41 protein-coding genes (1 of these 41 only partly in view) are annotated in these 47,948 nt (G+C 33.2%); 14 read left to right on the top strand and 27 right to left on the bottom strand.

Annotation, left to right across the window (positions count from 1 at the left end; genetic code table 11):
• Nucleotides 1-398 precede the first annotated feature (398 nt).
• On the top strand, nt 399-2,285 hold the full coding sequence (gene ilvB / locus H6F32_RS09315) for a biosynthetic-type acetolactate synthase large subunit (protein ID WP_190369053.1): 1,887 nt from the start codon (nt 399-401) through the stop codon (nt 2,283-2,285).
• Between the two features lie 775 nt (nt 2,286-3,060).
• On the opposite strand, the gene H6F32_RS09310 is transcribed toward ilvB, so the two are convergent.
• The 13 genes from H6F32_RS09310 to H6F32_RS09250 all read right to left on the bottom strand — a co-directional run bounded on the left by H6F32_RS09310 (nt 3,061) and on the right by H6F32_RS09250 (nt 15,910).
• On the bottom strand, nt 3,061-3,240 hold the full coding sequence (locus tag H6F32_RS09310; protein WP_190369052.1) for a hypothetical protein: 180 nt from the start codon (nt 3,238-3,240) through the stop codon (nt 3,061-3,063).
• A 180-nt stretch (nt 3,241-3,420) separates the two neighbouring features.
• On the bottom strand, nt 3,421-3,744 hold the full coding sequence (cutA, locus tag H6F32_RS09305; protein ID WP_190369051.1) for a divalent-cation tolerance protein CutA: 324 nt from the start codon (nt 3,742-3,744) through the stop codon (nt 3,421-3,423).
• Nucleotides 3,745-3,751: 7 nt separating this feature from the next.
• On the bottom strand, nt 3,752-5,488 hold the full coding sequence (locus H6F32_RS09300; protein WP_190369050.1) for a hypothetical protein: 1,737 nt from the start codon (nt 5,486-5,488) through the stop codon (nt 3,752-3,754).
• Between the two features lie 149 nt (nt 5,489-5,637).
• Entirely contained in the window at nt 5,638-6,291 is a 654-nt protein-coding gene (locus H6F32_RS09295) for a hypothetical protein (RefSeq protein ID WP_190369049.1), read from the bottom strand.
• 275 nt (nt 6,292-6,566) lie between these two features.
• Entirely contained in the window at nt 6,567-6,728 is a 162-nt protein-coding gene (locus H6F32_RS09290) for a hypothetical protein (protein WP_190369048.1), read from the bottom strand.
• 713 nt (nt 6,729-7,441) lie between these two features.
• Nucleotides 7,442-9,652 (bottom strand): ShlB/FhaC/HecB family hemolysin secretion/activation protein, encoded by a 2,211-nt coding sequence (locus H6F32_RS09285; protein ID WP_190369047.1) that lies wholly within the window; start codon nt 9,650-9,652, stop codon nt 7,442-7,444.
• A 106-nt stretch (nt 9,653-9,758) separates the two neighbouring features.
• A complete protein-coding gene (locus H6F32_RS09280) occupies nt 9,759-9,968 on the bottom strand; it encodes a Nif11-like leader peptide family natural product precursor (RefSeq protein ID WP_190369046.1) in 210 nt (69 codons plus the stop codon).
• 130 nt (nt 9,969-10,098) lie between these two features.
• On the bottom strand, nt 10,099-10,593 hold the full coding sequence (locus H6F32_RS09275) for a hypothetical protein (protein WP_190369045.1): 495 nt from the start codon (nt 10,591-10,593) through the stop codon (nt 10,099-10,101).
• A 12-nt stretch (nt 10,594-10,605) separates the two neighbouring features.
• Nucleotides 10,606-12,375, bottom strand: coding sequence for a VgrG-related protein (locus H6F32_RS09270; RefSeq protein ID WP_190369044.1), 1,770 nt, complete (start codon nt 12,373-12,375; stop codon nt 10,606-10,608).
• A gap of 105 nt (nt 12,376-12,480) precedes the next feature.
• Nucleotides 12,481-13,017, bottom strand: a complete 537-nt coding sequence (locus tag H6F32_RS09265) for a hypothetical protein (protein ID WP_190369043.1) — start codon at nt 13,015-13,017, stop codon at nt 12,481-12,483.
• A 64-nt stretch (nt 13,018-13,081) separates the two neighbouring features.
• On the bottom strand, nt 13,082-15,004 hold the full coding sequence (locus H6F32_RS09260) for a hypothetical protein (RefSeq protein ID WP_190369042.1): 1,923 nt from the start codon (nt 15,002-15,004) through the stop codon (nt 13,082-13,084).
• Nucleotides 15,005-15,092: 88 nt separating this feature from the next.
• Nucleotides 15,093-15,530, bottom strand: coding sequence for a phage tail protein (locus H6F32_RS09255; RefSeq protein WP_190369041.1), 438 nt, complete (start codon nt 15,528-15,530; stop codon nt 15,093-15,095).
• A gap of 89 nt (nt 15,531-15,619) precedes the next feature.
• Nucleotides 15,620-15,910, bottom strand: coding sequence for a hypothetical protein (locus H6F32_RS09250; protein ID WP_190369040.1), 291 nt, complete (start codon nt 15,908-15,910; stop codon nt 15,620-15,622).
• Between the two features lie 256 nt (nt 15,911-16,166).
• Between H6F32_RS09250 and H6F32_RS09245 the strand changes: the two genes are divergently transcribed.
• Nucleotides 16,167-17,120, top strand: coding sequence for a DUF928 domain-containing protein (locus tag H6F32_RS09245; RefSeq protein ID WP_190369039.1), 954 nt, complete (start codon nt 16,167-16,169; stop codon nt 17,118-17,120).
• Nucleotides 17,121-17,208: 88 nt separating this feature from the next.
• Here H6F32_RS09245 and H6F32_RS09240 read toward each other — a convergent pair whose 3' ends face one another.
• The 5 genes from H6F32_RS09240 to H6F32_RS09220 all read right to left on the bottom strand — a co-directional run bounded on the left by H6F32_RS09240 (nt 17,209) and on the right by H6F32_RS09220 (nt 24,719).
• The gene (locus H6F32_RS09240) at nt 17,209-19,413 is read right to left on the bottom strand and encodes a WD40 repeat domain-containing protein (protein WP_190369038.1); all 2,205 of its coding nucleotides are present in this window, start codon (nt 19,411-19,413) and stop codon (nt 17,209-17,211) included.
• A gap of 7 nt (nt 19,414-19,420) precedes the next feature.
• Entirely contained in the window at nt 19,421-20,713 is a 1,293-nt protein-coding gene (locus H6F32_RS09235; RefSeq protein WP_190369037.1) for a hypothetical protein, read from the bottom strand.
• A gap of 57 nt (nt 20,714-20,770) precedes the next feature.
• Nucleotides 20,771-21,904 carry a phage tail protein gene (locus H6F32_RS09230; protein ID WP_190369036.1) on the bottom strand — a complete coding sequence of 378 codons (1,134 nt, stop codon included), beginning with the start codon at nt 21,902-21,904 and terminating at the stop codon, nt 20,771-20,773.
• A 140-nt stretch (nt 21,905-22,044) separates the two neighbouring features.
• Nucleotides 22,045-24,258: a putative baseplate assembly protein gene (locus tag H6F32_RS09225; RefSeq protein ID WP_190369035.1), complete on the bottom strand. Its 2,214-nt coding sequence runs from the start codon at nt 24,256-24,258 to the stop codon at nt 22,045-22,047.
• Between the two features lie 50 nt (nt 24,259-24,308).
• Entirely contained in the window at nt 24,309-24,719 is a 411-nt protein-coding gene (locus H6F32_RS09220) for a GPW/gp25 family protein (RefSeq protein ID WP_190369034.1), read from the bottom strand.
• Nucleotides 24,720-25,040: 321 nt separating this feature from the next.
• On the opposite strand from H6F32_RS09220, the gene H6F32_RS09215 reads away from it, so the two are divergent.
• From H6F32_RS09215 to H6F32_RS09185, 7 genes are all read left to right on the top strand, one after another.
• Complete coding sequence (locus tag H6F32_RS09215; RefSeq protein WP_190369033.1) at nt 25,041-26,303, top strand: DUF4255 domain-containing protein; 1,263 nt, start codon at nt 25,041-25,043, stop codon at nt 26,301-26,303.
• A gap of 14 nt (nt 26,304-26,317) precedes the next feature.
• Nucleotides 26,318-26,557 carry a hypothetical protein gene (locus H6F32_RS09210; protein ID WP_242031092.1) on the top strand — a complete coding sequence of 80 codons (240 nt, stop codon included), beginning with the start codon at nt 26,318-26,320 and terminating at the stop codon, nt 26,555-26,557.
• Nucleotides 26,558-26,573: 16 nt separating this feature from the next.
• The gene (locus H6F32_RS09205) at nt 26,574-28,571 is read left to right on the top strand and encodes an ATP-binding protein (RefSeq protein WP_190369032.1); all 1,998 of its coding nucleotides are present in this window, start codon (nt 26,574-26,576) and stop codon (nt 28,569-28,571) included.
• A 184-nt stretch (nt 28,572-28,755) separates the two neighbouring features.
• Nucleotides 28,756-29,166, top strand: coding sequence for a hypothetical protein (locus H6F32_RS09200; protein WP_242031091.1), 411 nt, complete (start codon nt 28,756-28,758; stop codon nt 29,164-29,166).
• Nucleotides 29,167-29,259: 93 nt separating this feature from the next.
• Nucleotides 29,260-29,991, top strand: a complete 732-nt coding sequence (locus H6F32_RS09195) for a 16S rRNA (uracil(1498)-N(3))-methyltransferase (RefSeq protein WP_190369030.1) — start codon at nt 29,260-29,262, stop codon at nt 29,989-29,991.
• 26 nt (nt 29,992-30,017) lie between these two features.
• Nucleotides 30,018-30,602: a TIGR04282 family arsenosugar biosynthesis glycosyltransferase gene (locus tag H6F32_RS09190; protein WP_190369029.1), complete on the top strand. Its 585-nt coding sequence runs from the start codon at nt 30,018-30,020 to the stop codon at nt 30,600-30,602.
• 125 nt (nt 30,603-30,727) lie between these two features.
• On the top strand, nt 30,728-31,492 hold the full coding sequence (locus H6F32_RS09185; protein WP_190369028.1) for a WecB/TagA/CpsF family glycosyltransferase: 765 nt from the start codon (nt 30,728-30,730) through the stop codon (nt 31,490-31,492).
• 149 nt (nt 31,493-31,641) lie between these two features.
• Here the strand turns inward: H6F32_RS09185 and mnmA are convergent, their stop codons facing one another.
• Nucleotides 31,642-32,718 (bottom strand): tRNA 2-thiouridine(34) synthase MnmA, encoded by a 1,077-nt coding sequence (gene mnmA, locus H6F32_RS09180; protein WP_190369027.1) that lies wholly within the window; start codon nt 32,716-32,718, stop codon nt 31,642-31,644.
• Nucleotides 32,719-33,319: 601 nt separating this feature from the next.
• Between mnmA and H6F32_RS09175 the strand changes: the two genes are divergently transcribed.
• A complete protein-coding gene (locus H6F32_RS09175) occupies nt 33,320-34,858 on the top strand; it encodes an NAD(P)H-hydrate dehydratase (protein WP_190369026.1) in 1,539 nt (512 codons plus the stop codon).
• A gap of 160 nt (nt 34,859-35,018) precedes the next feature.
• Here H6F32_RS09175 and H6F32_RS09170 read toward each other — a convergent pair whose 3' ends face one another.
• The 8 genes from H6F32_RS09170 to H6F32_RS09135 all read right to left on the bottom strand — a co-directional run bounded on the left by H6F32_RS09170 (nt 35,019) and on the right by H6F32_RS09135 (nt 43,309).
• Nucleotides 35,019-35,351 (bottom strand): hypothetical protein, encoded by a 333-nt coding sequence (locus tag H6F32_RS09170; RefSeq protein WP_190369025.1) that lies wholly within the window; start codon nt 35,349-35,351, stop codon nt 35,019-35,021.
• A 38-nt stretch (nt 35,352-35,389) separates the two neighbouring features.
• Nucleotides 35,390-36,676 carry an ATP/GTP-binding protein gene (locus H6F32_RS09165; RefSeq protein ID WP_190369024.1) on the bottom strand — a complete coding sequence of 429 codons (1,287 nt, stop codon included), beginning with the start codon at nt 36,674-36,676 and terminating at the stop codon, nt 35,390-35,392.
• 129 nt (nt 36,677-36,805) lie between these two features.
• The gene (locus tag H6F32_RS09160; protein ID WP_190369058.1) at nt 36,806-37,669 is read right to left on the bottom strand and encodes a fructosamine kinase family protein; all 864 of its coding nucleotides are present in this window, start codon (nt 37,667-37,669) and stop codon (nt 36,806-36,808) included.
• A gap of 81 nt (nt 37,670-37,750) precedes the next feature.
• Nucleotides 37,751-38,467, bottom strand: coding sequence for a hypothetical protein (locus H6F32_RS09155; RefSeq protein WP_190369023.1), 717 nt, complete (start codon nt 38,465-38,467; stop codon nt 37,751-37,753).
• Entirely contained in the window at nt 38,460-39,152 is a 693-nt protein-coding gene (locus H6F32_RS09150; RefSeq protein WP_190369022.1) for a restriction endonuclease subunit S, read from the bottom strand. The genes H6F32_RS09155 and H6F32_RS09150 overlap by 8 nt, the downstream gene beginning before the upstream one ends.
• Nucleotides 39,153-39,162: 10 nt before the next feature.
• Nucleotides 39,163-40,260, bottom strand: a complete 1,098-nt coding sequence (locus H6F32_RS09145) for a class I SAM-dependent DNA methyltransferase (protein WP_190369021.1) — start codon at nt 40,258-40,260, stop codon at nt 39,163-39,165.
• Nucleotides 40,261-40,348: 88 nt separating this feature from the next.
• A complete protein-coding gene (locus H6F32_RS09140; protein ID WP_190369020.1) occupies nt 40,349-41,713 on the bottom strand; it encodes a TldD/PmbA family protein in 1,365 nt (454 codons plus the stop codon).
• 123 nt (nt 41,714-41,836) lie between these two features.
• The gene (locus H6F32_RS09135) at nt 41,837-43,309 is read right to left on the bottom strand and encodes a TldD/PmbA family protein (RefSeq protein ID WP_190369019.1); all 1,473 of its coding nucleotides are present in this window, start codon (nt 43,307-43,309) and stop codon (nt 41,837-41,839) included.
• Between the two features lie 534 nt (nt 43,310-43,843).
• Here H6F32_RS09135 and H6F32_RS09130 point away from each other — a divergent pair.
• From H6F32_RS09130 to H6F32_RS09115, 4 genes are all read left to right on the top strand, one after another.
• Nucleotides 43,844-43,981 (top strand): hypothetical protein, encoded by a 138-nt coding sequence (locus H6F32_RS09130; RefSeq protein ID WP_190369018.1) that lies wholly within the window; start codon nt 43,844-43,846, stop codon nt 43,979-43,981.
• Nucleotides 43,982-44,519: 538 nt separating this feature from the next.
• The gene (murF, locus tag H6F32_RS09125) at nt 44,520-45,872 is read left to right on the top strand and encodes a UDP-N-acetylmuramoyl-tripeptide--D-alanyl-D-alanine ligase (protein WP_190369017.1); all 1,353 of its coding nucleotides are present in this window, start codon (nt 44,520-44,522) and stop codon (nt 45,870-45,872) included.
• 410 nt (nt 45,873-46,282) lie between these two features.
• A complete protein-coding gene (locus H6F32_RS09120; protein ID WP_190369016.1) occupies nt 46,283-47,272 on the top strand; it encodes an aldo/keto reductase in 990 nt (329 codons plus the stop codon).
• Nucleotides 47,273-47,612: 340 nt separating this feature from the next.
• On the top strand, nt 47,613-47,948 hold the beginning of the coding sequence (locus H6F32_RS09115) for an alpha/beta fold hydrolase (RefSeq protein WP_190369015.1). Its footprint extends 588 nt past the window's final position; the window shows 336 of its 924 coding nt (coding positions 1-336); its start codon is at nt 47,613-47,615; its stop codon lies off the right edge, out of view.

Raw genomic sequence — 47,948 nt, 5'->3', positions numbered from 1 at the left:
CAACTGGTATGAAGTACAGAGGAATCTGTTTACTTTAGTTGTACGTGAGCATATTTTTGCTAATCTTAATAGCGATCGCATGATCTAGAATACATAGATAATGTTTTTTGTCAATGCGTAAGTCCTAAAGACATAATTTAATTTAGTAGGGGTTTAGCACTGCTAAACCCTAACTGGGAGTCAGGATTTGTAAATTGTGATAGTAATATTGCGATTCTATACTTTCTCTGGTATAATTCAGACTGAAGAAACAATTCAGATTACATCTTCCACACCTAAGAATTATCAGAATAAGTTAATTTTAGTGAAAATAAATCAAAATAGCCTAAAATTAAATTAAAATTCAGTTCCACTATAGATTTTCAGCCTTAACTTTTAGTTATATTTTGAGGTTAACCGTGCGCTCCTCCTCTCAAATTACTACCCCACAATCAGTAAATCACAAAAGCTCTGCGATCGCATCTGCATCTACTCATCAACGCGCTTCTGGCGGTTTTGCGTTGTTGGATAGTTTGTTACGTCATGGTGTTGAGTATATTTTCGGATATCCGGGAGGCGCTATTCTCCCTATTTATGATGACCTTTATAAAGTAGAAGAAACAGGTACTATTAAGCACATCCTCGTCAGACATGAACAGGGTGCTAGTCACGCTGCGGATGGTTATGCTCGTGCTACAGGTAAAGTAGGTGTGTGTTTTGGCACTTCTGGACCGGGTGCGACTAATTTAGTAACAGGTATTGCTACAGCTTACATGGACTCGATACCGATGATCATCGTTACTGGGCAAGTACCCAGAGCAGCTATTGGTACTGACGCTTTCCAAGAAACGGATATCTATGGTATTACTTTACCCATTGTCAAGCATTCTTATGTAGTTCGTGATCCCAAAGATATGGCGCGAATTGTGGCGGAAGCATTTCATATCGCTAGTACAGGCAGACCTGGACCTGTATTAATTGATGTACCTAAAGATGTGGCTTTAGAACAATTTGATTATATACCAGTAGAGCCAGGGTCAATTAAATTACCGGGATATCGTCCCACAGTTAAGGGAAATCCCCGACAAATTAATGCGGCAATTCAATTAATTAGAGAAAGCAGAAGACCTTTATTATATGTGGGTGGGGGAGCGATCGCTGCTAACGCCCACGAAGAAGTCAAGCAATTAGCAGAGTTATTTAATATACCTGTTACTACAACTTTAATGGGTATAGGTGCATTTGACGAGCATCATCCTTTATCATTAGGAATGTTGGGAATGCACGGTACAGCCTATGCCAACTTTGCTGTAACTGACTGTGATTTATTAATTTGCATTGGTGCAAGATTTGATGATCGCGTCACAGGGAAATTAGATGAATTTGCTTCCCATGCTAAAGTCATTCATATAGATATTGACCCGGCTGAAGTTGGTAAAAACCGAGTTCCTGATGTTCCCATCGTGGGAGATGTGAAGAACGTTTTACAAGACTTACTAAAGCGATGTCAAGACGCAAATAGTAAAGTAGTAACCATACAAAACCAAGAATGGTTAAACCTGATTAACCTTTGGAAACAAGATTATCCCTTAACTGTACCCCAATATCCCGATAGCATTTCTCCCCAAGAAGTAATTGTAGAAGTTGGCAAACAAGCACCACAGGCCTTTTATACTACTGATGTAGGTCAACATCAAATGTGGGCAGCCCAATTCCTGAAAAATGGACCACGACGCTGGATTTCTAGCGCCGGTTTAGGAACAATGGGTTTTGGCGTACCTGCGGCCATGGGGGCAAAGGTAGCATTTCCTAATGATGAAGTCATCTGTATTAGTGGTGATGCTAGTTTTCAAATGTGTTTACAGGAATTGGGAACACTAGCACAATATCAAATAAATGTCAAGACCGTTATTTTAAACAATGGTTGGCAGGGAATGGTGCGACAATGGCAAGAAGCCTTTTATGGTGAGCGTTATTCCTGTTCTAATATGGAAGTAGGAATGCCTGATATTGAATTATTAGCGCAGGCTTACGGTATAAAAGGTATTGTTATTCGCCATCGGGAAGAGTTAGCCGATAAAATTGCGGAAATGTTAGCACATAACGGACCTGTAATTGTAGACGTAGCTGTTACTCGCAATGAAAACTGTTATCCTATGGTAGCACCTGGCAGAAGCAATGCACAGATGTTTGGACTAGCTAAACCTGCACGAACAGAAGCAGTTGAACCAGTGACTTGTAACCATTGTGGTACAAAAAATGCCCCTCATCACAATTTCTGTGCTGAGTGTGGTAATAAGCTCTAGGTTTAGGAGTTAGGCGTTGCTGAACTCAGGTATGAAATTGACAAATTCAAAATTTGAAAGTTTGTGCCTTTGCGCCTAACGCAATTGTTTCGCTTCGCTAATGCGCGAAATAAATATCATAATCATACCCAAATTCAGCAACGCCAGGAGGTAGTAGAGACTTAGCAATGCTAAAACAATACCTGTAGAATCAGATAATTAAGCCGTCTTGAGTATATTTAATTTGTATAAGTATGGCGGGTAAGATGCCCACCCCAGAAGATTTAATCATTTTAGGATTATACAATTTAGTTGCGTAACAGCTTAGAACAAGCGATCGCTATCTAAAATTTCCATACTTTTGTATAAAACTAGGACTTACGCATTGACATAATCAACTAAATATGGACTATGGGTTTCGGGCATTTTAACGTGATTTTTTGATGATTTTTGAGTGATAGCTTCCCTTGCCGTGAGCATTGCTACTGATCAGAAGTTAATCGCCAAAAGCCTGAAACGACGGATTTTCGTTCATTCACATCATGGTGAATTTGTACAGTGCGTAAGTCCTAAAAACATATTCTTTGAGGTATTGAAAAATCCGATAGCGGAGCCTGGCGTTAGCCATAATTACCGATTGTGACATTTGAACCTATCTTCCGCACCCTCAACTGTCACAATCGGTTTTTACCATTTTTTATGATAAAATGAGGTTGTATTGTATACTAATTCTCAGAAAATTAACGTATGTAGGATGCCAGTAAGGCATAATTTATATCCAAAAATCAAGAGAAAATTAAGTGATAATACCATGTGACACCCCAGGGTGCGGAATGTGGGTTATAACAGGTGGTAATAAAATAGCAGACCCTGGAGGGAGTGAGTCAGGCGGTGGTAGTTCCCCTGGATGTAACCCACCGCAAATATCTGTACCAGTTAAATCGCTCAACTCTTCTAATAACTTTGCAATTTCCATTTTCAATGCACTTGTATTTAACAACGTTTCGGCTATGCTTCACAGTCAGTCAAAAAACACTATCAGTCCCCGCATCTATCTGATTTATGATGTAGATGAGAAAGGTTCTGATCAAGATAAACTTGACAAAAAAGTTTTTCCATAACTTGAATGTTGCAAAACCACTATCAGGTTTACCAATCAGCCTGTACCCTTAGTTTCTGCCATTAACCAATTTAGGTAATCCTGATTTCCTTGTTCAATTGGTAAAGCCACCACACAAGGTGCTTCATAAGAATGCACTGATTTTACTTTTTCCGTTAGTTCTGCAAATAAATCACGACGGGATTTCATAATTAAAATGGCTTCTTTTTCTACTTGTAATTCACTATTCCACCAATAAATAATATCCATACCGTCAATTATGTTGGCACAGGCAGCAAGACGGGCTTCTACTACGGCTTTACCTATGTTAAGAGCCTCGGCACGGTCTTTACAAGTAACGTAAACAAAGATAAATTCCATATTTTTACTATTCTGTATTTACTAATCTTATTAATTGTTGTGGGTAAGGATGAGATACTTCTCCATTATCCCACTGAACAGTAATTTTTTTATATGGAGCTATTCCCGGAGGAGTCTGAGTTTTTTTAGAAACCACAATTCCATATTTATCAGCTTCAACAGCACTCTTTACCCTATCACCTTCATCTACTAAGGAATAATCGTAGATATCAGGTAATCCACATTGTTGCCAACCATCTATAACTTCATTGGTAACTTTATTAATTATCTCATCTATAACTTCATTAATTACAGTTAATTGTGGTGTACATTGAATATCAACAGGTTCTTCTAAATCAAAATTACTACTTTTGTTTTCTTGATTAGGAATATCTAATATTATTTTATCAGTTAAAACTGGATTATCGAAATTAAATAATTCTACTTGTTCAACTATAGGCGGTTCATCAATTTGATTGATTTTCCTAAATAGTGCATCATTAAAATCATTAATGGGGTTAAAATCCCTGGGGATTTCTATAATTGTTTCAGAAATTATTTCCAGATATGATGTAGAATCTTCTAAAGATACAGAATCATTCTTTATATACTTAGATTGACTACTATTTAAGCATAAATGAGCATCCTTTTCAGAAACATAAAGATGTTTAAAATCTATCCAAGTAGGGTCATTTTCATCTAATAATAATACTTTTGCTTTCTTATATTTAATATCAAATTGTAAAATAACTCCGGCATACCCCTTATCAGTTCTGCAAACTAATCTAATTTCTTTCAGATTTTCCGATGGTAATCTTAATAAACAGGTATCATATCTATCATCATCTTGATCATCATTTGATAGGTCTATAGAACGAGAACCAATAATAGAAGTTGATTGTAGATCAATATATGTAGTGTTTTTAAGCAACTTTTCATGTTCAATAAGTGAATCATAAATTAGTTGGGCGGCTTCATTGGTAGTAAATGGAGTAGGACGAGTAAAATGATTTTCTGCTATCTTTTTTTCTTCATAAAACCTTACATAACTATCAATGTTTATAGGCTCTGTATTATATTCAAAATTACTTCTGGTATCTCTGTATCTAATGATTTTTTGTTTGGTTACTACTTGTTGAATCTCATGAACTATACCAAATTCATTTAAACACCTATAACCTAGAGAACCCTGAGAAAAATTAACACCACCAACACCTTGATTCCCAGTTCTAATATTTCTATCTATCTCACCAATAGCAAAATAGGTATTACCAACTTTATTACTTTTATCCTTCGTATATCTACTTTTAAAATTGTCAAAAGGTACAGGGCTAACTTGTTCCTCAAAATTAGCAAATCCTACACCATTTCTAGTCATGGCTACATCAGCACGTCTTTTAAAATCTCCAGGATAAACAAATTCTTGAATCGGCTGAAAATTATCTTGAGGAAAATATAATTTTGTTGATTCTTGAAGTATATCTGTCACAGCATTCTTAGCTTTTCTATGAGTTTCACTTTCACTCTTACTGCTTACAAAATTATCACTAATACAATTTATATTGTCATCTTTACCATTTCCATGAGCAAAACAGGAAACACATTCAAAGGTTGTAGATGTTTTACTCATCGTTTTAATACATCCTTTTCTAAAGGATAATGGTAATCCACAAAATAAACAAGTATAAGCATCATCTTTATTATTGTATTCTTGACGTTCAGCATCTAGTAAAAAGCCGTTTTTATTCACTGCATATCTAACCATAAAACCTCTTGAATATTGCTATTTGTTTAGTCCAAAGATTATTACGTTTCTCCAAGAATAGGGAGGGCATATCACCAAATAAATCATCAAATTTTAAAACAGACTGAGAAATTCCGTAACAACATCCATAGAATGATTTTTAACTCATATTAGTTTTCGGATTTATCATTACTTTTCTGCTTTGGTCTTCTGAAAATACATTCATAAATCCCCCGACTGGAATATTCCCCACCTGTTAATGCTCTTCTTGCAAACACTAATTCCCATCCTTCATTACCCATGCGGTTCATACTGCTATCAAAAATAACATCTTCAAAACTTTCAATCTTATATTCCCATTCTACAGTTTTGGGCTGTGGTTGCCACCATAAATTAAAAAGTAATATTCCTAATATTCCTGCTAAAAGTGCAGTATTGATGATTTCGCTAAACTGAATTAAAATCTTGAATATATCAAACTTTGCTTTAGATATTCCACTATTTTCTGTATTAATAACTGGTTTTGGTATCTCAGCTTCTAAATTAATAGTTTGTCTCCAAATAGGGTTTTTATTGTCAGTTATTTGTCCACGAATATACAGCCTTTTTACTGGTAATTCTAGTTTTTCTATGACCTTACGCACATAATCAACAAAAAATGATTGTTCTATGATTTCCTGGGATTCCCCAATCACGGTAATACTCTCACCTGAAATATTTACTTTGGTGGTGATTCCTTTCGTTTCCAATGCCTTATTCATTAAAGTGCTAATAGCTTGGGTAGCTCCCTGTTTAGCCAGTTCTAAAGTGTTTTGTGTAGTCATAATTATTTCTCTCTAACAGTAGTTTGCTCTGGTAATCTTGGTGGTGTTTTGGTAGATGGTGAATTAAATTGTCGTGCAAGTCTTAATACAGTATTTCTAAACTGTTCTACATCCTGGGTTTTTTTATAAAAAACAATAATATTCAGATTGGTGGTTAAATTATTAACAAATTTTGTTTGGTGTACAAGTAAAGTACAATTAAAATAATACCAACACCCCAAAGAATAGTCAAAATTCCCAAAGTCAATAACCAACTCAGGGGACCCGAAGCAATTTCAATAGATTTGACATCTTGAATCCGGGTGTGAATCTCCTTTTTTTCTAGTTTGTAATAAATCACGAACAATTTTAATTTTCAATCTACCACTACCAGGAACAATTAAATTACCCCAGATTAATCCGGGTTTACCATTAATTTCTATGTTTGAATTGTCCATTTAACACCCCACAATTTTTGATAACAGTAAATTACTATGCACGGCAATCCCTGACTCCCGACATCAGTCTTTTTCATTATACAGGTTATTAGAAGACCCCTATTCTAGTAAACTCCCACAACTATACAAATCCTTCTTCCAACAATTCAATCCCTTGTGTAGTAATTTTGTGTCTTTGCCCTGAACCCTACACCAACTCTCGGTAATCAGTGTTTCTTGTTCCCACCAATAACTGAACCCCCCGTACATCCGTGGAATGGGAAACCAGTGTTGTTCTTGATTTACGGTAAATTCTAGTTTGGGGAGTTCCAAGTTGTGACTGTCAATTAAATCCCCGGCGCTGCTGGGGTAGCCCGGAAAGATTGACCATTGTACAAAAATGTCAGTTGATGTGATTTGGGTTCAGGTAATTTTGGTTCTCTGGCTTCTGTGACTTTTACAAATAGTTCAGCGCGTTTATTTTGGTTTGTGTCTCGTAGTGTAAAATCTTTGATGTCTACTTGATAAAACTGTGGTTGGCAACTTCCCGTATTAGACTCAGCTTTTAATATATTAGTATTGATGGTTTTAGTTGCACCAATTTCTAAGTTATCAAGCCACGTAATTTAATGACCCATTCCCGTGTAATAACCTTCACAAACTAGGAAATCACGACCTGTTTTGTTGGGGATTTTTAAACAAACTTTTCAGACATCCTCTAATAACTAACCAGTTTAAGGTTTATAATTCAATAAGAAATACCAACCATTGTCTTGAATATTATCACCTTTATCATCTAAAGTAGTAAAAGGAAAGGCATAATCAACCTGGAGGTTCAAATTAGGTAAAGGTTCCCAAATAAAACCTAAACCGGAACTGATTAATAAAGTTTGTTTTGCTAATTCATTAGGATTTTGAGAAGCATTCCAAACCTTACCAAAATCTACAAAAGGCACAACTTGTAATTGAGAATTTAAACTAATTCTATCTTCAATAGAAAAATAAAAACCATTATCTCCTGAACGAACATTTTGACGATAACCTCTGACAGTATCTCCACCTCCAATAATAAATTGATGGGCAGGTAACAAACCATCTGGTGTTAATTGTAAATTAGCTTTAAATACCAAATAATTAGTATTAGTTATTTTTTGTAATCTTTGTATTTGACCATTCCAACTAAAGAAATATCCATCAGGAACAGGTTCTTTATTAGTAGTAGGATTAAATAAACCAGTACCTATTTTAAATTCTGATCCTAAATACCATTTTCCTTGATTATCAATATTTTTATAATCTTGGCGTAACACAATTGCACTGGTACGAGTTAAACCATCTTTATCTGGTCCCAAACCGAAACCAGTAGGTTTATCAAATACAAAAGTCCGACCATTATCCAAACTAAAACCCAAAGATAAGGCCAATTCTTCTTGAGAACTTTTGACTATGGGCTGACGATAAAATACTCCATATATTTGTTTTTCTCCGCGAATATTTAACTCATCAAAAGGAGATTGAGTAATTCTTGTAAAGTTCAATGCTGTTCTAAATTGTAATTTACCATCCCTAGAATTAATGGGAACTTCATAACCAAGATCAAATAAATTTAGTCCTCCTGTAACTGTTCTTGTATAATTAGCTGAAATTTTATCTCCCATAACTACTAAATTGCGGTAATTTACACCAATAGTGATTTTTTCTGAACCAACACTTTCGGGAGAATTATTATCAACAGTGATATTAGTAGTTAATACTGGTTTTTCTGTAACTGTAACTTCAAGAATTTTATCTTGATCTGCATCCTGACTTTTGAGATTATAACTTAAATTACCCTTAACTTGCTCAAATAAAGAATCTTCTGACAGTAATCGCAATTTTTCTTCTATTTTAATAGCATTTACTGGCTCACCTTTAGCTATTTGTAAACGATTGATTATATAAGATTTTAATTTGGTTGTTCCTTTAACTTCAATATCCGCTATCCGAGATTCAGTAACATTAATTTGAATCATGCCATCACTAATATTTTGATTGTTTCCGGGTGTAGCTGCGGCGATAAAACCCTTTTCTTGATAAAATTGATTAATATCTTTAGCAATTTCTTGAGGCTTTTCCCAAGCATCTCTTTTAATATATTTTCCTTCATATTTCTGAAGCACGGTATTCAGTTGTTCTTGACTTAAAGCATTATTACCATTGATTTTTATTAATCTAATGGGGACATAAGCAATTTTGTCTATTTCTTGTTCAGGATCTTTTTGAATAGGTTCAATAGGTTTTATTGGTTGAGTAATTTGTGGTTTAGTAGCTGTATTAGTTGAATTTTGATTAATTGGTGTTGCTGTAGCCATAGAAGTAGCAATCGTGAGGATATTTTCAGATTTTTCATCATTATTTTGCTCACGGATTCTTACCCTAGAAATTAACCCATCTTGTTCCCACATAATCGAAGAAAATTCCGAGGGTGGTTTTTGTTTTTGTCCATTAATTAAATAACCGCGAATTTTATGATTAATATTAACTTGTTCGCCATTATTTTTATGTTCTGTCAATTCTTCTTTAGTACCTAAAGATTTAGGAGAATTAACAGAAAAACTACCTAATAAACAGGCTTGAGAATCTAAATTACAGTTAAAAATACTCACAGTCATACCAGGATTAACTAAAGAAGCTGATACTTTAACCCGATAATTACCTGGTGTTGCTGCACTATTTTTCAGATCAGGAAATTGTGAAGGTAATCTAAACAATAAACCTGGTGATAATTGAGTTTTAATTTGTTCCATATAGGGAATAAAAATTTGGTTAGATAGATGAGAATTATTGTTATTTTTGTCATCATTAGGACTATTATTAGAAATGGCTTTAGCACTGTTAAAAGTGCTAAATAAAAATAGCAGACTAGGAAGGATAAACAAAAATCTTTGTAAATGACGAGTAACCACGATAGACTCCTATTTATTGCAATTTTTATTTGTGTTATTTGTGTTATTTTAATTATTTGATTTGTTCACTTTCAATTATTAGAAGTTTAGAAGTGTAATTTAATGGTTAAATTCCCGGAATTTCTGATAATTTACCCTCTAATTCTTCAACTTTAAAACTAGTGACTTCTTGCCACTCTTCCAAAGTAAAATCATAACCATATTCTTGAGCTTTTTGGACAAATGCTTCTAAATTAGGGGCAGAATTTAATTTTTCTTTTAATTCAGGATCAGTTTTTACTTTTCTAAATAATTTAACAACATTTTCTTTGGCCATGATAGTTTACTCCTAGATTGATTTTTTGATATAGCGGTATGCACGCTTTATGAGATACACAAATTGACGACAAAACCCAGACATTAAAAGACTTTTAAGTCTGTTTCCTGTTTCCTGTTCCCTGCTATAATTAACCAATGAGAACTGTAGTACAACCCATAACAATTTTATTAGTCGGACCAACAGCCTCTAAAATTGTACAACCCATAAAACAAGCGGGAAGTCCATTAATTAAGACAGTGGCACTACCATCAATTACCACTCCTGGACCGTGAGGAGGAATAGGTAAGGGAGTGCTGCAAATATGAATATCCGCACCGCCAGCACTGCTAGTAATTAAACTACCCATACTTGCGGCAACAGAAGCCTTAGTAGCTTCTTCAGCAGCTTTAGCGGCGGGAAAACCTGGTGTGCCAGAAGCCGCTTGAGTTGCAGATTCAGCAAGTTTAATTGCTGTATCAGCCGCCTGTTTAGCAGATTGTAAAGCACCAACGGCTGCCAGTCGCATACCCCTCCATGCTGGTAGTCCACCAATTAAAACATTAGGACTCCCAGGGCCAGGGGCTAATTTTGGTGGTAAAGGATGAGCGACACTATCAGTAATTCTCGCTGCGGGTTTTCCCATAAAAGTCATCTCCTAATTGAGTTTAATAATTGCACCTTTAATAGAAATTGGTCCAGAAGCATTAATATCTATGGTAGTTTTAGCATCAAGTTTAATACTTCCATTAGATTTAATGCTCACACTTTGTGACACATCATCTAAAATAACAGTATGACCTCCACTAGTTTTGATTTCAACTTTTTTATTTTGGTCATCTAAGAGAACTTGATGACCTCCATTAGTTTTAATTAAAACACATTTGTCCGTATCATTCAAATGAAGAATATGACCAAGAATAGTTTTAAGTTGAATACCTTGTTTAACTGCCCCTTTGACTTTTTCTACAAATTGAAGAACATGGCCAAGACGGGTTTTAAAAGTTCTCAGTCTTACTTCTCCTCCATCCACTGAATCCTTAACATCTTCTGGAGGTTTATCTTTACCATTCCACACTCCACCTAATATATAAGGACGATGAATATCTCCATGTTCAAAACCTACTAATACTTCATCTCCTATTTCTGGTAAACAATCATTACCGCGATTATTACCAATTCCATGACTGACAACTCTTGCCCAATTACTTTCATGTTCTTCTGTTAATGTGGGTAACTTAACTTTAACTCTACCCCAATTTTTAGGATCTTTATTATTAGTAACTATTCCCACTAATAAAGTTTGTGCTGGTTGTAGTTGAGTTTTGGGAGATAAAATTGAAAGCATATCTCCACCGCGTAACCCTCTGACACTAAACTCTGTTGTGTATAGTCTTTCATGGTAAAGATGACGGGTTTCTGTGACATAATATTCACCATTATATTTACCCATTCCTTCTAATTTGATAACTTTTCCTGGTCTAATTTGAGGATTACCTTCTGCTCTGGCATCAGCATGAATATATTCACCTCCCAATTCATCACATAATGCTTGGGCAATATTTTTAGCCTCTCCAGGATTAAATATTGGTTGATCAACCACAATCATTTTTGGTTTAACTTTAAAAACTGTGCTTTTTTCACTACCTTTTCCATGTTGATTTGTTGTTAAAACTTTTTCTGATTTAGCAGTTTCTACAATAGATTTTTTTTGACTGTAATCCCAACCTCTTACTTCTACTTCTGATACTTGCTGACTACTAGTAACTCTCACGCGGAAACTGTGCAAATTTGTTAACCAGGTTAATGATAATTTATCATCAACTTTTGGTTTACGGAAATTGAGTTTTCCATCTTGTACAAATAATTCAAATCCATTTCTTACAGCTCTTTCTCTTAAAAATTCCATGTTAGTTTGGTTTTCTTGAAAAGCATATTCATGAGCAATACTTGTACTGTCTAATTTACCAACGGAAATCCCTACTTCTCCTATAATTTTGTTAACAATATCTGTATCGGTCATATTTTGAAATGAACGATTATATTTTCCTCGATGTAAACGATGGGAAATATCATAACCGCGAATAATAATTGGTGCTTGAGAACCACTAGTAAAATGTGCTTCTATTCCTGTTATTTCTCCCTCAATTATATAGCCTTGTTGATCATTTTTAAATTCTTCTGTGCTTCCAGGAGCAAAACCTATTTTAACCTTTTTACCCATTTCAAATAGTTCTTGATGTTTCCATACTTTCTCCTTATCTTCCCTTCCTGATAAATAAGGATTATTGATGATTAAAGTAAACATTCCTGGTAAATGTAAACTTTCTTCTACAGATATTTGTAAAATATCTTCCATTAATTTATCTGGTGCAGATTTACCGTCAATCTCTAAAATTGGTTTAGCAGCATAAGTGGCATTAGTCATATATTCCTAAGAAATTTTGATGAATTTGATAGTTTATGCAAGGGAAAAAATGAAAATGAATAATGATGAATAAATTTAGATTATCTAGATTAGAGTTGATTTGCTCTATTTGCTTTTTTTGGTATTAGTTCTGTTGGTTCTACTATCTTGTTGACGTTGTGGAGTTTGGGGTTGTGGTGTATTTCCAGGTCCTTTTTCTGCTGTTACATCTATTTCCTCTAGAGTTAAATCCACAAATGCTCTGATTGGTGTACCATCAGGTTTAAATAAGGTGATTTTGTATTTTAATGTTTTGACAAAACACTTTAAATAAGTTTGATTTCCCCAGGTAAATATATAGAGGGGAGGTCTTTTTACGCCATTTTTTTCTACTCCAAATTCTACAGTTTTTTTAAATTCTTCTATTTTGTTAGAAACCCCTGCTCCATTTTCATAATTTTCTACCAGAATGTTACTAATAGTTAATGTATAGGGATTTGGATATTTAAAACTTGTTTTGTTCATTCCTTTTTCTGTGCGAGCACCTTCAGATTGTTCTAAACTAATGCTACGACTGAAATCTAATTGACTGGGATTGAACATAAATTCAACATGGAAAGGACTGTCAATAGAATGGAGTTTAGCTTTAACTAGTTCTGACATAATTGGTTTTCCTCCCTGGTATTTAATAGTAAAAGTTGACAATTTGAAAAGGATTTGAAAAATTTTAATAGTAGTTTCTACTTCTCTCTCTTTCTATTTCTAATTTTTGTCGGATGAAATTGTATATTTCCCTTGCTAGTATTTCAAAGTTTTTTGAGTCTTCATTTTTGGTATCTTTTTGAGAATCTTCTGTAGTATTTGAGCTATTTTCTGATACAATAGCATTATTATCACTTGTTGGTGTATTTTCTCTTCTTTGTACATAGTTTTTAGATGCCGTAGATGCCATTTCTATTAAGGATTCTATACCATTACTATTACTATTACTGCTATAGTAACTATTATCATACTGGTTTTCGGTATTATTTGCAATTTCTTCATTTTCTGAATCTATGTAGTATCTTTGGATACCTAGTATATCAATTATGTTTAGTTCTTGAGTATTATATTGTGTTTGTATAGGGTTATTTGTTATTAGTTCATCAATACTTGACCATGATGTGGGAATTTGATTATTTAGTGGTGATGATCTCAGTGATGTTTGTTGACTTTGCGGGGGTTGTGTGGGGTTATGATGGCTATTATTTAGTGTTTTTCTCTGAATTTTAAATAAGTCAAAATTGCTGTGATTAATGCCGTTTTTATTAAAATTATTATTCATAATAATATCATTTGTATAGTAGTTTTCGGTAGTTATTTTTGGTTGAATTGTGATGTTGTTTGTACTATTTGTTGAGATTAAATTTTTGGATGTGAGGATGTTGTTTTGTTGAGTAATTGAGTTTTTTGAACCTAATGCTTTGCTTGAAGTTAGGTTTTGTATTACTTTTGGTAGTTGAGGAATTGTTTCTAATTCATTATTAATTTCATTATTATTAATTTCTGTTTTTGGGGAAGTCTGAATTTCAGAACTTGTATTTTCAGGGATATCTGGTTGTACAGAAGTTTGAATTTCAGGGATATCTGTTTGTGTGGAAGTCTGAATTTCTGAACTTGTATTTTCAGGGATATCTGTTTTTGGGGAAGTCTGAATTTCAGAACTTGTATTTTCAGGGATATCTGGTTGTACAGAAGTTTGAATTTCAGGGATATCTGTTTTTGCAGAAGTTTGAATTTCAGAACTTGTATTTTCAGGGATATCTGGTTGTACAGAAGTTTGAATTTCAGGGATATCTGTTTGTGTGGAAGTCTGAATTTCAGAACTTGTATTTTCAGGGATATCTGTTTGTGTGGAAGTCTGAATTTCAGAACTTGTATTTTCAGGGATATCTGGTTGTACAGAAGTTTGAATTTCAGGGATATCTGTTTGTGTGGAAGTTTGAATTTCAGGGATATCTGTTTTTGCAAAAGTTTGAATTTCAGAACTTGTATTTTCAGGGATATCTGTTTGTGCAGAAGTTTGAATTTCAGGGATATCTGTTTGTGCAGAAGTTTGAATTTCAGGGATATCTGTTTGTGCAGAAGTTTGAATTTCAGGGATATCTGTTTGTGTGGAAGTCTGAGTTTCTGAACTTGTATTTTCAGGGATATCTGTTTGTGTGGAAGTCTGAATTTCAGAACTTGTATTTTCAGGGATATCTGGTTGTACAGAAGTTTGAATCTCCGAAATTCCGTTTTCAGGAATATTCCTATCTAAAGAACTTTGAATTTGGGGAATTTGACGTTTATTAATGTCAGTTTTATTAATATTCTTTTCCAAAGAAGTTTGCACAATTCCAGAAGAATTTTGCTCTAATGACTGATGATAATTATAATTAGTATTCTCTAAAGAAGTATCTGTTAAATTATTATTCTCTATTGTCCGACTAAATTCTGTTAAATCTGTGAAAGATTTATCCTGACTAAGAGATTCCACTCCTAATGGTGATATAAATTGATATATAAACTTAGGAGATAAAAAATTCTGTTCTAGAAAATTCTGTCCTAGATGATATTTTATTCCTAAAGGTACTTCTTGATTATATTGTGTATCTCTATTATCTGTCATTATTTTCCCCTGATTCTTGTGAAAATATATGATAAATTCAATTAAGTTAATTCTATTATTATTGATGTTCATTATCAATAATAATAATTTATTTCACGTCCAATCTCTCATAAGCTAAACTCAATTCTTCTATCGCAACATTATTAGCACTTGCTTGTAATGATGGTGCTTTCCAACCCACTGGAATGGCTTGTATTAATCTCCAGGTTTGCATTCTTTCCCCAGCTTGATTAAATAAAATAATCCCAACATCATACCGTTTTCTTGTACCATCTAAAACTTGATTTATCCACTTCCAAAATTCTAAATCATCTGTAATTCCACGTTTAAGAGTAACATCACTAAATTTGGCTGCTTTCATCAAAATATACTGTTTATTATTCATTCCCCCTTCTAAATATGTATCTTTCTCTATACTTACTCCTAAACCTGAACATTCTGTAAAAGATGCACGAATTGTACTATCAATTTCTACATAAAATCTGTTAGCTGTTACGTAATTCATGCCATAATCATTACCATTCATTTTCTACCTCCACTTAATTAACTTAATCTTGATTTAATGTTTTTCTGGAGTACATCTGTTTTGTAGTACATATATTTTATGTGTATATTCTATGTGAGGTTACGTTGTTCCTGATAGTATAAATCTTCTTGCATCAATTCATAAACACGGTTTCCTAACAGAATTTGCATTTGTGGGTTATCTAAAATTTTTGTTGCTAATTTTAACAATTTATTACGATCAGGTTTATTGCTATCGGAATTGTTACTTTTTATTTCACTACTGAGAATATTCATGTTTCCAGCATACCCCACAATGGTACTTAAATCTCCCATCGGTTGTAGGGATGACTCTATTCCTGGTTCAATTTTGGGGTTTTCTGTTCCTGATGGAGATAACATCACTGTTTTGGTAAATCTACTAGTTTGATTATACCGTTTTCGGTACTCTTTAGTCTCTATTTGATCCTCAACTTTGCAAAACTTTGTTAAAAAATGCCACACAGTCTCAAGGAAAAACTCAAAAATTATATCCAAAAATTTTATAATATATTTTGGAAGACTCTATTGTCCTTGGGTAGTTATATTTACACTCTGTCAAACTCTATCCAAGTGACAGTAGGTAACAAGAAAATTAAAATACTTAAAGGAAAAGTGTATGAAATTATCTAAGTTTCATGGTAATTTAGGTGTACTCGCGCTTGTACTATTAATGATGGGTACTATCTTACCAGCTACAATAGCTAAAACAGACCAATTAGGTTCTAGTAATATTGACAAAAGTGAGAGTTTTTTATTAGCGCGATTAAGAAGGTTTAAATTTAATCGTCTAAAAGTAAAAGCTCCTCCTGGTAGATTTACTACCTCAGCAGCAGTGCGTGGTTGTAGCAGTGATGATAAAAATAAAGCTGTAGAGAATATTATGGCGTTAATACCTTCTAATGTATCAAATTCAGGAGTAAAAAGTTCTGATAATCTTTCTAAGCCTAACGTAGAATTGACTACTTCTCCTCATCCAACAGTGCTATTTTATCTACCTCAAAATTCTACTGAAACTGCAACTTTTGGGTTGAGAACATTTGATGAAAATGGTAATGAAATTCCCAAGCGCATTTATTATGCCAATATAAAATTACCACCAACAAAATATAAAGGTGGTATAGTTATACTGGATCTTGCGAATATAGCAAATAAAACAAATTTACCAGAATTAAAAATTGGTGAATCTCATACTTATAAGTGGAATATTACATTTTGTGAACAAACAAGAAACGGAGAAATTAGTGGTTTAATTCATAGAGTTGATCCTAATATTCCTTTGGTTCGTCAGTTAGATGCTAATGCTATGGTACAAGATATCGATCCTAATACTATTCTTGCGAATGAGTTAACAAAAGTCAATAAAACTCAACAGCCATCAGTTTATTTAACAAATGGTATTTGGTATTCTGCGGTAAGTAGTCTCGCTGAATTATTAAAAAATAACCCCCAAAATAGTAATTTACAGCAAGACTGGAAAGATTTATTAAGTGATAATCTCAAAAATATTCCTGAGAAAACGATCATTGGTAATGCTATAATTACTGATGTTGAAATAGTTAACCAAAATTAATATAATTCTCTGTAATTAAGATCCCATATTTCTGGAATGAAGTTAGGGATCTATTACTTACTAATACTAATTCTAGTTATAGCTGATTTTACTGTTGAGCGCAACCAGATTCTGACAATCTTTTTTCTCGTTTTAATCTTACCCAGCTATCTTTACTACCACTGACAATTAATACATCATTACCAACTATTTTAATATCTACACTAGATATTTGATCACCATGATCAATTTCTTTACCTTTACCAACTAGTTTACGTTCTTGAGTTAGTGTCCAAAATATCACTTTTCCATCCTGTGTTCCCGCAGCTAAATAACAAGCATTATCGCTTACTGCTAGACTATTTACAGCATTAACAGGTTGTTGATTATTGGCATTATTGACATTCTCCCAGGTATATTTGATTGTGCCGCAAGTAGAGTTATTTCCTTCTAAACAGTCTGTTATATCTATAACGTGAATTTTTCCTTGGTTGTCACTGGTAAACAATAAATTCGGTTGAGATTCGGCGATCGCTAAACTAGTAATATAATTATTTTGTCCTCCTTGGGGATATGTGACTTTTTTAATCATATTATTGTCAAAATTCCAGATTACTAATTGATTATAACGGCCAGCGATCGCTAAATTTCTATTATCTTCACCTACTAATTTGAGAGATTCTATCCCAAAATTTATACGATTAATTTTCAGAGGTTGTACCTGATTTTTAGTGCTATCAGAATCTTGATTTATGCCACAATTATAATTACGTATCTTTTGTAAATCCCATTGATAGACTAATCCACTACCATGGCCACTGAATAAATATCGAGAATCACGACTAAATTCTAAACCAAATACTCGATTATCCTTTGTTGCAGAAAAACAATATTTAGGTATTTTACTATGACTTAATAAGTCCCAAACTTGCATTTCTCCATTTTCTAAAGCCACAGCTACCAAATTATTATCCACAGGTTTAATACGTACGCTGCGAATACTTTTATCTTGATAACCCATTTGGCTAATTTTCGGGTTAGCCCAAAATTTAAAAGCATTAAAACCACTCACGCGCCAATTAATGATAGTCTGATCATCAGAACCACTAATAATAGTTTCTCCCGTACCATTAAACTGTACAGAATTAACCGCTTTTGCGTGCTTTGTTGGTGGTTTAAATAATATCCACCAAAATAAACATAATAATAATCCTATTCCTCCTATTTGCAACCAATAAGGAATAATAGGCTTAATTACTAATTCAATTTTTTGTTCATCAATAACTTTTAAATCTTGGGTTTTGGACCAAATAGCTTTAATAATTCGCTCGATTTTCTTAGGTTTTCCTAGCCAATGTCTCTGAGTATTTACCGTTAATTCTACATCATCTTTGATTTTTCCAGGTTCTAATGTTGTGGTTTCAGGAATTACTGTAAAATTACATTCTGGTTTCTTCCCACTGGGAATTTCTGCTATGCTGACATCTTCGTAAACATTACTTGTGTTAGCTAAAATTACTTGATAAATAATATTATTAGCTAACCAAAATCTACTCAATGACTTAGCAGTAATTTCCTGTATTTTTTGCGGATTAACAATTAAATCCAAACTGCCTTGAGGTGTAATCAGTAATTTACCACTAGCAGTGGATTTTTCACTATTTATATGAGTTGCATGACTGGCTTCCACTGTAAATAGATAGTCTTTGGCTACAACTTGATTATAGCCTGGTAACTTTAAGCAAAAATCCTGTATTTTTTGTTCTCCGCGTTCTAATTTTAGAGATAATATATGTTGATTATTTTCCAACCAAGTAATATTTAAACCTGATATTTTCAAATTAGTATCAACGCTTGTCTGGTTAGGATTTTCTAGTTTGACAGATATCTTAAATTCTCCATCTGGTGCTTGTTCAATTTCTGAAGTAATCAACTCTATTTTTACAGGTTCAAGACGAGTTGTGGGTTGAACATTGACAGTAATTCCTACTCTACTGGGTTCACTTGGTGCAGCTACAGAAAGTGCTTCTACTGTAATATTTGTTGCTCCAACAAAGCCAGATTCAGGAGTATCAAAAATTTCTATAGAAAATTGTCTCAGACTTCCTGGAGGAATTAAACTACTGACTTCTGGAGTCAGACGATACCAGTTTTCTGAGGGGTTGGAGTTCTCAAAATTCACCTTTAACCGTAATTGAATATCAGCATAATCATCACTATTATTACTAACATCTACATCAAAAATGGCAGGTTGTTCTCTGGGAATTAATGTTGGTTGTTGGCACTTAACATCAATAATATTAATTTGTGGCATATTATCCTTATTGTTTTGCTAATTGAGTTAATTGTTTTCTTTGTGCTGCAAAATGTAAAATATTAATTCCTAATTCTTGGGCGTTGCGAATGGTATCTCTGGATAAATATCTATTGTCATTAATTCCCCAAGCTGAAGGTAAATTACCAATTAATACGACTAAACCTCCATCCGTTAATATGGAAATACCTTGTTTATTAATACTAGGAAGTTGATGAAATAAAAATGGAGTTGTGCGTAAAGGGTGATTTGTTAGGTATTCTAAAGATTGTAGTTCTGTGTTCAATTTATGATCATAATGATTAGCAATTTGTTGTAGTTCTCGTCCTAATGTTTGATTAATTGATTGTAGTTCATCCCAGAGAATTTGGCACTCATATTCATAACCATCTATGGTTTCTAATTCTGCTAAATTTTGTTGAATTTCTTGTTTCTTGTACATCAATTTCTGGATATTGATGGCATTTGTTAGATGTTGGACTAAAATTACCGATCCGGCTTCTAAATAATGATCAATAATGCGTATTTCTTCATCATTAAAGTTATTAAATTGTTGATCTGTTAGGTTAATTAAATCATAATCTAATAAAGAGTTTATCTGATGAAAATCTCCTTTTTGTAAAGATTGCAAAGATGGATACAAATGATTTAGAGATTGTAATAAATAAGAAAAATTAGAGGTAGGTAGATCATCGCTAAATACTTCCTGCCATGTGCCTGAATTTTGATAAATAGCAGTGCGGATGGTAGAATGCGATCGCCATCTTGCTTGAGGACGATAACGAAAATCTAATTCATTATCTTGGGGGTTAAACACATCTTTGGCAATAGCAATATTTCTATTAGATGTGATTTTAATTCTACATAATTCTAATTCTGTTTCATCAGGTGGTGCGCTTCTTTCATTAATTTCAAATTGTTCGGTAATTATTTCCTCATCTTTATTTTTCAGGGTGGGTTCTTTATAATTAATGACAAAATAAACTAGTTTACTTTCTCCTGGTGTTACTTGACTATTAATTTTCTTTCCTCTAGCTTTTTCTACCACAATACAATTACCATATCTATCAATGGCAATACCTGACTGAAAGATGAGAAAATAACTATTATCTTTAAATGTCAATTTAACATCTAAACCAGAAACAATACCGCCTAAATTAAGAGATTGATAATGAATATTTTGTCGCCGCCGATGATAGTCATTAGCAATATTCCACTTTTGTTCATTTATTAACGTACCGTCTTGAACTTTTAGACGTTGAAAAAGTTCTATTTGTGGAGGAGTCCAGGGTTTAGTCATAGGATTTTATCGGTTATTTTACAAGGTTTTACAGATTAATTTTATATGATGAAGTGGCTACCTTTCTTTAATATATAGTTCATAAGTGCAAAAAGCAGGTTTTTCTTGTTCAATGATTTTCCTCACTAATTTTTCATCTATACTATTAGCATTTTCTGGATACAACCGCACAACAAAATGATAAGGTTTTCCTCCTCCGACAACAGAAGTTCTACCCAGGTGAGTTTGACCGATTTGAAAACCTTCTGCAAACACATCCTGAATCTTAATATAATCATCATCTAAACCTGTGTAAAAATGTAAATAGTCTCTTAAACCTTTTTTTGTACCACGCCAACTATAAATTTCTAAAGCGCGATAAATGAGATACCGTTGAAGATCAGAAGTAATATTAGGGATAAATTCCCAACCTACCCAATGAGCTAAAAAGGGTAAAAGAGCTTCCGGTGCTGTGCGAGGATCTAAATACAAATGCAGGGAATCTAAAATTTGTACAGCAGGTTCAAAAGTCTCTTCAAAAATTTTGAGTAAGCGGCCAATAAAATCTACTTCTCGATAAATGTCAGGTAAAAAATTGAGGTACAAACTGCGAGGACGAATATAAAGATTGACTTCTTCTGTTCTGACATGGGTAATTTCTGGAATATCAGAAGAACTATCAGAAATAGTTATAGGTCTATTTTGGTAGCCATAACTAATATTAATTTCTGCCGCATAATCTAACACATAATCTAAATTTCCAGACTGACCTAACTGCCAAATTCTCTCAGATTCAAAAAAGTCTTCAGGTACAGTACAACTAAACAATATCTGCTTTTTACTGTGAGGATAAATTATTATTCTTGGTCTGATTTCTGGTGAATTATCAGAGTTTGTCGGTAAATTATAACTAACAGTTTCTAATTCTTCAGTGATGATTAACTTACACCAAGAGTTAGGTATGTTTGTTCTGATTGCTATGGTGGCATAACTATATTTTGTACTATCATTTTCTAGTTGAATTAGCATTTCACTAGGTTCTCCTGGATAGAGAACTAGCTGTTTATTACTAAATTCTCCACTTTCATCAGTGGTGATAATTGCCCCTGATTGATAATTATTATTAATATTAATTTGATCTAGGGCATTTTCTGAGATTCTCATAGGTGTAAGTTGTACACTGAGATATTCTCTATGTTGAGCTATGGTCATAAGATGTTATCCTGATTTAACTAACTTACAAAAAATTGTCAGTATTCGGCATTCAGCTAATGGCTAGGCTTATGCTTTTTTTCATCAATTGTGATTTCATAAGTATCTCATAAAAGGTGCATCCTGCTAGATCATAAAAGTTAATCAAAATAGACTTTGTGAGCAGAATCTAATTGAGGATTATCATTGTCATTAGAATCTAAGGTTGTCTTATCCCAAGAACAAATTAATTGATCAGGCTGTAAATCAATTTCTTCTTCATCTTTTTCTCGTTTCTGCCATTGTGTGATATTTCCATCTTGGATAATTGGATCTATTGGATATATTTTAATCCATTCTATTTTTCCTACCCCCTCAATAATTTGTAATAATCTCTTAATATCTGCTTTATTCACAGAGTGATTAAAAGGCCAACCTTGTTGTTCAAAATAGCCATTAATAGGATTGAGAAATTGATATAAAGCTATTAATATTTTGTTCTTTATATCCTTCTTAGCTATTTCATTTTTGTATTCTTTTTGTAAAGAAACTTTAGTGTGGGTACATATTCCTAAATATTTAGGTTGATCATAGATAATTTTTATTCCTAATAGTCGTCTTTCTTCCAGATAATTTTCCACTTCCTTTTTTAAATTATCTGTGATATTAAATTTTTCTGGTGCAATTCCTGTTTCTATAACTTCCAAATTAACATGAGGAATTAACAGTAATTTAACAGTACCAGGTTGATCAGGTAAACAGTGAGTGCGAGCAATAGCTCCTTTTGATCCTCGTCTAGCTAATGTTTCAAAATCTTCGGCTGTCACTGCACGGTTAGGTGTTCTTAATTGTTGGGGAACTCGCATCATTGCAGCTTCTAAAGATTCTGCATTTGTACCATCTTTAGCAGGTTGATGATTTTCAATTCTCTCGATATAAGGAACTGCTGATTTACAAATTTTGATTGTTCCTTTAGCCACATTTCCTCTTTCTCCTCCTCCAGTTCTATATTTAACCATAGTAATAGTTGAACCACGAAGAGGAACCTTACCATATTGACGTTTACTGAATTTTCCTGAGTTGTCAATTTCTTCTGTATTTGTTGGTAATTTTTGACGATTCCAGGTAGATTCTTTAATTTGATAAGGTTCTCTAATTAATGGACCAAATTGAATTTTACCAGTAATACAATCGAGGGTATAATGAAGATCATTTTCTCTAGAATCGCTAAAATTATCAACTTGTTGCCAATTTTCTGGAATTGCATCTTCTCCTGGAGGCATAACTGTAATATATTCAATGTCTTTTTTTGGCGTTAAAATGGGATTTTGTTGTAATTGAAAACTCTGTCCTGGAGTGCCATCACTTTCGCCTAAAGTTTCATTTTCAATTTCTGTAGATTGGGTAATTTTTACTGTACCACCAATGGCACGAATGGCGATCGCTATAATTCTTGGACTATTAGAATATCCTGGTATTTCCTCACCTTCTTTTGTAACTCTACAACGTATCCACATTCCTTCATAACCTTCAAAGTTGGTTACAGGTAAATCTAAAGGTAAATGTAAAGTAATATCAGCACCACCTTCAATGGGATTTCCTCCTTGTTTTTTGAAGGTATTAAAGCTAAATCCTTGGGTATTATCATCACTTTCTTTTAATAAGATATTTTCCCATTTTTCTCCTGTCCATGCTTCCCAATTTCGTGGAGGATTTTGAGGATTAATTCCTGTAGGTGTACCTGCATTTGCTTTAATATTTAAAACAATGACATTACCCGCTATTTGATCATTATTTAATACGACATAAAAACAATTACCAATGTTAGGGGTATCATCAAATATTCTAGTTTCGCTTCCTCCTCTCAATTCAGCCCCATCTGCTTCTGATGTCCAATTACTAAAATCTATAAAATTGGTTATTTCTTTTGTTGTTGCTGTTAATAAATGTTTAATTTTTGGTGGTGTAATTACTAAATTTGTATCAGTAGTAAATTCAATTGCCTCTTCTGTTTCTGTGCGTTCTGTAGCTATAATTGTGTTAGCAGGAATGGTATGTTGTTCTAAGAAAGAAGTTGTCAAATAAAATGTAACTTCAGATTTAGCTGGTACAGGTGCTTGTAATTTAATTCCTAATAATTCTAAAAACCCAATATAATTAAGACGAGGAATTTGATTAAAACGTAGCAACATTTGATCTGTTAACCACGCAAATAATTCAATTAAAGTTACACCAGGATCACTAGGATTATGATTTGTCCATTCAGGACAATAACGAGGAATACGTAATAAACATTCTGCGACTAAATCGGCAAATTTCCGATCATCAAGTGATGATTTAGGTAGTTCTGGTAAAAAGTCAAATTCTCTTTTCATAACCTCAAAAATGAATTAAATAATCAATTTAATTTTGCGATAGTGGAATGTTAATTTGGTGATAATATATAAAAAGGATATACAAAACTTTTCGGTTCTTGAGTGTTTTTGGGTGTGTATTTAATATTAATCTTTAATTTACCATGACCTACTACATCTGTATATACACCATTAAGAATTATTCGCGGTTCCCATCTTTCTAAAGCCTCTGTAACATATAAACGAATTAACAGCAATGTTTGACTATTCATAGGTGCAAATACCAACTCATCTAGGCGCGAACCAAAATCTGGCCGATAAACTCGCTCCCCTAATTTTGTTCCCAGAATCATTCTCATGGATTCCTCAATATTATAAGTATTACTACTTAAGTTTATATTGGATTGAACATTAACACGCAAAGGAAAAGAAATTCCTTTACCGATGTAGTCAGTAGATTGTTGATTACTTAGTTCTGCCATTTTTAACAAGTCCTAATGATTAACTAGTTATTAAAATGATCTCAATAACATTACCAGGACTTACGCAACTGCCACATTGGTAGGGTGCGGTTCGACAAGCTCACTAACGACGTCAGACAGTATAAATCATGTAAATAACCAAATTGTTGATATCTGACGCACCCGACAACAGATTTTTTAGTGTGACACTTGCGTAAGTCATAATTACTAATATACATATATACTGTATGATCATAGAATTGAACAATAAAACTTTAGAAACCTTATTATTTTTTGTTTGTAGAATCAAAATGTTAAGTTTCTTAATCGGAGTTTAATAATATGAGTAACTATCTCGCTATTGCTACTGTCACAGCAACACTACAAAGAACATTGCAAGCAGCAATACAGACGGATGTATATGGGGCAAGAGTAACTACGTTTAGGCCTAATAGTATTGGAGGTGGACCGTCCGAGGCTGGGGTTAATATATTTTTATATCAAGTTATGAACAATCCAGCGTTTACTAATCCAGTTCGCGCTCAAAATCATCCTACTAAAAAACAAGTAGCGATAGATTTATATTATATACTGAGTTTTTATGGTAATGAAACTGAATTAGAACCACAAAGAATATTAGGAAGTGTAGTGAGAACTTTTAGTGATCAATCAATACTTAGTCCTGATATGATTAGAGAAACTTTGGCAGATCCTAATTACTCTTTTTTAGAAGGTTCTGATTTAGCAGATCAGTTATATCAAATAAATATTAATTTATATGATGTCAATTTAGATGAACTTTCTAAAGCATGGTCGACATTTTTCCAATCTCCCTATTTATTATCAATTATTTATCGAGTCATGATCATTCTAATTGATGGTAAAGATCCTGGTCAAAAAGCGTTACCAGTGCGTAGTGCTAATATGGGAGGAATGGTAGCATATCCTAATCGGCCATTAGTTGATTCTGTGCGTTCTCAAGGGGGAATTTTACAACCAATATTAACAAATAGCACCCTATTAATTCAAGGCAGGAATTTAAAAAGTGACATAGTAAAAGTGAGAATTGGTGGTACAGAAGTTGTACCTTCAGACATTACCAATAATCAAATATTATTACCTTTAACTACAGTTCCTATACCTGCGTTAAAAGCAGGGGTACAAAGTTTACAAGTAGTACATCAATTTACCAGCGGTATTGATGGTAATCATCGCAATGTAGATTCTAATGCTGCTGCTTTTATTTTACGTCCGACGGTAATTAATAGTAGATGTGAAAGGATTTCTGAAAATAATGATGGTTCTTATTATGCAGAAATATTAGTGGAAGTAAATTTAAGTATTAGACAAAATCAAAGAGTAGTTTTAGGATTAAATGAGTGGATCGTAGAAAATAGTCAGGAAAATCCTAAAGCCTATTTATTTGATGCTGTAAAACTAGAAGGAGACAGTCATGAAGTGATGATTATAGTTGATAAAGTTGAAGCGGGAGAATATCTGGTAAGATTAATGGTGGATGGAGCAGAAAGTCAGCTAGACATTGATAATGATTCTGAAAGTCCGACTTTTAATTTTTATATTGGTCCAAAAATTGTCATTAGATAACAGAGGAAAAAATCATGAGTCAAGAATGGATGTCAGATAACGAAGAATTAGAAAATGAACAGTTAGAATTAGATATTGAGGATTTAAACCAATTGACAAAGTTAGGAAATGAAGCTGTAAAATTAGGGTTAATTTCTGGTCATGGACATCATCGTGGTAAATATGAAATCCTGATTAAAAGAGAGTCATTATTGATGACAGAAACAAAGGCTAAAGAATATTTAGAAAATTTATTGTCCAAAAAATTTAATTAAGATGTATGGGGGTTAAATGTTAGTTAGTATTCAACAGGAACATAGTACATGGTATTGGGATAACTGGTGTTATTTAATGCAAGCGATCGCTCGCATAGAAACAATCTTAGAGAATAGATATAAAGGAAATCACGAGGAAAACATTCCTGAATTACCACCATCAGGAATATCTCCACCATCACATTTAGAAAAATTATGTCAGATTTTAAACCTATCACAATTTGAGCGCGATTTATTATTATTTTGTGCGGGAATGGAATTATTTTCTAACTGGAGTATTTTATTAGCTAAACTGAATCAAAATTCTCAAATTGACTACCCCACATTTAATATAGCCTTCAATTGTTTACCCCAAGCAAATTGGATGGCCATTACTCCAGATTCTCCTTTAAGAAAATTACAAATAATTGAGATAGGATCAGGGAAATCATTAGCGAGTAGTGCTTTAAGGATTGATGAAAAAATCTTAAATTATTTGCAGGGAATAGAGCAATTAGATTACCGTTTACAGGGATTTTTAGGTTCATCAAATCTGCTGAAAAAACATCATAATTTAGTACCTTCCCATCGAGAAATAGCTGATCAAATATTATCAGTATTCATCAATCTCTCAAAATCAAACTCATCTCTAGCTCCCATGATACATTTATGTGGTGGAGATCTAATGACTAAAAGATCCATTGCTGTGGTAGCTTCCCGCAATTTAGGACTTAATTTACAAATGATGTCGGCAACTAATTTACCTGGAGATACTGTACAATTAAATCTGATCCAGCGTTTGTGGGAAAGAGAATGGACATTAAATAATACAATTCTATTTTTAGAACTGGATAATTTAGAAGGTACAGATTCCCACAAAGATCATCTTATTTCCCAACTAATAGAAAACCTCAATTGTTACTTAATAATTAGTAGCACAGATCGTCGTCGTGCGCGTCAACGTCCCTTAGTAGTTTTTGATATTCATCAACCTACTAAAGATGAACAACGTTTAATCTGGAAAAATGCTTTAGGAGAGAACTCTTCAGTATTAGATGACAATATCAACATTTTAGTTGCTAATTTTAACCTGAATCTTTCAGCTATTGAAGCTGCGGCATTTAAAGCTCAAAGTTTAGGAGAAATTTGGGAAAATAGGTATAAATCTCCTGGAAAATTCCAAGATAATTTATGGAATATTTGTCGAGTACAAGCTAGATTAAATCTTGATGATCTTGCCCAAAGAATATCTTCTACAGCAGACTGGGAGGACCTAATTTTACCAGAAAAAGAACATCAAATTTTACAAGAAATTGCCACACATTTACATTATAAAATGCAAGTTTATGAAACCTGGGGATTTGCAGCTAAAAGTAAACGGGGTTTAGGTATTAGTGCCTTATTTCATGGACAAAGTGGTACAGGTAAAACTATGGCTGCGGAAGTATTAGGTAATAACTTAAATTTAGATGTTTATCGCATAGATTTAAGTTCAGTTGTGAGTAAATATATTGGGGAAACTGAGAAAAATTTACGTCGTATTTTTGATGCTGCAGAAGGGGGAGGCACAATATTGTTATTTGATGAAGCAGATGCTTTATTTGGTAAACGTTCGGAAGTAAAAGATAGTCATGATCGTTATGCTAATATGGAAGTCAGTTATTTATTACAAAGGATGGAAGCCTATCAAGGATTAGCAATTTTAACTACTAATTTAAAAAGTTCTATAGATCAAGCATTTTTAAGAAGATTGGGATTTGTGGTACAATTTCCTTTTCCTGATGCTGCCCAAAGAGAGGAAATTTGGAAGCGTGTATTTCCTAAAAATACTCCCACAGAGGGATTAAATTTTAAAAAATTATCAAGTTTAAATACCGCAGGAGGTAATATTAGAAATATTGCTAAAAATGCAGCATTTATAGCAGCAGCAAATGGTGAAAGTGTAATGATGAAACATATATTGCAAGCAGCAAAAAGTGAATATGTGAAATTAGAAAGACCAATGACAGATAATGAAGTTAGGGGTTGGGTTTAGGTAAGCTATCAGTAGTCAGCTATTTACCTGAAATTTTGCAATGCAAGTAATGAAAAGAAACAAAAGCAAATAAATTAAAATTTCTGAACCTTTGTTGTTGATACTATTTACTGATGGCTGAATACTTACGGTTTGAGATGATTAAAAAAACAAGTCGGGGATGTTAATTATGAGTGATAAAAATATGGAATATTTAATTAAGAAAATTGTCAAAAAAGTGGTAAAAAAAGAACTATATGAATTACTAAAGAAGTCCAATATACCATTAAGTTCACAATTAAATCCCCATAATTTACCAGTTTTATCTGATGATATTAATTCATCTATAGATCCCTTTTTAGAAACTCTCTCTTGTTGGCAAGATGAATTAGATAAGGAAGAAAAGGTTAAGGATATATATAGTGATGATTGTGATAATATACCTTTTAGTAAAGATGTGGAATTAAAGGGTAAATTACGAGAGTTAAAGTTTAAACAGGAACTTAGAAAAGATTGGATATTATTCCTTGTGAAAGATGTAATAGTATATTCTGTGACGATACTTTTTATGTTTATTATCGCTGGGTTTTATTTACAGCAAATTTTATCTCAATAGGGAGATCCCCCATTTATTTTGAAAAGTCGGGGATCTATATTAATATAAAATTGCAGGCAAGATGCCAGCACTACATATAATACTACATATATTATGTCTCAACTTCAACGTTTGACTATTACTTCTTCTCAATTACAAGAGAATAATCATCAATTAGAAATTATCTTAACTACTCAACAACAACATTATTTATTTCGGGTACTAAGATTAGCGAATAATGATAAATTTATTGCTATGGATGGTCAAGGTAAATGTTGGCTAACACAATTAAATGGAATATACCAGGATAAGTGCCAGGTTTTAGAATTATTAGATGTAAAAACAGAATTACCCATATCTGTAACGTTGATGTTAGCTTTACCCAAGGGAAACGCTTTTGATGATGTTGTCCGTTATTGTACTGAATTAGGTGTAACTTGTATTGCTCCTATTTTGAGCGATCGCACACTTTTAAATCCTAGTTCCCAAAAACTACAACGCTGGCAACGCATAGCTTCTGAAGCGGCAGAACAGTCAGAAAGAACCATAGTACCTACTATTTTAGAACCTGTAACTTTTAATACTGCTATTTATGAATTTGTAACTAATCATAGTTATATTTGTGAAGCACGAGGTGATTATTCACATTTAAAGAAGTTTATTGCTAGTAATTCTGATAATATAATTATCGCTATTGGTCCAGAAGGAGGATGGAGTGAAAAAGAAGTAAATATGGCTATAGATCAAGGATTTAAACCAGTTTCATTGGGTTCTCGTATTCTTAGGGCAGTTACAGCACCAATATTTGCCATGTCTTTATTAGCAGCACATTATGATAGTCACTAATTAAATTACATTAAGATGAGACACTTATGAAACACTTAATTATTTTTACTCGTTATCCAGAACCAGGTCAGACAAAAACTCGGTTAATACCAGCATTAGGAGAAATTGGTGCTGCAAATTTACATAAACAGATGACTGAATATACCATGTCTCAAGTTAGAGAACTACGGGAAATTATAGATTTATCAGTAGAAATACGATTCACTGGTGGAAATACTGAAAAAATGCAAGAATGGTTAGGAAGAGACTTATGGTATCAATGTCAAGGAGAAGGGGATTTAGGAGTGAGAATGAAGCGATCGCTTACTGAATCGTTCCATCATAAAAAAGAACAAGTAATCATTATTGGTACTGATTGTCCTAGTATAAATTATCAAATCTTAGCTAGTGGTTTTCAGCAATTAAATAATTATGATATAGTTATTGGTCCGGCTGTGGATGGTGGATATTACTTAATTGGATTAAAAAAAACCATACCAGATATTTTTGATAATATTGGTTGGGGAACAGATCAAGTATTAAAAGAAACAGTAAAAGTAGCTAAGTCTGAGAATTTATCCATAGCATATTTACCCATCTTAAATGATATTGATCGTCCAGAGGATCTGTAAGAACTATGATAAATTAATCTGAAAAATAAAGGATATGGAATAGGAAAAGTTTGATAAACTAAACCTAATCCCCAAAATAATTGTTTACTAACCTTGCTCAAATTTTGATGAGATTTTTATTTACCATGTTGACAATTCCTAAATCATATTCAGTCTTAGGTCTACCAGTTCACATCATGACTAATTATATAGATTGGTTATTGGATGGTATTAAACAAGGTAGAGGAACTCATGTAGTAACTTTAAATGCAGAAATGACAATACAAGCAGAAAAAAATCAAGCCTTAGCAGCAGTGATTAAAAATGCCGAATTAGTCATTCCTGATGGTTCAGGAGTAGTGCTTTACCTCAGATATTTATTAAGGCAAAAAGTACGGCGTTTACCAGGAATTGAACTAGCAGAAAAACTATTAGAAGCTACAGCAGAACAAGCAAAACCAGCTACTATATTTTTCTACGGAGGATCACCAGAAATAGCTGAAAAAGCAGCACAAATATGGCGAAAACAGATCCCTAATTTAAACATTATTGGTACACATTCTGGTTATCATTCATTACAGCAAGAACAACAATTATTACAACATCTTGCTGAAATCAAACCACAATTAATATTTGTGGCTTTAGGAGTCCCGAAACAAGAATTATGGATCGCTAAAAACCGTCATTTATGTCCACATTCAACTTGGGTAGGAGTGGGAGGTAGTTTTGATATTTGGTCAGGAAGAAAAACCCGCGCTCCTCGCTGGTTAGCCAATAATAATTTAGAATGGTTGTATAGACTATACCAGGATCCTTGGCGTTGGCGACGAATGTTAGCCTTGCCAGAATTTGCTTATAAATCCTTAATATATCGTTTTGGATACAACACTTTGCGTAACTGTAAGTACTAGTGCAAAAAATAAATGGCCTTGCTGAACTAAAGTATGAAACTCTTAATCAGCAACACCAAATAAATTATATACTAGACATCTACTGAGAATTAAATGTGCGTAACTGGAAACCGTGATATAAACGTTACATATAGTTACATATAACGTCTCTACAAGGTTTTCAAACCATTTACAGAAAATTTCTCAATAATTCCCCCACCTAATACCTTTTCATCTGTGTACCAAACTGCCGCTTGTCCAGGTGTAATACTAAATTGCGGTTCATAGAATACTAATTTAACTCGATTATTTTCTAAAGGTATTACTGTCACTGGTACAGGTTGAGAACGATAACGAATTTGCACTTCTGCACGGATAGGAGTGCTAGGTTCAGCAATGGAAACCCAATTAACTTGACATACTGTGCATTCTGGTTGTGTTCCTTTTGTGCGATCGCCTACTATAACCCGATTATTTATAGTATCTAATTCTATCACATACAAAGGTTCAGCCGCCGCAATACCTAAACCTTTACGTTGACCAATGGTATAATGGTGTATACCATCATGTTTACCCAAAACCTTACCAGTAGTATCCACAATATCGCCAGGTTTAGGTGCTAAATATTTATCTAAAAATGCCCGCATAGAACCATTACTTTCTACCAAGCATAAATCTTGACTCTCAGGCTTTTCTGCGGTTTTTAGACCATATTCGGCAGCTATTTTGCGAGTATCACTTTTATGTAATTCTCCCAAAGGAAAAATCGTGGCACTCAATAAATCTTGTGATAAATCATACAGAAAATATGATTGATCCTTATTGCGATCTAGGGCGCGTAACAACTCATAACGAGCAGTGCTATGATTATAGGTAATACGGGCATAATGTCCAGTAGCGATCTTATCGCTGGCTAAATTTTCCTTTGCGTAAGATACCATAGGACCAAACTTGACTGTCTTGTTACATTGAGAACAAGGTAAAGGAGTAATTCCCGCACTATAACCCGTTACCAAAAAATCCACAATTTGGTTTTGAAACACATCCCGAATATCAACTATTTCATGGGGAATACCCAACTGTTCACAAATACTAGCAGCGTCGATCATTCCTTCAGAGCAACATTGCCCCTGGCCTTTCATTAGCCAAAGGGTTAAACCTATTACATCATAGCCCTGATTGTGTAAAATAGCAGCAGCGACAGAACTATCAACGCCACCAGAAAGACCAACGACAACTTTTTTCATAATTTACACTATTGAAAGTGCCAGATTGATAATTGGTAACAAAATTTACTCAGACTGCCTATTATAGCATACATTGAGCAAATTGGAAGGAATATTAGAGATATGATATCTATTCATTGTTAGTAAATCATTGCAAAAAATCGCTAATAATGCCACAGTTTATTTAAAAATCCAACTTTAGAAACCACATATAACAATCAAACCATTTTACGAAGAATCAAATCAAGCACAATTATGGAATAATTACATTCATAAAATAAGCTATAATGATGCCAGAATTTACTATGGTAAATAGCCTTCAGATATCAGAGGATGTTTTAAAAGTATGGAGCGAATATCATAAGGCTTACACCACGCTGCCCTATCGCTACTATACAGGCAAAGTCCACACTTTGACAGGCTCAGTGACCACCTGCGTGGACTAAAGAAAAACCAAGGATTTTTAACCTGCGTAGGCAGGTTTTGCCTGTGTAGACGCGATTTCCAATCGCTGATTTTTATGTTAATTTAGACTTTACAAACATCCTCTGAGATATCAGCCATCAGCTTAACGCACAATTTCTAAAATATCAATAATCACAGAAAATGATCATTAATTATCATGAATAGACTAGAAAAAATTTCGCAAATTGTAGTTACAACCGACCAAATGCGCGATATAGAAAATCGTCTATTTTCCGCAGGAATGCCCGTAGCAGCATTAATGGAAAAAGTCGCCCTGCTAATTTTTCAGCATCTGAAAACCATCATTCCTGCACATCAAACCATCGGCATTTTAGTCGGTTCAGGACATAATGGAGGAGACGCTTTAGTAGTTGCCCGAGAACTATATTTTCAAGGTCATAAAATTTGGATATACACACCATTTACTAAACATAAGGAACTCACAAACCAACATTTAAAATATGCCAAAAATTTAGGCATTCCTTGTTATACAAAAATCGAAGAAATACCAACTTGTGATTATTTAATAGATGGTTTATTCGGCTTTGGTTTAGAAAGAGAAATTACCGAACCCATAACATCAATCATTGATTATTTCAACAGTAGTAATATTCCCATTATTAGTATTGATATTCCTTCTGGAATACATACAGATACAGGAAAAATTCTCGGAACAGCAATTAAAGCCAAATATACCTTATGTTTAGGTTTATGGAAACAGGGAATATTGCAAGAACAAGCATTAGAATATATTGGCAAAGCTGAATTAATTGATTTTAATATTCCTCTTAATGATATTCATGCAGTCATGGGAGAAACACCAAAAATAAAACGCATTACATCAACATTAGCATTATCAAAACTACCCCTCCATCGTTCACCAATTACACATAAATATAAACAAGGACATTTACTCTTAATTTGTGGTTCTCAACACTATCCAGGTACAACGATTTTAACAGCTTTAGCCGCCCGTGCCAGTGGTGTAGGAATGTTATCTATCGCAGTACCAGCATCATTAAAAAATCTGGTTATTTCCCACATTCCCGATGCTTTAGTTATCCCTTGTCCAGAAACAGAAACCGGGGCAATTTCCCATTTACAATTACCAGAAAATACCGACTTAAATAACTTTACAGCTATAGCCTGTGGACCAGGTTTAACTAAAGATTGTACCTCTATAATTTCACAAATAATTAATAGTCAAACTCCTCTACTTTTAGATGCTGATGCATTAAATATATTAGCAGAATTGGGGACAAATAACACTTTAAGACAACGAGAATATCCCACAATACTAACACCTCATACGGGAGAATTTAAGCGGTTATTTCCTCATATTGACCCCAAAGATAGAATCAAAGCTGTAGAAATTGCTGCCGAAGAAAGCAACGCTATCATATTATTAAAAGGGGCAAGAACCACAATAGGTAATTCTCAAGGTACAATTTGGATTAACCCTGAAAGTACACCAGCTTTAGCGCGTGGAGGCAGTGGTGATGTATTAACAGGTTTATTAGGAGGAATATTGGCGCAAACAGTCAATAAAACACCGATAGAAGAGATAGTAGCTACTGCTTCATGGTGGCATTCTCAAGCAGGAATATTAGCGGCAGAAAATAGAACGGAATTAGGAGTAGATGCTGTTACATTGACACAATATTTAATACCTAGTTTAACTAGAGATAGTAGATAAAAAATTGATGCAGCTATTGTGATTTTTATTCAATTCTGACTCAATTTTTTGAGCAGTTTATAAACTTCTGTACCAATTTGATAATCTGGATAATTGGGATCATTTATATTTAATTCACCAACTATTTTTGCTCTTAAAATTGCTTCTGATGTGTATTGAATTATTTGTCTAAAAGATGGTTGCCTATGATTTTGATGAATGATATTCCATAACTTTTTACAAACTGTTGATCTTTTTTTGATATATTGATTCTGAATATGATCCTTAAAACTGAATTACCAGCTTTTTCTTCTTCTCTATCTATAAATTCTACATGAATATTACTAGAGTGAAAATCTTCTTCATATTTAGTTGTTAAGGCATTAAAATATTTATATTCAGTTTTATCTCCTTCAGCAGCTATTATATATAGTTTCCATTTCCCATCTTTACCGCATTTACTAGCAATATAATTTGCTCTACCTTGATAATCTGTATTTCTTTCTCTACCCATTTTATTTTTCCTCTTTCTATGATAATGATTTTAAATGTTTAATAAATGTTTAATAAATCTTTAATTAAAGGTATTGCTCCAAATCTACCATTAAGATATCCAGCAGTTAAATCTATATTTTCAAAATCTGTATTAGCTAAAGAATACAGTAGAGATTGTCCATATTTATCTTTTTCCACAAACCAAATTTCATCTTTTCTAAAAGTATCTTTAATATCTAATAAATAAACTTCATGGGTAGTAGCAATTAACTGACTATTCAAGTTTGTATTGTGAGAATTATTTAAAAAGTAATCAAATATTTTCTTCATCAGTAATGAATGTAAACTTCTTTCAATTTCATCTATGATATAAACAGCATTTCCTCTTTGTAAATGTATTAACATAGGAAATAAATCTATAAGTCTTTGTGTTCCATCTGACTCTTCTGAAATGTTAAATTCAACTTCTCCATGTTCTTTATCCAATCTTACTGGCGATAAATTCATAACTGTTAAATTATCTGTTCCATCTTTTGCTTGAGAAATAATAGATTGTAATTTAGGTATGAATATTGCATTTATTTCACCTTCTTGATAGGGAAAATCTTTTTTAATTTCTGCTTTAACTTCTGCTGGTATTTCTTGATATTCTTCTAAGTCAATTGTGGAGGTGGTAATTTTTTTAATTCCTAAATCTAATGATGCTAAAAATTTACTTAAAGAATCTTGAATTGGTTGACTAAAAAAAGGTAATATCAAAGGTTTAGAATTAGGAAAAATTATTGTTAAAACATCACTAAACCATTTATATATAGGTTCTAAAAACTGCAAATCTTCAATTTCACGCTCTTGGGAGTTAGTTAAAAATAGTAAACTTTCTCTAGTATTTTTTGCTTCATAACAAATACCATTTTTTTGATATTCAGAAAGATTTAGAAAAAACTCATGAGCAAAATTATGAAAATTAAAATCCTTTCCCCTTCTTTCATAGATGGGATTTTCCATATTGACACCAATTTCAAATAACCATTCTTCATGGATTTTGTGTTTATCCACTATAAAACCATAAGCATATTGTTTATTGTTAGTTTTAAATTCAAATTCAAATCTTGATGGTTTTGTATAACAGGTTTTATCTAATTTAAAATTATTAATATTAATATTTCTATTTTTTTCCACCCCATCAACAATAAAATCTCTGGCAAATTCCATAGCTTTAATTAAGTTAGATTTGCCAGAAGCATTAGCACCATAAATGATAGATGTTCTTAATAATTTAATTGATTCTTCAGAATTATCTGTAACTATATGATGACTATGACTTGTATCATCTGAAGCAATCATATTAAAGTGTATCCTTTGATTAAAAGATAAGAAATTTTCTACTGTAAATCTGATTAACATGATTTTTTAAGTATTTTCAGGTAAACGGTGAATGTTGAGGATGATTCTATTATAAACCATAAACCTTACTTAATCTAAAATTTTCTTAATCATCTGATTAGCTTGAGTAGCATAACTGCCACCAAACAAGTTAAAATGATTCAAAATATGATACAAATTATAAATAATTTTCCGTTGTTTATATCCTTCATTTAACGGTAAAACCTCCTGATAACCTTCATAAAAAACCGCAGGAAAACCGCCAAAAAGTTCCGTCATAGCAATATCAACTTCCCTATCACCAAAATAAGTTGCAGGGTCAAAAATCACAGGTTCACCATCAGTAGTAAAACCCGCATTTCCTCCCCACAAATCACCATGAACTAAAGCAGGTTGGACATCATGATTTTTCAATAATTCAGGAATAGTAGCTAATAATTTATCTTGTAAAGGAAAATTACCGCCCTTTCTTCTTGCTAATTGAAATTGATAACCCAAACGATATTCAACATAAAAATCTATCCAATTAGACTGCCAAATATTAATTTGTGGAGTTGAACCAATAGTATTATTTCTTTCCCAACCAAAACCTTTATTACTAATATTTTGGTGCATTTTTGCTAAATTTTGTCCCATTTTTCGCCAGGATTGTTGATTAGCTCCCGTCATTTCTAACCATTCCAAAACAATATAACTATAATTACCTGTAATTCCCCAACATAAAGGTTGTGGAACACGAATACTCTGGGTTTTATACATTGTTTGTAAACCCAACATTTCCGCTAAAAACATATCTGCTTGAGTAGCTTGGTTAAGTTTCACAAAGTAAGTTAGTTTACCATTGCTAACAGCATAACCTTGATTAATACATCCACCACTGACAGATAAATGTTGGGTACTTTGAAATTTTTGGTTAGTAACTTCGCTAATATGATTATCAATTTCTGTCCACATCATAATTTTTTCTCTCTAATAACTAAATTTTTACTCATGTTGATAGTTTTCATAACTAAACCTTCAAGATAATTTAGTGTTTTATGTCCACTTAGATAAAAAATCTTGTAAAGGCTGGTATGGTATTCTTTTTAGTTTACCAAAATTTGTATCTTTTTCATAATCAGCATCTGTTAAATTTTGACCAATTTTTAATTTTTTCTTTCCTGCTGTACTGACTACTTCAGGAATGCCATCAATCCATTTACCTCCAGTTTCCTGTAATCTTTTATCTCTAGCTTTAATACATTCTACCATTGAAAGAACTTCAATATCAACTATATAAGGTGAACAAAATCTATTTTCTTCCTGAATTTGAATAGCCACAATTAATAAAACATCTTTTTCTGTATTAATATTATTTATAGTGATATTTTCTTTTAGTCTTGCAGATGGTTCTCTAGGTGTTGGTGGCCGTTTTAATTTGAGAGATAAGTTATCTACAAACAACCCTTTTAACTCTACTCTTTTGCCAGAAAGATGAATATAATCAGGATAGCTTTCTCTTTCTCCAATAATACTTGGTGATTTTTGTAGTCCAATATTTTTAAGTTTTTCTTGATTTTCTATATCGCTAGAAATCAATTCAATTTGCGGTAAAATACCATCTAACAGTGTGTTGACAATTACAGCTATTTGACTAGGTTCAAACCCTGGTAATGCTTGTTGAGGAATAGTTAACCAATCTATTTTTATACCAATAAGTGGAGTAAAAATATTTTTTAATATTTGGATTTCTTGTTGTGAAATATCAGACATAATGGTTCTCAAAATTATTGTCAAATGAACTATTAAATAAATTATTTTTTTGATGATTTGTTTTGATTATATCTCTACAAATAATATAGTTCCGCCAAGATTGTTCTGCAAGTTGAATTAAACAATTATTTATTTTAATACGTTCTTCTAGTGTAGGAACACTCACAGGTATTTGTTTTAAATTGTCTATAGTTACTCTGGGACGAGTGCCCCCACTACCTGTTGGCATTTGCTGAAGAAATACAGCTGATTTTAAATAACTCCACCAAAAATAGGGCAATTTATCATGAGGAATAATTTCCACAAATTCTGAATTAATAGGGTAAAATATAGGACTTTCTTTTTCTAACCATTTTGCTTTTGGGGTTACTAAAACATTGCCAAGATAGGCACGCATTGTTCCAAAAAGTAAAACTTGTTCACCAATTATATAATATTTTCCTTCTTGGACAGAATTATCTTGTAAAGAGAATGTTAAAAGTTCTCCTGTGGGAATGTTTTTATATTCAATAGGTGCGAAATCAGATAAATTAATATTACCTTTATTGGCAATTTTTTCAATAGTTACAAAATCTGATAGACTATTATCTAATTCATTGTCTTTGTAAGAATAGGGATTCCAAATACCTGTTTTTAGGTTAGCGGAATTGACGATGGTAAAAAATGTATAGCCGTTTTTTCTCATATTGTTAAAGTCAGATACCAAGAGTTGAGATAATATCAGGGTTTTGTAATAAAGTTTCTAAATCATTAGTTGCTACATTTTTTTGTTTACTATTTAAAGGTATTCCAATAGAAGAAACATTAGCGAAAATAGTTTGTTTATTTGTTTGTTGATCTCTGTACTCTTCTCCTTTTTTATCTAAGACAATAATATCAGCACGAGTTGTGGTATTAGCTGTGGTATGAAAAACCCCTTCTGGCAAAGTTATAATAGCAGTTAATAACCAATTTTTTTCCACGATTTGACGTAATTTCTCATATTCTTTATTTGATATAATAGAATGGGGTAAAAGAGTTACTAAACGTCCATCAAGTTTTAATAATTCAAAAGCTAAGTCAATAAATAAAGCATCGCTATTTCTATAACCTGCTTTAAATAATTCACTAGTGGAGGAAAAATTCTCGATTGGTAAAGAAAATGGTGGATTTGCTATAATATAATCTATTTTACCATATAGAGACTTTATTTGTTGATGGGGACTATCATGGTAATTATAAATATTTTCAGTAAATAAAGATAAAGATATATCCGGTTTAAATTTTTGTTGATGTTTATGATTAATTTTTAATATCAATTCTGTTAAACAAACTAACATATTATCTACATCATTGGCTATTAAATGACAAGGTATATTTTCCCATAAATTGCTAATTTGTTGTAAAAATGTTCCACAGCCACAGGTAGGATCTATAATTAACGCATGAGGTTTAATTGGTAGCATTTTTACCATTGATGCAGCTATTTTGTGGGGTGTGAAGAATTTACCAGTGATATCTCTGAATCTTTTACCCAGAAAATATTGATAAAAAACTGTGAGATTATTAGCACTCTTATCTGGTTGAATATAATTATTAATTATTGGGGAAATTATTTGTTGATTAATATGATCTTTTAATACTACCTGTGATATTATCTCACCTTTTTCGATAATTTTGGTCAGATTTTGAGACATTTTAATACTAAAAATATTAGCATAAAAATAAGCGATCGCATTAAATATATCTTCTCCTTCATATCCAAATTGTCTAAATATAGTTTCTATTTCTTTGAGAATTTTCACTTCTAGCATTTTTTGTATTAATTAAACTTAATAATTTTCTCAAATGATATTATATTGTGTTGAGTTAATGTTGGGTTTATTCAACCCAACCTACATCTTAATCTCCAGTAATAGAAAGTTCACCTACCCAAATTCTAGGACAAACTCCTCCTGGTGTTAATTCCACTTCTTTCTCAACATAAACAATTGATTTCAACAACTCGAGAAAATCACCTGCTACCGTTGCTGACTCAATACTCACTTTCTCACCTTTATTAACTAACCAACCATCAAAAGGTAAAGAAAACGAACCTTGCAAAGATTTTACTCCTGCATGAAGAGCTTGTAAATCATCAATTAAAATCACATTTTCCGCAGTTTCTAAACTTAATTCTTGTATGGCTACGCCACGCAAGCTATCAGGAGTACCTGCGGCAAAAACATGATAAAAATTAGGACTTACACTCACTTTCGCGCCAATACTAGCATTACCAGTAGGTTGAGTATTAAACCTTTTTGCAGTTCCCGCACTGTGCAGGAAACTAGTTAAAATGCCATTTTCAATTAACTTAACTTGACGAGTTGGTGTACCTTCACCATCAAAACTTTCTGCACCAATATTGGCCGGATGTAAAGCATCATCATAAACAGAAAGTAAAGGAGAAGCAATTTGTTTACCAATATCTTCAGCTTTTGATAAACTTTGATTATCGAGAATATTTTGGGCATTAAATAAATTAGAAAATGCTCCTAATAAACTCAAAAATGCTTCTGCTGAAAAAACTACTGGATATTTACCAGTGGTAATTTTTTCATAATGCAAATGACTGATAGTTTTCTCACCAGTTTCTTTGATGCAACCAGCAATATCTAAGTCAGCTACACTTTCCTTAACTCGATATGCTCCCCCACTGCGAGGTTTTTTCCCTTCCTCTTCTGTTTTGCTATATAAATAAACCGAAGCTACAGAATGAGATTCTGTTCTTAACGCACCTTCACTATTGAGATAAAATCTATCAATATCTCTTTGTGCTAAACCGTTATAAGGGACGCTTTTGATAGCAGGATGAACCGCTAAAAGTTCTTTTTCTGCTAATAGTAACTTTTCTATTAATTCAGAAACTGGGGCTTGAATTGCCTTTTCTTTTGGCCGATAAGAAATGGGAATTGTGGCTTCTGGACTAAAATCAGGAATGTTTTCTTTCACGCCAAAAAAACTTGCTTCATAAGCTGTTTTCAAGGCTAATTCTAATCCTTTAGGATCTACATCTGTGGTACTAGTAACACCCATTGTATTTTGTTCATTCCACACTCTTACAGTCACACCAGAACGGTTAGAAGCCTTAACTTGTTTGGGTTCTCCCTGATCAACTTGTACACTAGTATCATCTACAGTTGAACCGTAAATATCAAACTTTTTAATGCCTAATTTTTTAGCATTTTCTTGAGCAGAATTAGCGATTTCTTGTATTTTCGTAGTCATGAATTAAAACCTAAAAATTGCAAAACTTTTCTTTGATAAATTTGTGATTTCAGATCCCCGACTTCTTTTTTGAGATTATCAATTAATTAAATAATTTATCATACAAGTCGGGGACATTTGGAATTATCTGCCACCAACGGTGATAGAATCAACTTTAATATGTGGCTGTCCAACTGTTGTATAAATGCTGCCACTCACTGAACCACAAAAACCAGGTGCTAATTCTAAATCTTGGGAACACATAGAAATTTTATTCATAATTTCCTTTGCTTCTCCAATTAATGTTGCACCTTTTAATGGTTTGGTAATTTTACCATTTTCTATTAAGTAAGCCTCGTCAACACTAAAGTTAAATTGACCAGTTGCTCCCACACTTCCGCCACCCATTTTCTTACAATAAATGCCTTTATCAATGGAGGAAAATAATTCTTCGTTGCTATATTCTCCTGGTGCAATGTAGGTATTTCTCATGCGACTAGCAGCAGCAAAGGTGTAATTTTGACGACGGCCGCTACCTGTGCGCGGATGTCCTGTTCTTAGGGATCCAGTTCTATCTGCTAAAAAGTTCTTTAAAACGCCTTTTTCTATTAATAATGTGCGTTGGGCTGGCATTCCTTCATCATCCATGTCAATTGTGCCAAATGCGTTATCAGCGCGTCCTTCATCCCAAGCTGTTAAACTTTCATGGGCAATCTTTTCGCCTTTTTTGTCTGCGAAGGGTGTGGTATTACGCTCAATTTGGGTTGTTTCTAATAAATGTCCACAGGCTTCATGGAATATTACTCCGCCAAAATGGTTAGCCATAATGATGGGATAGTTGCCTGATTCTACATAATCTGCATATAACATTTTACCCGCAGATTCCGCTATATGTTCTGCGTCTGTTTCATAGTCCCAGGTTTTTAAGAAATTGGGGTCACTGGTATTGCCCGCACGTTCACCAATGGAGGCGCGGTTTGCACCATCAGCACATAGAATATTAAAACCGACGGACTGGGTAAGCCTGATATCACGGGCAAATGTGCCATCGCTGGCTGCAACTAATACTTCTTGCCAGTCTCGGAAGTAGGAAGCCCGTCGAGATTGAATGTGAGTGGCTTTTTTGTTAAGTTGGGCTGTACCATCTAGGAGAATTTCGCCCATTTCCTGAATAGAACTACATAAGGGTAACCACGCATCTTTACCGCGTTTTGTAGCGTAGTCTCGCAGTAGTTCTAAGTTGGTTTCAGGAATTAAGGCGTTAGCTGTAGGTAATTGTAACCCCAATATAGATAAACCTTTTTCTAGAGCCGCTTTTAAGCCATTAAAGGTAAGATTATTGGTGCTTACGTAACAATCAGCTTTACCACGAAATACTCTCACTCCTGCACCAGTGGCTAAACTGGGGGAAATGCTGGTAATTGTGTCATCTTCGGCTAAACAACTGATGTAGTTACGACGTTCTAAAAAAAATTCTACAAAATCTGCACCGGCTGCGCGTCCAAGTCCTAGTAAGGTGGATAATGGAGCTTCCCAGGTGTCGTCAAATTTTTCTGTAGTTGAGGAATATTGTAGATTATGAAGTTGATTGGAGAGAAGTAGGGTATTTGTTAACATGAATATTTTCTTTTGTGAGGTTTTTACTGAAAAGTCCTGGTTTTCTTAGTTTAACAAATCTATTAATGTCGCTGTTGACTGATATTTTGTAGTGGTTTCCGTAATGATCAAAGCAGATGGGATCAGGGGGATTATAGTTTCCCCAGTAAAGGTACAATTCTCAATAGCTTTAGTTATCTTCATAATTCCCTATGATATGGATACTCACCTAACTGAATATTTGCAGGGTTAGTTGCTAATGTAAAGTTTTGTAAATCCATAAAATTCTTTTACCCGATGTGATTATATGAGTAACTTAGTTGAGAAATCAGCAATATATGGCTAAAATACTGGTATTTTTACTTAAATATTTATTTATATATTATACTTACAATAAATTCTCTTAGATTTCATCAAATCTTTAATTATAAAAGTTTGTCATCACTTACTTATTTATCTAAAGTTTTGTTAAGATGTAGTCATGAGGAATAGACCAAAGGTATTGAGCTTTTAGCTGATATCGCACCAACAACATAGAGTTCAAACGGTGAAACAATGGTTACTTACATTTTTTTTGATGAAGCGTTACGTATTCTCACTTATGCTTTCTTTGCATCAGCAATTATGTTAATTGTAGGTTCTAGTATAGGTTTGGCAGTTATTGAAACTATGGAAAAAACAGGAGACAGCTAATTTCAGGTTGACATGATATACTCTTCAAGCACAACATTTAACCTAAGCGTGTATTTGCTGTCTAGTAATTTCTAAGTAATTGAATATTATTTACTCAGATCCTTGGCTTTTTTGAGAAGTCGAGGGTCTACTATTTGCACATTTTCATGGTGTGTCATATCATAAGCTGTTGTGCCTTTAACTTGAATAATTAATACAAGCAAGATGCTTGTGCTACTGTAACTTCAGGTTTTTTAATTATACAGTGAGTGCTGCACATTAGCTTATCCGGTGGAACACTGATCATATCTGTTGAGGCTGGTAATGGGTAATTGGTAATTGGGAAAAGGCAATACAGTGATGAACTATATCGTAAGTGATTGGGCAGACATGATATCAGATATCAATAATCTGTTTATTTACAGTATTTATGCACTCTGACGCACCCTACAACTCAGATCCTTGGCTTCTTTGAGAAGTCGAGGATCTACCATTAGATATAATTCTTTGAGATGATATTTTCTGGGAAAATGTCAACATCATTATATTTGTGATCACAATGTCAGTTTCTATTAGTCTCTCTCAATTGGTAGAAGTGCTTGCTGCAAAACCTATAAATCTATCTAATTCTGATTTGTTACAGTTAAGCACAGGTGTACAGACAGATACACGAAGTTTAAAACCTGGAGAGGTATTTGTTGCTTTACGGGGGGAAAGGTTTGATGGCCATGATTTTGTGGATAAGGCGATCGCTCAAGGTGCTATTGTAGCTATAGTTGATGATGATTACGAAAATACAGACTTACCGATTTTAAAAGTAAGAAATACTTTAACAGCATATCAACAAATAGGAAGATATTGGCGAGAACAATTTGATATTCCCATAATTGGTATTACGGGTTCTGTGGGAAAAACTACTACTAAAGAATTAATTTCCGCAGTGTTAGCAACTCAAGGAAAAGTACATAAAACCTTTAGTAATTTTAATAATGAAATTGGAGTACCGAAAACACTTTTAGAATTAGAGAAAGATGATGATTTCGCAGTAATTGAAATGGCCATGAGAGGAAGGGGACAAATTGCGGAATTAACGAAAATTGCTAGGCCAAATATTGGAGTAATTACTAATGTGGGAACAGCACATATTGAGTTATTAGGTTCAGAACAAGCGATAGCAGAAGCAAAATGTGAATTATTAGCAAATATGTCTGATAATAGCATTGCTATTCTCAATTATGATAATGCCAGATTAATGGAAACAGCGACAAAATTTTGGCAAGGAAAATTAATCACTTATGGATTTTCTGGAGGTAGTATTCATGGTAATTTCATTAATAATGAAATCATTGAAGTATCAGGGATGAAATTTGTATTACCATTACCTGGCCGTCATAATGCGAGTAACTTTTTAGCAGCTTTAGCTGTAGCAAAGGTATTAAATATTGATTGGGAAAATTTACAATCTGGTGTTAATGTAAATATGCCCACTGGTAGAGGTCAAAGATTTACCTTAGATGATGATATTATCATATTAGATGAAACCTATAATGCCGCACCAGAAGCAATGTTAGCAGCTTTGCAGTTGTTAGCAGATACTCCAGGAAAGCGGAAAATTGCAGTTTTAGGTGCGATGAAAGAACTAGGAAATAGATCCCAGGAATTACATTATCAAGTGGGAGAAATGGTCAAGAAATTACAATTAGATGGTTTATTAGTATTAGCTGATCATCCAGATGCGGAAATTATAGCTAATAGTGCGGAAGGGATACATTGCGAATGTTTTCCTAACCATGATCAGTTAGTGAAAAGATTAAAAAGTGTGATACAGTCAGGCGATCGCTTATTATTTAAAGCTGCACATTCTGTAGGTTTAGATCGAGTAGTGCAACAACTAATAAGCAACAACCAATAACAACAAAGTAGGGTGCGTTATCAAAACAGCTAACGCACCAATTACCAAATGATGTTCAGAATGATGATTGATACCATTGACATGGCAATTGTCATTAAAATTTTGAGAGTTATCGCAAGTTAGAGGGTGAGATAAATTACTTAGATGATATGAATATATGCTATGAAAATGATGATGATGTTTATGGTGTTTTTGATCATGAAAGTTAGATTGATATCATCGCTCCTGTGGTGGAGTAAAATAATCGCTATCATTCAAAGTTTAATGGAGGTGAATAGCCAATTGTGTGATTAAATCATTTAATAAAGGAGAATTGTCAGAGTTAGATATAAACTACTTCTATATTTTCTGATAATTATGTAAAAGCTGGAATTTTGTAACATTTTACTCTATAAAAGTTAAATCAAACTATGACAACCAAAAAATCGCTATCTTTAGGGACAATGGGATGCGGAACATGGGCTTGGGGAAACCAATTACTTTGGGGATATAATCAAAGTATGGATCACCAACTACAAGAAGTATTTAATCTTTGTGTGAATAATGGCGTTACCTTATTTGATACAGGAGATTCCTATGGTACAGGAAAATTAAATGGCCAAAGTGAACTACTTTTAGGAAAGTTTACCAGAGAATATCAAGCATTAAATCAAGATAATAAACATAATATTTGTATAGCTACAAAATTAGCAGCTTATCCTTGGAGATGGACAAGAAAATCAATTATTTCCGCTTGTAATGCTTCTGCTAAAAGATTAGGAAAAAATGTGGATTTAGTGCAAATCCACTGGTCAACTGCCAATTATGCACCTTGGCAAGAAATAGGGTTATTAGATGGTTTAGGAGACTTATATGAACAGGGTTTAGTTACAGGTGTAGGATTATCTAATTATGGTACAAAAAGATTATTATGGGCACATAAAAGATTTCAGGAAAGAGGTATTCCTATTAAAACTTTACAGGTACAATATTCACTTTTATCTACCTATCCAGTGACAGAATTAGGGTTAAAATCAGTGTGTGATGATTTAGGAATTAAACTCATTGCTTATAGTCCTTTAGCATTGGGTTTATTGACAGGTAAATTTTCGGAAAATGGCAGTTTACCTAAAGGGGTACGCGGGTTTTTATTCAAACAAATATTACCAGGAATTAAACCACTTTTAGGCTGTTTACAAGAAATAGCCAATAGGAGAAATAAAACCATATCTCAAGTTGCCATTAATTGGTGTATTTCTAAAGGGACAATTCCCATTCCTGGGGCTAAGAATGTGGAACAAGCAAAGCAAAATATGGGGGCTTTAGGTTGGCTTTTAAGTGATGGAGAGGTGGCAGAATTAGATAGTTTTGCGGCTAAGTCTGAGAAGAAAATGGTGCAGAATATTTTTCAGACACGGTAAATATGCTAATATTAGGCAGTTTTTAGAGATAAGCTGTTGTGCTTTTAATTTGGATAATAGATGCAAGCAAGATGCTTGCACTACAGTAATTTTAGTAAGGGTTTGTCTATGTGTGTATAGTTTTGTTTATAAAATTGTTAGCTAGGAAATAGCTGATATCCGACCGAGAGTTCAACCTTTTCCTGTTTTCAGGGTGGGTTGGTTAGCTTATGTACGGTCTGTTTACTATGATTTAGCTAACAACCAATCGCACTTGTCATGTTTTCTGATAAAAAACAGAAAATCTATCATCCTAGAAGTATTACAATACTAAAAAGTTGCTTAACATTTCTTAATTTATATGCAAACAACCATAACAAGCACTACAAATCACATACCTGGACAATATTGGCAATGGCGAGGACATAAAGTATATTATGTACAAGCTGGATCATTCGCACAGCACAAACCCTCACTATTACTAGTACATGGTTTTGGTGCGTCCACAGATCATTGGCGTAAAAATATTAGCGAATTATCTCAAGACTTTCAAGTATTTGCTATTGACTTATTAGGATTTGGGCGCTCTGGGAAACCTAAATTAGAGTATGGTGGTAATATTTGGCGTGAACAATTACATGATTTTATTAAAGAAGTAATTGGCCAAAGAACAGTATTAGCGGGTAATTCCCTTGGT

It is taken from the genome of Anabaena sp. FACHB-1237 (assembly GCF_014696225.1).
Classification (GTDB): domain Bacteria; phylum Cyanobacteriota; class Cyanobacteriia; order Cyanobacteriales; family Nostocaceae; genus FACHB-1237.
Note: the sequence above shows the minus strand (reverse complement) of the source record. Positions and strands in the feature narration are given on the sequence as shown.

Coding starts and splice junctions, on each gene's coding strand:
- mnmA (WP_190369027.1), bottom strand. CDS start 32,718: ATGAAAAAAGTTGTCGTTGGTCTTTCTGGTGGCGTTGATAGTTCTGTC.
- murF (WP_190369017.1), top strand. CDS start 44,520: ATGTCAGTTTCTATTAGTCTCTCTCAATTGGTAGAAGTGCTTGCTGCA.
- H6F32_RS09150 (WP_190369022.1), bottom strand. CDS start 39,152: ATGAGAAAAAACGGCTATACATTTTTTACCATCGTCAATTCCGCTAAC.
- cutA (WP_190369051.1), bottom strand. CDS start 3,744: ATGGAATTTATCTTTGTTTACGTTACTTGTAAAGACCGTGCCGAGGCT.
- H6F32_RS09210 (WP_242031092.1), top strand. CDS start 26,318: ATGAGTCAAGAATGGATGTCAGATAACGAAGAATTAGAAAATGAACAG.
- H6F32_RS09145 (WP_190369021.1), bottom strand. CDS start 40,260: ATGCTAGAAGTGAAAATTCTCAAAGAAATAGAAACTATATTTAGACAA.
- H6F32_RS09185 (WP_190369028.1), top strand. CDS start 30,728: ATGTTGACAATTCCTAAATCATATTCAGTCTTAGGTCTACCAGTTCAC.
- H6F32_RS09215 (WP_190369033.1), top strand. CDS start 25,041: ATGAGTAACTATCTCGCTATTGCTACTGTCACAGCAACACTACAAAGA.
- H6F32_RS09275 (WP_190369045.1), bottom strand. CDS start 10,593: ATGGGAAAACCCGCAGCGAGAATTACTGATAGTGTCGCTCATCCTTTA.
- H6F32_RS09205 (WP_190369032.1), top strand. CDS start 26,574: ATGTTAGTTAGTATTCAACAGGAACATAGTACATGGTATTGGGATAAC.
- H6F32_RS09245 (WP_190369039.1), top strand. CDS start 16,167: ATGAAATTATCTAAGTTTCATGGTAATTTAGGTGTACTCGCGCTTGTA.
- H6F32_RS09280 (WP_190369046.1), bottom strand. CDS start 9,968: ATGGCCAAAGAAAATGTTGTTAAATTATTTAGAAAAGTAAAAACTGAT.
- H6F32_RS09235 (WP_190369037.1), bottom strand. CDS start 20,713: ATGACTAAACCCTGGACTCCTCCACAAATAGAACTTTTTCAACGTCTA.
- H6F32_RS09165 (WP_190369024.1), bottom strand. CDS start 36,676: ATGATTGCTTCAGATGATACAAGTCATAGTCATCATATAGTTACAGAT.
- H6F32_RS09230 (WP_190369036.1), bottom strand. CDS start 21,904: ATGACCATAGCTCAACATAGAGAATATCTCAGTGTACAACTTACACCT.
- H6F32_RS09155 (WP_190369023.1), bottom strand. CDS start 38,467: ATGTCTGATATTTCACAACAAGAAATCCAAATATTAAAAAATATTTTT.
- H6F32_RS09190 (WP_190369029.1), top strand. CDS start 30,018: ATGAAACACTTAATTATTTTTACTCGTTATCCAGAACCAGGTCAGACA.
- H6F32_RS09225 (WP_190369035.1), bottom strand. CDS start 24,258: ATGAAAAGAGAATTTGACTTTTTACCAGAACTACCTAAATCATCACTT.
- H6F32_RS09270 (WP_190369044.1), bottom strand. CDS start 12,375: ATGACTAATGCCACTTATGCTGCTAAACCAATTTTAGAGATTGACGGT.
- H6F32_RS09220 (WP_190369034.1), bottom strand. CDS start 24,719: ATGGCAGAACTAAGTAATCAACAATCTACTGACTACATCGGTAAAGGA.
- H6F32_RS09310 (WP_190369052.1), bottom strand. CDS start 3,240: ATGGAAATTGCAAAGTTATTAGAAGAGTTGAGCGATTTAACTGGTACA.
- H6F32_RS09195 (WP_190369030.1), top strand. CDS start 29,260: ATGTCTCAACTTCAACGTTTGACTATTACTTCTTCTCAATTACAAGAG.
- H6F32_RS09250 (WP_190369040.1), bottom strand. CDS start 15,910: ATGTTATCTCCATCAGGAACAGAAAACCCCAAAATTGAACCAGGAATA.
- H6F32_RS09290 (WP_190369048.1), bottom strand. CDS start 6,728: ATGGACAATTCAAACATAGAAATTAATGGTAAACCCGGATTAATCTGG.
- H6F32_RS09140 (WP_190369020.1), bottom strand. CDS start 41,713: ATGACTACGAAAATACAAGAAATCGCTAATTCTGCTCAAGAAAATGCT.
- H6F32_RS09120 (WP_190369016.1), top strand. CDS start 46,283: ATGACAACCAAAAAATCGCTATCTTTAGGGACAATGGGATGCGGAACA.
- H6F32_RS09295 (WP_190369049.1), bottom strand. CDS start 6,291: ATGACTACACAAAACACTTTAGAACTGGCTAAACAGGGAGCTACCCAA.
- H6F32_RS09255 (WP_190369041.1), bottom strand. CDS start 15,530: ATGAATGGTAATGATTATGGCATGAATTACGTAACAGCTAACAGATTT.
- H6F32_RS09135 (WP_190369019.1), bottom strand. CDS start 43,309: ATGTTAACAAATACCCTACTTCTCTCCAATCAACTTCATAATCTACAA.
- H6F32_RS09265 (WP_190369043.1), bottom strand. CDS start 13,017: ATGTCAGAACTAGTTAAAGCTAAACTCCATTCTATTGACAGTCCTTTC.
- H6F32_RS09175 (WP_190369026.1), top strand. CDS start 33,320: ATGAATAGACTAGAAAAAATTTCGCAAATTGTAGTTACAACCGACCAA.
- H6F32_RS09200 (WP_242031091.1), top strand. CDS start 28,756: ATGGAATATTTAATTAAGAAAATTGTCAAAAAAGTGGTAAAAAAAGAA.
- H6F32_RS09260 (WP_190369042.1), bottom strand. CDS start 15,004: ATGACAGATAATAGAGATACACAATATAATCAAGAAGTACCTTTAGGA.
- H6F32_RS09170 (WP_190369025.1), bottom strand. CDS start 35,351: ATGGGTAGAGAAAGAAATACAGATTATCAAGGTAGAGCAAATTATATT.
- H6F32_RS09160 (WP_190369058.1), bottom strand. CDS start 37,669: ATGTGGACAGAAATTGATAATCATATTAGCGAAGTTACTAACCAAAAA.
- H6F32_RS09240 (WP_190369038.1), bottom strand. CDS start 19,413: ATGCCACAAATTAATATTATTGATGTTAAGTGCCAACAACCAACATTA.
- H6F32_RS09130 (WP_190369018.1), top strand. CDS start 43,844: ATGGTTACTTACATTTTTTTTGATGAAGCGTTACGTATTCTCACTTAT.
- H6F32_RS09300 (WP_190369050.1), bottom strand. CDS start 5,488: ATGGTTAGATATGCAGTGAATAAAAACGGCTTTTTACTAGATGCTGAA.